A 56,662-nucleotide genomic window follows, 5' to 3' on the forward strand; every position below is an offset into this window, starting at 1 on the left:
GGGACGCGGCGACCACCTGGCGCAACGCCACCGGCGGGGTGCCGGGCGCGTTCGACTGCTGGTTGGCCCACCGCTCGCTGGCCACCGTCGACCTGCGACTGGCCCGGCAGAGCGCCAACGCCGAGGCGCTCGTCGGGCTGCTCGCCGGCCGGGCGGACGTCACCGGCCTGCGCTGGCCCGGGCGGCCGGAGGACCCGGCGTACCCGGTCGCGTCGGCGCAGATGCGGCGCATCCCCGGGGTGCTCTCGTTCGACCTCGGCGACGCCGACCGGGTGGCCCGGTTCCTCGACGCGTCCCGCCTGGTGGCCGCCGCCACCTCGTTCGGCGGGGTGCACACCACGGCCGACCGGCGGGCCCAGTGGGGCGACGACACGGCGCCGGGCTTCGTCCGGTTCTCCTGCGGCATCGAGGACAGCGCCGACCTGGTCGCCGACGTGGCCTCGGCCCTGGACGCCGCGGGCTGACGGCACACCGGCCGCTGGGCTATCGTGACGGCAGCCACGGCCCGTGCGGCCCCGACCCGAGGAGGTGAGTCCGATCCACCAGCAGAGGACCGGCGCTCCCTCCGAGTCCGTGTCGCCCCGGGGCTGAGGCGACGCCGGGGGCGCCGACGAGCGTTCCCCGAAAGGCTTGCCATGGCACCCACCGTGTTCACTCCCGACCGTCCCGCCCTCGTCCGCCGGCTGCGTGCCGCCGGTTGCGTCTTCGCCGAGGACGAGGCGGACCTGTTGATCGCCGCCGCCGACTCGGCCGACGCGCTGACCCGCCTGGTCGACCGCCGTGTCGCCGGTCTGCCGTTGGAGCACCTGCTCGGCTGGGCCGAGTTCTGCGGCCGGCGGGTCGCCGTGCACCCGGGCGTCTTCGTGCCCCGGGCGCGTACCGCGCTGCTGGTCGACGCCGCGGCGTCGGTGGCCGGGCCGACCCCGGCCGTGCTCGACCTGTGTTGCGGCTCCGGCGCCGCCGCGCTGGTGCTGCACGACCGGTTGTCCCCGCGCTGGCTGGCCGCCGCCGACATCGACCCGGTCGCGGTGGCCTGCGCCCGACGCAACCTCGACCCGCTGGGGGTGCCGGTCTACCAGGGCGACCTGTTCGACCCGGTGCCCGTCGGCTGGCGCGGCCGGCTGGACCTGGTGGTGGCGAACGCTCCCTACGTGCCGAGCGGTGCGGTGGCCATGCTGCCGGCCGAGGCCCGGTTGCACGAGGCGCCGGTGGCGCTGGACGGTGGCGCGGACGGGCTCGCGGTGCTGCGTCGGGTGGCCGCCGGGGCGGCCGAGTGGCTGGCGCCGGGCGGACACGTCGCGGTCGAGGTGAGCGCCGGGCAGGCGCCGGTGCTCTGCGCGGTGTTCGCCGCCGCCGGCCTCGACCCGACCATGGTGCGGGACGAGGAGTGGGAGGCGACCGCGGTGACCGCCCGCCGTCCCGGCTGACACGCGTGGCGGGTGGGCCCGCCGAGAACTAACCTCAGGTCAGGCTCGGCGGGAGGCGGTGGCGGGTGGGCAGCGCAGGGGTGCCGGTGGTGGTGGGGCTGGACAACGGCGGCACGAGCAACAACGCCACCGTGCTGACCGTCGACGGCCGGTTCCTGGTGGACGGGCTGCTGGAGATCCCCAGCGAGGTCGGCGCCGGCCCGGAGGCGGCGGTCGAGGCGCTCGCCCGGGCGTTCGACGGCGTGCTGGCGCACACCGGGGCGCCCCGGGAGGCGGTGCGCGCGGTCGGGCTGGACACGCCCGGCCCGGCCAGCGCCACCGGGGTGATCTCCTCGCGCGGCTCGACCAACTTCTCCCAGCCGGCCTGGCGGGGCTTCGACGTGCGCGGCGCGCTGGAACGGCGGCTCGGCCTGCCGGTGGTCTACGCCAACGACGGCAATGCCGCCGCGCTCTACGCCCACCACGTGCACTTCGGCGCGGACGCGGCGGCCCGGTCGTCGGTGTCCGCCATCGTCGGCACCGGTCTCGGCGGGGGCGTGGTGGAGAGCGGCCGGGTGGTGGGCGGCGCGGCCGGCATGGCGGGGGAGTTCGGGCACGTGCACATCCCGCTGGACGGGCTGGTCGAGCCGGACCAGCCCGCGCCGGTCTGCGCCTGCGGCTTCACCGGCGACGCCGAGAGCCTCGCCTCGCTCACCGCCATCCGGCGCAACCTGCTGCCCTACTGGCTGGCCCGCTATCCGGGGCACCCGCTGGCCGCCGAGGAGCCGGCCCGGGCGGCGAAGCTGGTCCGCGGCTACGGCGAGCGGGGCGACCCGATGGCCCGTCAGGTGTTCGGCCAGCAGGCGGCGGCGTTGGGACGGCTGTTCACCATCGCGGCCAACTTCACCGACCCGCACGCGTACTTCGTCGGTGGCGGCGTGGTGGAGGCCGCGCCGGAGTTCCGGGACTGGTTCCTCGCCACCGTCGCCGGGCACACGGTGCTCCGCGACGAGCAGCGCGCGGTGGCCACCTTCGCGCTGGTGCCGGACCGGGACATGGCCGGCGCCCGCGGGGTGGCCATCGCAGCGCTGGAGGCGGTCCGCGGCGCCACCGCGCCACTCGCGCGGGGCGGGGCCCCCGCCTGACGTCTTCGGCAGAGCGGGGGCCCCTGCTCGACGCGTCCGGCGCGTGCGGTCAGGCGCGCGGCGGCGCGGCGGTGAAGGCGGCCCAGGCGGCCGGCGGGAAGACCAGCACCGGGCCGGCCGGGTCCTTGGAGTCGCGGACCGCGACCGCCTCGGGCAGCGGGGCCATCTCCACGCACGCGCCCTCGTCGCCGCTGTGGCTGCTCTTGCGCCAGCCGACCGGCGTCGGGTGGGGGCGGTTCGTGCCGTTCATGCGGTCACCTCTCGTTCAGCAGATTGAGGAGCTGGTCCCGACTGGCCGCCGGGCTCAGCGCCACGGTCCGCAGGTGCTCCATGATCTTGGTGCAGGTACGCAGGTCGCCCGGCCGGTCGAGGACCATCTGCCCGGCGACCGTCTCCACCGAGGCGATGATCGGGTCCTCGGGGTCGGCGAACTCCAGGATGTGCAGCGATCCCCGGGTGCCCCGGTGGTAGCCGGCGGCGAGGGGGATGACCTGCACGGTGATGTTGGGCAGCTCGGCCATCTTCAGCAGGTGCTGGAGCTGGCCGGCCATCACCGAACGGTCACCGACGGGGCGCAGCAGCGCGCCCTCGTCGATGATGGCGTCGAGGATCGGCGGGTCCTGCCCGGAGATCCGCTGCTGGCGGTCCAGCCGTAGCTGGACGCGCTGCTCCACCTGCTCGTCGCTGAGCGTGTGCGGTCCGCCCCGCATGACGCCACGGATGTAGTCGGCGGTCTGGAGCAGCCCGGGCACCACCGACGGTTCGAAGTTCGCGATGCCGGTGGCCTCGGCCTCCAGCGCGATGAAGTCGATGGTGCGCCGGTCCAGCAGGTAGGAGTAGGACACCCACCAGCCCGGCTTGCGCGCGTCCTTGGCCAGTTGGACCGCCGCCGCGATCTCGTCGGGGCCCACGCCGTAGCTGGTCAGCAACGCGCGCACGGTGGCCGGGTTGATCAGCGTCTGCGCGTTCTCGTAGCGGGACAGGGTGCTCCGGGTGCTGTTGATCTCGTCGGCCGCGGTCTCCAGGGTCAGGCCGGCGGCCTCCCGGTGGGTTCGCAGGGCGATGCCGAGCCGTCGGGCCCGGGCGGTCTTCGGCGCCATGCATCGATGGTCGCACATCGAGTGGGAAAACGGGCGTGAGAGAAAGTCGATGAGAGTTGCATTCACGCGTGTCCACCTGTCAATCTGTGACGGCGTCCTCACCGCCGGTTGTCGTGGCGACGGTGGTGGTGAGCGACCGGAGGGGATGGGGCGCGCGGCGATCGGGTTTTTCTCCCCCACGACCCGATCGCCGCGTGCCCGTACCGGTCCACCAGACGGGGAGGAATCTCGCGATGACGGTGACGGCCTGCCACTCCGGGAACGGGGGTGGCCGGGAATGACCCGGTTCCTCGTGGTCCTCACCGACGTGCGCCCGGGCGACGGCGCCGAGCGCGACGAGCGGACCAGCCCCGAGCGGCGCCGGCAGGTCGTCGGCGCGAGCAGCCGGGAGGCGGCCGACCGGATCGCCGGCGCCTTCATGGCGCTGGGCATGGTGCGGGCCGGCCGGCAACGGGTCAAGGTCATCGCGGTCGGTCGCCGACCCCGGCACCCGGCCTTCTGAGCCATACCGGGCCCGACCTCGCGGACGCGGCGGCGAGGGCAGGGAGCCGGGCGGCCGGCGGCAGGTCCCGCCGCCGGCCGCCCGGGCTCGACCCCGACACGCCGCACCGTTACTCCCCGTATATGTCACCTTGACCGGTTGCCATGCTGCTCCGCGTCTCCCCGGGTATCGGCCACCCCCGCCGACGACGCACAGTAAGGTCAACCGGGTGAGCGCCACCGGCGAGCACGGCCAGCCGCAGTCGCGAACGATGAGGTGACCATGACCACCCCAGGCAAGACCCGTGTGGCGATCGTCTTCGGCGGCCGCAGCCCCGAGCACGGCATCTCCTGCGTCAGCGCCGGCAGCGTGCTCGGCGCGCTCGACCCCGACGAGTTCGAGGTCGTCCCGGTCGGCATCACCCGACAGGGCCAGTGGGTGCTCGCCAGCGGCGACCCGAGCGGGCTCGCGATCGCCGACCGCAAGCTGCCGGAGATCACCGCCGGCTCCGGCGCCGAGCTGGTGCTGCGCGCCGACCCGGCCGTCGGCGGCCTGATGGTGCTCGACCCGGCCCAGGGCCCGGTGGCGCTGGCCGACGTGGACGTGGTCTTCCCGGTCCTGCACGGCGCGTACGGGGAGGACGGCACCATCCAGGGGATGCTGGAGATGGCCGACATCCCCTACGTCGGAGCCAACGTGTTCGCCTCCGCGGCGGCCATGGACAAGGAGTTCACCAAGAAGCTCTGCGCGGCCGAGGGCATCCCGGTCGGCCCGTACGCGGTGCTGCGCGCCGGCATGTCGCTGAGCGAGGAGGACAAGGAGCGCCTCGGGCTGCCCGTCTTCGTCAAGCCGTCGCGGGCCGGCTCCTCGTTCGGCATCACCAAGGTCGACGACTGGGCCCAGCTGGACGCCGCGCTCGCCACCGCGCGCGAGATCGACAGCAAGGTGCTGGTCGAGGGCGCCGTGGTCGGGCGCGAGATCGAGTGCGGCGTGCTGGAGGGCGAGGCCGGCGGCGCGCCGGAGGCCTCCGTGCTCGCCGAGGTGCGGATGATCGGCGACCGCGACTGGTACGACTTCGAGGCCAAGTACATCTTCGCCGACGAGGTCTGCGAGTACGACGTCCCGGCGAACCTGCCCGAGACGGTGACCCGGCAGGTGCGCGACTACGCCACCCGCGCGTTCACCGCGCTGGACTGCTCCGGCCTGGCCCGGGTCGACTTCTTCGTCACCCCGCAGCTGGACGTCTACCTCAACGAGATCAACACGATGCCGGGCTTCACCCCGACCTCGATGTTCCCGCGCATGTGGGCGGCCAGCGGGCTGGAGTATCCGAAGCTGGTCAACCGCCTGATCCGGACCGCCCTGCACCGGGGCGCCGGCCGCTGAGCGGCCGGCGCGGACGTCACGCGGAGCAGCCCGAGGGCGCCGTCCTCGCCGAGGGCACCGCGCTGACGATCGCGTCGGAGATCGGCGTCACCCACTGCAACGGCTGCTCGTAGGTCCTCGGCACCCGGACCCGCACCGGGGTCTCCCGGTCGACCGTGGTCAGCACCGTGGCGTCGGCCTCCTGCACCGGGTGCCAGCAGACCTTGTTCACCGTCCACACCTCGTCCGTGGGCTGCACCAGCGGGGCGCTCCCGCCGCAGGACACGGTCAGGGCCGGGTCGCCGTACGCGGCGTTCTGCTCCGGGCCTGCGGTGACCGGGCGCTGCCGCAGGTCACGCACGCTGTCCGGCAGCTGCGACACCAGCGCGCGGCAGAGCACCGCCGGGCGCTCGGCCAGGGCCGGGGCCGGCAGCTCGACCGGTGCGCTCGACTGCGCCCGGGGGCTGGCCGACGCGCTCGGCGCGGCGTCGGGGGAGTCCGGGGCGAGCTTGGCGAACGTGAACCCGGCCACGGCCAGCGTCACCGGCACCGCGATCAGTGTCGCCCAGAGCGCGGCGCGCCGGGTGGAGCCGTCCGCGCGCGGGGAGCTGTCCTTCTCTTCCACTTACAGCCGCACCACCGAACACGTGAGGGTGCGGGTGATGCCGGGCACCATCTGCACCTTGCTGACGATGAGTTTGCCGAGCTCGTCGACGGTGTTCGCCTCGGTGAGCACGACCACGTCGTACGGCCCGGTGACGGCGTCGACCCGTACCACGCCGGCAAGGTCCCCGATCAGACCGGCCACGTCACGCGCCCGGCCGACCTCCGTCTGGATGAGGATGTACGCCTGTACCACGACTCGACCTCCGTCCGTCGCCGCCTGGGGCGGCCCGAAGGGTGAAACTACCGTACTGAGCGGCCGTGATCCCTATCGGTCGCCGGGCGGACGCGGTGAGCGAGCACACGTGGGCGCGGGGAGGGGTCGGGACGTGCGGGACGACGGAGCGGGACGAGGGGACGGCATGACGGTCGCGGGTGTCGGGGAGTTCGGGCTGATCGACCGGGTGACCGCCCGGCTGTCGTACGGGGAGAGCTGCCTGCTCGGCCCCGGCGACGACGCCGCGGTGGTGGCGGCGCCGGACCGGCGGGTGGTCGCCTCCACCGACGTGCTGGTCGAGGGACGGCACTTCCGGCGCGACTGGTCCGGGGCGCGGGACGTGGGACACCGGGCGGCGGCGGCCAACCTGGCCGACATCGCCGCCATGGGCGCCACCCCGACCGCCCTGCTGGTGGCCCTGTGCATGCCGACCGAGCTGGACCCGGCCTGGGCCGAGGAACTGGCCGACGGGCTGGGCGCGGAGGCGGCGCTGGTCGGCGCGAGCGTGGTCGGTGGGGACATGTCGGCCAGCCCGACGCTGACCGTCGCGGTGACCGCGCTCGGCGACCTGGCCGGGCGGGCCCCGGTGGTCCGGTCGGGCGCCCGCCCGGGCGACGTGGTGGCGCTCGCCGGGCGCACCGGCTGGGCGGCGGCCGGCTACACGGTCCTGTCCCGGGGTTTCCGGACGCCCCGCCTGCTGGTCGAGGCGTTCCGCCGCCCCGAGGTGCCGTACGCGGCGGGGCCGGCGGCCGCCGCGGCCGGTGCGACCGCCATGATCGACGTGTCGGACGGGCTGCTCGCCGACCTCGGCCACGTGGCGGCGGCCAGCGGGGTGGCGATCGACCTGACCCGGGACGCGTTCGAGGTGCCCCGGCAGATGCGCGACGCGGCGCAGGCGCTCGGCGTGGACCCGTACTCGTGGATCCTGGCCGGCGGGGACGACCACGCGCTGGCGGCCACGTTCCCGGACGGGGTCGCGCTGCCCGACGGCTGGCGTCCGGTGGGGCGGGTGGGCGACGGCGCCGGGGTCACCGTCGACGGCGCCGAGCCCGAGGGACCGCGTGGCTGGGACCACTTCCGCTGAGCCGGCACGACCGACGGAGTGATCTGCGTCCGACCCCGGCCGCCGGGGCGGGGCGGGGGTCGGGCCCGGTCGTAGCCTGGGCATCGTGAGCGAGATCGAGATCCGGGAACGGCGCTTCGACGCGCCCGAGTCACAGGCGTTGATCCGGGCGGCGCTGGCCGACCTCGGGCAGCGGTACGGCGGCAGTGGCGACGAGACGCCCGTCGACGCGGCCGAGTTCACCCCGCCGGCCGGCGCCTTCCTGGTCGCCTACCTGGACGGGCGGCCGGTGGGCTGCGGCGGCTGGCGCAGTCACGGCGAGGACGGCGACACGGCGGAGCTGAAGCGGATGTACACCGCGCCGGCCGCCCGCGGGCGGGGCGTGGCCCGCTCGGTGCTCGCCGCCGTCGAGCGGTCCGCCCGCGACCACGGCCGCAAGCGGATCGTGCTGGAGTGCGGCGACAGGCAGCCCGAGGCGATCGCCATGTACACCTCGGCCGGCTACGAGCCGATCCCGAACTTCGGCTTCTACAAGGACGAGCCCGGCTGCCTGTCGTTCGGCCGTACCCTCTGAGCGCCGGTCACCGCCGCCGGCCCGCGCGGGCCGGCGGGGACGACAGAAGCCGGCGGACCCGATGGGTCCGCCGGCGACCGACGATGTTCCGGTGGCGCTGCCGCGTCAGGCGCGGGTGACCTTGCCGGCCTTGATGCACGAGGTGCAGACCTGCAACTTCTTGGTGGTGCCGCCACCGGCCGGGGTCCGCACCGACTGGATGTTCGGGTTCCAGCGGCGGTTGGTCCGCCGGTGCGAGTGGGACACGTTGTGGCCGAAGCCCGGTCCCTTGCCACAGACGTCGCACACGCTAGCCACGGGATACTCCTGGGATTGAAACGTTCATGAGGTCGCCGCCAGGCGCTGCCCGGGCAACCTGGTCAGGTTACCCGATGACGGCCGGGCATGCCCAACCGGCCCGTCGCGGGCCGGGCCAGCGTACCGGCCGCGCCGGGCCGGGGACACGCCGGGCGGACCCGGACGACCCCGGCGCGTGTCGGTGTGCGCCAGTAGGCTTCCCGTCGTGCTGGACACCCTCGACGCCGCCGCGGTGCGCCGCTGGTGCGCGAGCGGCCTCGCCACGCTCCAGCGCCACCAGGGCGAGATCGACGGCCTCAACGTCTACCCGGTGCCCGACGGCGACACCGGCACCAACCTGGTGCTGACGCTCACCTCGGCCCAGCAGGCCCTGGCCATGGACCTCGGCACCCTGCCCGACGACGGGCACACCCCGCACGGGCACGCGCTGCGGTTGATGGCCCGGGGCGCCCTGCTCGGCGCGCGGGGCAACTCCGGGGTGATCGTGTCGCAGATCCTGCGCGGCCTCGCCGACGCGCTCGCCGCCGCGCCGGCGGTCCGGGGCCGCCAGCTCGCCGCCGGGCTGGCCGACGCCACCGCCGCCGCCTACGCCGCGGTCGCCCGGCCGGTCGAGGGCACCCTGCTCAGCGTGGTCTCGGCGGCGGCCCGGGCGGCCGAGCGGGCGGACAGCGACGACCTGCGCACGGTGGCCCGGGCCGCCGCCGAGGCCGCCGCCCACGCGCTGGCCCGCACCCCTGAGCAACTGCCGGAGCTGGCCCGCGCCGGCGTGGTCGACGCCGGCGGGCGCGGGCTGTGCCTGCTGCTCGACGCGCTGGTCGAGGTGATCACCGGGGAGAGCCCCGGCCAGCCGGCGCCCGCGCCGCCCGTCCGCCGCCCGACCGCCACCGCCGCGCGGGAGACCGGCTCCGACGCGTACGCCTACGAGGTGCAGTACCTGCTCGACGCCACCGACGAGGCGGTGGCCCGGCTGCGCGCCGAGCTGGCCGCGCTCGGCGACTCGCTGGCGGTCGTCGGCGACGGCTCGGGCACCTGGAACGTGCACGTGCACGTCAACGACGTCGGAGCGGCGGTCGAGGCGGGCGTGGTCGCCGGCCGGCCGCACCGGATCACCGTGACCCGGTTCGCCGACCAGACCGCCCCGGCGCCCGCGCCGGCGGTGGCCCGGCCCGACGGCCGGGCCGCCGTGGTGGTGGCCACCGGCGCCGGCATCGCCGAGCTGTTCGCCGCCGAGGGCGCCGTCGTCGTGCCGGCCAACCCGTCCACCGGCGAGCTGCTCGACGCGATCCGGGCCACCGGCGCGGCCCGGGTGGTGGTGCTGCCGAACGACCCCAACACCCAGTCGGTGGCGAGCGCGGCGGCCAAGGAGGCGCACGGCCTCGGCGTCAAGGTCAGCGTGGTGCCCACCCGCTCCCCGGTGCAGGCGCTCGCGGCGCTCGCCGTCCGCGACCCGAAGCGGCGTTTCGAGGACGACGTGATCGCGATGGCCGAGGCGGCCGGCGCGTGCCGCTACGCCGAGGTCTGCCACGCCGGCCGGGAGGCGCTCACCGTCGCCGGCCCGTGCCGCCCGGGTGACGTGCTGGCCCTGGTCGAGGGCGAGGTGCACCTGATCGGGCAGGATCTCACCGACACCTGCACCGCCGTGGTCGACCGGATGCTCGGTGGCGGCGGGGAGCTGGTCACCCTGCTCTGCGGGGCGGACGCCCCGGCCGGGCTGGCCGACCGGGTGCGCGCGCACGTCGAGCGGTCCTGGCCGTTCGTCGAGGTGCAGGCGTACGAGGGCGGGCAGCCGCACTATCCGCTCCTGGTGGGGGTCGAATGACGAGCGAACCGACCACGGTGGACACGCCGCTGAAGAAGCTGGTCGGCGAGCGCACCGCGAAGGCGCTGGCCGGCCATCTCGACCTGCACACCGCCGGCGACCTGATCTACCACTTCCCGCGCCGCTACGACGAGCGCGGCGAGCACACCGACATCCGCTCACTGGACGTGGGGGAGCAGGTCACCGTGCTCGCCCAGGTGCAGCGCACCGCCGTGCGGCCGATGCGGCAGCGCCGGGGCAACCTGCTGGAGGTCACCGTCGGCGACGGCTCCGGCGGCGTGCTCACCTGCACCTTCTTCGGCAACCAGGCGTGGCGGGAGCGGGAGCTGCGCCCGGGGCGGTGGGGGCTGTTCGCCGGCAAGGTGACCGAGTTCCGCGGCAAGCGGCAGCTCAACGGCCCGGAATACGTCCTGCTCGGCGAGGGCGGTGAGGGTGAGGCGGCGGCCAACGAGGAGGTCGAGGAGTTCGCCGGGGCGCTGATCCCGGTCTACCCGGCCGCGGCGGCGGTGCCGACCTGGGTGATCGCCCGCTGCGTCCGGGTGGTGCTGGACACGTTCACCCCGCCGGAGGACCCGCTGCCGGCCACCGTGCGGGCCACCCGCAACCTGGCCGACATCGGCACCGCCCTGCGGGAGATCCACCGTCCGTCCAGCAAGGAGGCGCTCTACCGGGCCCGCCGGCGGCTGAAGTGGGACGAGGCCTTCGCCGTGCAGCTCACCCTGGTGCAGCGCAAGCACCGGGCGGCGGCGTCGCCGGCCCAGGCCCGGCCGGCGAGGGCCGGTGGCCTGCTCGACGCGTTCGACGCCCGGCTGCCCTACGAGCTGACCCCCGGCCAGCAGGTCGTCGGGCGGGAGATCGCCGCCGACCTGGCCACCGCGCACCCGATGCACCGGCTGCTCCAGGGCGAGGTGGGCTCGGGCAAGACCGTGGTGGCGCTGCGCGCCATGCTCCAGGTGGTCGACGCCGGCGGGCAGGCCGCGTTGCTCGCGCCGACCGAGGTGCTCGCCGCGCAGCACCACCGGGGCATCCTCGACCTGCTCGGCCCGCTCGGCCGGGCCGGTGAGCTGGATGCCGCCGACGACGCCACCCGGGTGGAGCTGGTCACCGGCTCGCTGGGCGCGGCGGCGCGGCGGCGCGCGCTGGCCGAGGTGGCGCAGGGGCGGGCCGGCATCGTGCTGGGCACCCACGCGTTGCTCTACGAGGGGGTCGACTTCGCCGACCTGGGCCTGGTGGTGGTCGACGAGCAGCACCGCTTCGGGGTGGAGCAGCGGGACGCGCTGCGGGCCAAGGCCGAGCAGCCGCCGCACGTGCTGGTGATGACGGCCACCCCGATCCCGCGCACGGTCGCCATGACGGTCTACGGCGACCTGGAGACCTCCACGCTGTCCCAGTTGCCGCAGGGCCGGTCGCCGATCGCCTCGCACGTGGTCCCGGCCGCCGAGAAGCCGGCCTTCCTCGACCGGGCCTGGCGCCGGCTGCGCGAGGAGGTCGCCAAGGGCCACCAGGCGTACGTGGTGTGCCCGCGGATCGGTGAGGGGCCGGTCTCCGACGAGGAGGCGCCGCGGGAGGACGACAACGGCCGCCGGCCGCCGCTGGCGGTGACCGAGGTGGCCCCGCTGCTCGCCGAGGGGCCGTTGCACGGGCTGCGGATCGGGGTGCTGCACGGCCGGTTGCCGGCCGACGAGAAGGACGCGGTGATGCGCGCGTTCGCCGACGGCGACCTGGACGTGCTGGTCGCGACCACGGTGGTGGAGGTGGGCGTCAACGTGCCCAACGCGACCGTGATGATCGTGCTGGACGCCGACCGGTTCGGTGTCTCCCAGCTGCACCAGCTGCGCGGCCGGGTGGGCCGGGGTTCGGCGGCCGGGCTGTGCCTGCTGGTCAGTGAGGCGGCCGAGGGGTCGTCGGCGCGGGAGCGACTGGACGCGGTCGCCTCCACCACCGACGGGTTCAAGCTGGCCGAGCTCGACCTGGAGCAGCGTCGGGAGGGCGACGTGCTCGGCGCCACCCAGTCCGGCCGGCGCTCCCACCTGCGGCTGCTCTCGCTGCTGCGGGACACCGACCTGATCCGGGACGCGCGGGCCGAGGCGATCGAGCTGGTCGGGGACGACCCGGAGCTGGCCCGGCACCCGGCGCTGGCCGCCTCGGTCGCCGCCCTGGTCGACGAGGAACGGGCCGAATACCTGGAGAAGGGCTGACGCCCGAGCGCGGGTCACGGGGCTGCGGCATGCGGGCCGCGTGCCTAGGCTCGCGCAGATGTCGACACCATCACTCGAACGCGGTGTGCTGCTGCTGACCCGGGGTGACGAACTCCTGGTGGACCGGGTCGTCGGGGCTGCCGACGAGACGTCCGGCCGACCGTGCACCCCGGTGACGCGGTTCCAGATCGCCTCGATCAGCAAGCAGATGGCCGCCGCGGCGGTGCTGCTGCTCGCCGAGCGCGGCGTGTGGCGCCTGACCGATCCGGTCGTGCGGTGGCTGCCCGACCCGCCGTCGGCATGGTCCGGCATGACGCTGCACCACCTGCTCACCCACACCTCGGGCCTGGGCCACTGGGAGGAGTACCCGGCGGTCGACATCTGCGGGCCGGCCGAGCCGGACGAACTGCTCGGCCGGTTCGCCGCGGTGCCGCCGCTGTTCCCGCCCGGGGCCGGGTGGCACTACAGCAGCCCGGGCTACGTGCTGCTGGCCCGCGCGGTCGAGCGGGCCGCCGACCGGCCGTACGCCGGGTTCCTCGCCGAGGAGGTCTTCGCGCCGTTGGGGATGACCGGCAGCTTCGCCGGCGCGGGTGACGGGCGGCCGGACCTGGCGGTCGGACACGAGGGCAGCCGGACCGTGCCGTCCTGGGACCTGGCGACGGTGAGCATGGGCGCGGGTGACGTCTGGTGCACCGCGGCGGACCTGCTGACCTGGCTGGACGTGCCGCGCCGCAACCGGTTGCTCACCCCGGCCTCGGTGGCGGCCATGACCGCGCCGCACGCGCCCACCGGCCGGCCCGGCGAGGCGTACGGGTACGGGTGGTTCGTCGGCCCGCTGGCCGGCCGGCGGGCGGTCCACCACTCCGGGGACAACGGGGGCTACAAGGCGTTCGCGGCCTGGCTGCCCGACTCCGACCAGCGGCTCGTGCTGCTGGCCAACCAGGCCGAGGTCGACCCGGCCGCCGTCACGTCGCTGCTCGGGGCCGGGTGATACCGCCGCCCGGCCGTCAGTGGCGCGGCGTACGACGAGGGCGCGCCGACCAGCTGGTCGACGCGCCCTCGGACCGGACGGATCAGGCGGTGAAGCGCACCTTGCGTCGACGCGCCACCACGAACAGGACCGCGCCCGCGACCAGCAACGCGACGGCGCCGGCCACGATGCCGCCGGTCGCCGCACCGGTCAGCGGCAGGGTCGGGCCCTCCGGCTGGCCGCCGCCGGCACCGGGCGTGCAGGTCTTCGGCTTCTCCCAGGCGATCGGCTCGGTGTCGTCGAGGCCCTCGGCCGCCGGCGTCACCTTCAGGCCCTCGAACGCCTTGAACGCCACGGTCTTGGTCTCACCCGGCTGCACGACGAGCTTCTTCGCGTCGCCCTTGTTGGGGGTGAAGGTGATCTCGACGGTCCTGCCGTCCTTCGGGTTCTCCACCTGGAAGATCAGCTCGTCGCAGGTGGACTGGTAGCTGCCCGACGGCTCGCCCGGCTCGACGCAGTCCTTGGCCTCGCTCGGCTTGTCGTCGAAGAGGGGCTGCTTCTGGGCGGCCTCGGTGACCGTGATGCGGGCCGCGTTCTTCGCCGGGACGCGGATCGACAGGCTCTTGCCCGGCGCTACCTCGGCGGTCTTGGTGAAGTCGCCGCTGCCGGCGACGGTGAAGGAGGCGTCCCTGGTGGCCTCCGCGCCGTTCTCCAGCTTCACCGCGACGTCGCCGGTGCAGTCGGAGGTGACCGTGGCGGTCGGGTTGGCCTTGGCCGGCGGGGGCGTGACCACCTTGTCGCAGCTTTCGCTGAACCGGATGGTCGCGCTCTTGTCGTCGTTCTCCTTCCAGGTGTTGTCCCACTGGGCGCGGACGGTCAGCGACGCCCGGGTCACGTCGCCCGCGAGGCGGGCGGTGCCGACCAGCGGCTCGGACACCTGGTACGGGTAGGAGTCCCCGTCGGTGGTCCGGATGCCCTCGATGGTGAAGGGCGTGGCGACCTCACCCTTGTTGCTGGTGGCCTCGGCCTTGGTGAGCCGGTAGGTGTCCACGCCGCCCGGCGCGTAGGTGCGGACGGTCCACGTCGTGACCCACTCGCCCTTGGCGGTGTCGCACTCGGCGGTGACCTTGACTTCGCTGTGGTGGGCGCTGGCCGGGGCTGCCGCTACCGCGACGCCCGCGAGGCCGACCAGCGCACCGGCGGCGACCGCGAGGGCGCGCCGGAGGTGGAGACGGTTCACGTCTTCTCCTGGTGAGGGGAGGATGGGAGAGGGATGCGGCGGACGGACCGGAGCCACGCGTCCGCACGACAATCGGGCAGACCCTAGCGAGATCGACACGACGGGCGTTACCGCGATCGACGGGTCGTAAAGGGTCCGTTATGAAGTTGAGATCATTGATGTACGTCGGGTCACGGGGCGGTGCACCGGGTGCTCCACCGGGCCGTTCCGGGCGTCGCGTAGCGTCGGGGCATGCGCAGGAAGCGACGGTGACCCGGATCGTGGCGGGCACGCTCGGCGGGCGGCGGATCGCCGCGCCGCCCGGTGCCGGTACCCGGCCGACCTCGGACCGGGTGCGGGAGGCGCTGTTCAGCGCGGTGCAGGCCGATCTCGACCTGGACGGGGCGCGCTTCGCGGACCTCTACGCCGGCTCCGGCGCGGTCGGTCTGGAGGCGCTGTCCCGGGGGGCGGCGCACGTGTTGCTGGTGGAGTCCGACGCCCGGGCCGCCCGGGTCGTCCGGGAGAACATCGCCGCCCTGCGGGCCGCCCCGGCCGCCCGGCTGGTCACCGGCAAGGTGGCCGCCGTGCTCGCCGCCGGGCCGGACGACGGGCCGTACGACGTGGTCTTCGCCGATCCCCCGTACGCGGTGCCGGGCGCGGAGATCACCGCGATGCTGGCCGCGCTGGTCGACGGCGGCTGGCTGGCCCCGGACGCGCTGGTGATCGTCGAGCGGTCCAGCCGTTCCGGTCCGGTCGAGTGGGTGGAGGGCGTCACGCCGGAGCGCAGTCGCCGCTACGGCGAGACCACCCTTTGGTACGGTCGCCGATCATGAGACGTGCGGTCTGCCCGGGCTCGTTCGACCCGGTCACCAACGGTCACCTCGACATCATCGGCCGGGCCAGCCGGCTCTTCGACGAGGTGATCGTCGGCGTGCTGGTCAACCAGTCGAAGCAGGGGTTGTTCACGGTCGAGGAGCGGATCAAGATGCTCCGCGAGGTGACCTCCTCGTATGACAACGTGCGGGTGGAGTCGTTCCGCGGCCTGCTCGTCGACTTCTGCCGGGACCAGCAGGCGAGCGTGCTGATCAAGGGCCTGCGCGCGGTCAGCGACTTCGACTACGAGTTGCAGATGGCCCAGATGAACATCGGCCTGGCCGGGGTGGAGACGCTCTTCATGCCGACCAATCCGCTCTACTCGTTCCTCTCCTCCAGCCTGGTCAAGGACGTGGCGAAGTGGGGTGGCGACATCTCCGCCCACGTCCCCGACCTGGTCCGCGACCAACTCCAGACCCGCCTCCGCCCCTGACCCCCCACCCCCTCCCCCCATCCCGCCGATCTTGCAGTTGCGGCCCGGTTCTCGTCCTTTCCGCGAGGAATGCCGGGGCGGAAAGTGCAAGATCGACGGGAGTCGAGGGGTGGGGCGACGCGCCGGGTGGGGGCGGGTGGGGCGGCGGTGGCCGGCGCGCGACATGATGTGTGCAGCGCCGAAACCGGGCGCAGGCCGCATCATGGAGGGCGGCCGACGAAGACAGGAGTGAGGTACCGGTGGACCCGCTCGATCGCATCGACGAACTGATCGCCATGGTGGAGCAGGCCCGCTCCGTCCCGATGTCGCGCAACAACTGCATGGTCGACCGCGGCGAGATGATCGCCGCGCTGGACGAGTTGCGCGTCGAGCTTCCCGCGGACCTGCGTCGGGCCGCCGCGCTCCTGGAGGAGCGGGACAAGATCATGGAGGCCGGCAAGCGGGAGGCCGACCGGATCATCAGCGAGGGTGAGGCGGAACACGCCCGGCTGGTCTCGGTGAACGAGATCACCGTCTCGGCGGAGCACGAGGGCGCCCGGATCATCGCCGAGGCGCGGGCCGAGGCGCAGCGCCTCCGCGAGGAGGTGGACGACTACGTCGACACCGCGCTGGCCAACTTCGAGCAGTTCCTCACCCGGGCGCTGGCCTCGATAGAGCGTGGCCGGGACAAGATGCACGCGCTGCGCGAGATCGGCACCTTCGCGGGGGACGAGGCGGAGCGCCCGCTACCCTTCTAGGACCACGCGCGGGCCGGTCGCCGACAGCCGGCCGCCGTCGGGTGCGCCCCCGGTTCGACGGTCCGCCCGTCTCCCAGGTAACCTTTTTTGTCGGCCTCTCACCGGCCGGAGTCTGACTATGCCCAAACACTCGCCACGCTCACTCGACCCCAGGTCGCCGCTGGTCCTCGACACGAGGGACCTGCCGCGTCGGCCTGGCGCGTTGCGTACGCACAAGCGGGTCGTGCCGGCACCGGCGGACCTCGGCGTGGAGTTGATCGGCGTGCCGGAGGGCGCGGACCTCGACCTCGACCTGAGGCTGGAGTCAGTGTCCGAGGGCGTGCTCGTCTCCGGGACCATCTCCGGTCCCGTCAAGGGCGAGTGCGGCCGCTGCCTGCGCGAGATCGACGACTCGGTGGTCGTGAACGTCCAGGAGCTGTACGCGTACGAGAACAGCGCCACGGACACCACGACCGACGAGGACGAGGTGGGCCGGATGCAGGACGATCTGATCGACCTGGAGCCGGCGCTGCGGGACGCGGTGGTGCTCATGCTGCCGACGAACCCGCTCTGCCGGGAGGACTGCCCAGGCCTGTGCCCCGAGTGTGGGGTGCACTGGGACGATCTGCCGGCCGACCACAGTCACCAGCAGATCGACCCGCGTTGGGCGGGCCTGTCGCAACTGACCCGTACAGAGGAGTAAGAACCGTGGCCGTCCCCAAGCGCAAGATGTCGCGCAGCAACACCCGCGCCCGCCGGGCGAACTGGAAGGCCTCGGTGGTGGCGACCGTGGCCTGCCCGCAGTGCAAGTCGCCGAAGCTGCCGCACGCCGCCTGCTCCGTCTGCGGCACCTACAACGGCCGTCAGGTCCTCGAGGTCTGACCCGGCCGCCGAGTGACGCCCCCGACCACCGGTCGGGCGGCGCGCGCACCAAGGCTCTCGCCCGGTGCCCCGGCTCCCTCCCACACCGGCCGCTCATCGGCCGGCGTGCCGTCGGAGCCGGGCACCGCGCGGATCGCCGTCGACCTCCTCGGCGGGGACGATGCTCCCGCCGTCGTGGTTGACGGCGCTCTGCGGGCGTTGCGCGCCGACCCTGACCTGCACCTGCTGCTCGTCGGTCCGACCGAGGTCGCCGACGGGCTGATCGGTGCCCTCGACCCGGCGCAGCGCGCCCGGGTCACGGTCCGCCCGGTGCGGGCCGCCGTCGGCATGGCCGACCATCCCACCGCCGCCCGCGGCGACAGCACCGTGCGCACCGCGGTGCAGGCCGTCCACGACGGGCTCGCCGACGCGGTCGTCTCCGCCGGCTCCACCGGCGCCACCGTCACCGCCGCCGCGCTCGGCCTCGGTCGCTGGACCGGGGTACGCCGACCCGCGCTGGTCGCCACGATCCCCGCCGTCGAGGGACCGGTGGTGCTGCTGGACGTCGGCGGCACGCTCGAACCCGGCCCCGCCACGCTGGCCCGGCACGCCGTCCTCGGCGCCGCCTACGCGGCCGTGGCCCACGCCGTCCACGCCCCCCGGGTGGGGCTGCTCTCCGTCGGCCACGAGGCGGGCAAGGGCGACCGGCTGCGCCGCTCCGCCGACCCCGCGCTCGCCGCCGTGCCGCTGCCCTGCGGCGCCCGCTACGTCGGCCTGGTCGAGGGCTACGACATCTCCCTCGGCGCCCGCGCCGACGTGGTGGTCACCGACGGCTTCACCGGCAACGTCCTGCTCAAGGCCATCGAGGGCGCGTACGCCATGGCCGGCGGACCCCCGACGAACGGCGGTGCGCCCCGCGCGGCCGCGCTGCTCGGGGTGGCCGGCACCGTGGTGGTGTGCCACGGCGCGGCCGGGTCGGACGACGTCGCCTCGGGCATCGCCCTGGCCGCCCACCTCTGGCGTCGCGACGCCGCCGGGACGGTCCGCGCCCTGCTCGCCGAGATCCCGCACGAATCCGCACCTGACCGCAACGACACCGAGGTAGCACCATGACCAACGACAAGCGGCGGCGTGCTCCCGTCGGCCACCTCGAGACGGCCTTCGGGGTGTCGCTCGACCCGGAGCTGCTGGAGCGCGCGTTGACCCACCGCTCGTACGCGTACGAGAACGGCGGGCTGCCCACCAACGAGCGGCTGGAGTTCCTGGGCGACTCGGTCCTCGGCGTGGTGATCACCACGGCGCTCTTCCACAACCACCCGGACCTGCCCGAGGGGCAGTTGGCCAAGCTGCGGGCCAGTGTGGTCAACATGCGCGCCCTGGCCGACGTGGCGCGCGGCCTGGGCCCGGACGGGCTGGGCGCCTACCTGCTGCTCGGCAAGGGCGAGGAGGCCACCGGCGGGCGGGACAAGGCGAGCATCCTCGCCGACACCCTGGAGGCGCTGCTCGGCGCCATCTACCTGCAGTACGGCCTGGACACCGCGGCCATCGTGATCCACCGGCTCTTCGACCCGCTGATGGCCGAGTCGGCCGGGCGGGGCGCGGCGCTGGACTGGAAGACCAGCCTCCAGGAGCTGACCGCCGCGCTGGGGCTGGGCGTGCCGGAGTACCGGATCGAGGGCACCGGGCCGGACCACCTGAAGACGTTCACCGCCTGGGTCGTGGTGGCCGGCAACCGCTACGGCGGCGCGGAGGGGCGCAGCAAGAAGGAGGCCGAGCAGCGGGCCGCCGAGTCGGCCTGGCGGACGCTGACCGAGCAGGCCGAGGCGCGGGCCGCGGCCGAGGCGGAGGTCGCCGAGGCGGAGGTCGCCGACCCGGCGGACGCCGAGGCGGGCGCCGGCCGTGCCTGAGCTGCCCGAGGTGGAGACGGTCCGGCAGGGGCTGGCCCAGTGGGTCGTCGGCCGCCGGATCGCCGCCGTCGAGGTGCGCCACCCCCGCGCGGTACGCCGGCACGCGCCCGGCGGCGCGCACTTCGCCGACGTGCTGGCCGGCCGCACGATCACCGACGTCCGCCGCCGGGGCAAATACCTCTGGCTGCCGCTGGACAGCGGCGACGCGGTGATCGGCCACCTCGGCATGTCCGGCCAGCTGCTGCTGCAACCGGTCGGCGCGGCCGACGAGCTGCACCTGCGGGTCCGGTTCCGGTTCGCCGACGACGGGCCGGAGCTGCGCTTCGTCGACCAGCGCACGTTCGGCGGGCTGTCGGTGTCCGACGGCGGCGCGGAGCTGCCGGCCGAGATCGCGCACATCGCCCGCGACCCGATGGACCCGGAGTTCTCCGACGAGGCGTTCGTGGCGGCGCTGCGCCGCAAGCGCACGGAGGTCAAACGGGCGCTGCTGGACCAGACGCTGATCTCCGGGGTGGGCAACATCTACGCCGACGAGGCGCTCTGGCGGGCGAAGCTGCACGGCGCCCGCCCGGCGGACGCGCTGACCCGTCCGGCGGCGCTGCGGCTGCTCGGCCACGTGCGGGACGTGCTCGGCGAGGCGATCAAGCAGGGCGGCACCAGCTTCGACGAGCTGTACGTCAACGTCAACGGTGAGAGCGGCTACTTCGACCGGTCGCTGAACGCGTACGGCCGGGAGGGGGAGCCCTGCCCGCGCTGCGGCGCGCCGATCCGGCGCGAGGGATTCATGAACCGCTCCTCCTACAGTTGCCCGCGGTGCCAGCCGCGGCCCCGGGGCAGCCTCCGGGGATGACCCCGAGTCGGCTCGGGGTTGCGCCGGTGTGCATCGCCGTCGGGCGCCCGGGGGCGCGCCGGACCGTACCCTGAAATGCCCTTTCCGCCCGATCGGCGCGGCCGGTTCCGGCCGTCCGGCCCCACCTTCGGCCATCGGGGAGGAGCCGGGGCCGTTCCCCGATGTCCGGGCCGCGCCCGCTGCCTAGCGTCACCAGAGGTCGGCACGGGGCCGACGTCTGGAGGGGGACCCGGATATGGGCAGGCGACCGGTGACCGTGCGGTTGGCACGGTGGAGTGCGGAGCATCCGTGGCGGGCCATCGCGCTGTGGGTGGTCTTCGTGGCGGTGTGCTTCGTCGGCGGCAACGCCGCCGGGCTGAACGAGGCCACCGACGCCGACCAGGCGATCGGTGAGTTCGGGCAGGCCGAGCTGATCGTGGACAGCGGCGGGTTCCACCAGCCGGCCACCGACAACGTGCTGATCACGGCCCGCTCGGGCGCGCTCGACCCGGCCGCCGCCAAGGCCGCCGCGCAGGACGCGGCGGACCGGCTGCGGCAGGTCGACGGCGTCGCCTCGGTCGGTACGCCGCTGCCGTCGCGCGACGGCAGCGCGCTGCTGGTGCCGATCACCATGGCCGGCGACCCGGAGACCGCGGGGGACCGGGTCCAGCCGCTGCGGGACACCACCGCGCGGGTGCAGGAGGCGCACCCGCAGCTACGGGTGGAGCAGGTCGGCGGCCCGTCCATCGACAAGGCGCTCGACGACACCCTCGGCAAGGACTTCAAGCGGGCGGAGCTGCTCAGCCTGCCGGTGACCCTGGCGATCCTGATCATCGCGTTCGGCGCGCTGATCGCCGCCGGCGTGCCGGTGCTGCTCGCGCTCTCCTCGGTGGCCGCCGCGATGGGGCTCTCCACGCTCGCCTCGCACCTGGTGCCCGCCACCGACACCACGGCCAGCGTCATCCTGCTCATCGGCATGGCGGTCGGCGTGGACTACTCGCTGTTCTACGTGCGGCGGGAACGGGAGGAACGGGCCAAGGGGCGGTCCGGCCTGGACGCGGTGGAGATCGCCGCGGAGACCTCCGGGCACGCCGTGGTGGTCTCCGGCACCGCCGTGATCATCTCCATGGGCGGCCTGCTGCTGGCACAGGACGCGATCTTCTCGTCGCTGGCCGTCGGCTCGATCCTGGTGGTGGCGGTCGCGGTGATCGGCTCGCTGACCGTGCTGCCGGCGCTGCTGGCCAAGCTCGGCCGCTGGGTGGACCGGCCCCGGGTGCCGTTGCTGTGGCGGCTCACCGCCCCGCGTACCGGGCGGCACGGGCAGCCCGCCGCGCCCCGGTTCTGGCCGGCCGTGCTGCGGCCCGCGCTGCGCGCCCCGGTGGCCACGCTGCTGGTCTCGGTCGCCCTGCTGCTCGCCCTGGCCGCGCCGGCGCTCGGCATGAAGCTGAAGTTCCCCGGCGCGGAGGACGTGCCCCGCACCACCGCCGCGATGCAGGCGTACGACCGGCTCACCGCCGCGTACCCGAGCAACGGCACCAACCACACGGTGGCCGTGCGGGCACCCGCCGACCAGGCCGACCGGGTGCGCGCCGCGCTGACCGGCCTCGCCGGCCGGACCGCCGCCGACCCGCTCTTCGCGCCGGCCGAGGGGGACGGCCCGGAGATCAGGGTGTCGGCGGACCGGCGGGTGTCGGTGCTGGACGTGGCCACCCCTTACGCCAGCCGGTCCGCCGAGGCGTCCCGGTCCCTGCACGAGCTGCGCGACGACCTGGTCCCGGCCGCGCTGGGCGGCATCCCCGGAGTGGAGTACGCGGTCGGCGGCGGGGTGGCCGCCAGCGAGGACTACGCCGACCACATCTGGGCGAAGCTGCCGGTGGTCGCGGCGTTCGTGCTGGCCTTGACGTTCCTGGTGATGGCGTGGACGTTCCGGTCGGTGGTGGTGGCGCTCACCTCGATCCTGCTGAACCTGCTCTCCGCCGGCGCCGCGTACGGGCTGCTGGTGCTGGTCTTCCAGGGGGAGTGGGCGGAGGGGCTGCTCGGCTTCACCTCGATGGACGCGATCGTCACCTGGCTGCCGCTGTTCCTGTTCGTGGTGCTGTTCGGGCTGTCGATGGACTACCACGTCTTCGTGGTCAGCCGGATCCGTGAGGCGGTCGACCGCGGGATGCCCAACCGGGAGGCGGTCGCGCACGGAATCACCTCCTCGGCCGGGGTGGTGACCAGCGCGGCGGTCGTGATGGTCGGGGTCTTCTCGATCTTCGCGACGCTCAGCATGATCGACTTCAAGCAGCTCGGCATCGGGCTGGCGGCAGCGATCCTGCTGGACGCCACGATCATCCGGGCGGTGGTGCTGCCGTCGCTGATGACGCTGCTGGGCGACGCGAACTGGTGGGCGCCGCGCTTCCTGCGCCGCAAGCCGACCGTCCCGCCGGCCGAGCCGCCGCCCGCGCCGGCCCCGGAACTGGTCGGCGCCCGCTGAGCCGACCAACCAGCGCCCCGGCCGGTCTCGGCCGGGGCGCTGTCCCTGGGCCCGCCCCTGCCCGTCGTGGCTCCGCCCCCGTCGTGGCTCCGCCCCCGTCGTGCCTCCAGCCCTTGTCCTGCCTCCCCGTCCTCCGCCCCCAGCCCTCAGTCCCCAGCCAAGCCCTCAGTCTTCGGCCCTGCCCCTGGCCCCTGGCCCCTGGCCCTTGGCTGGCGGCTGGCGGCTGGCGGCTGGCGGTCCTGGCCTTGATTCGGCCTTGGTCCTGGTCGGCTCCGGTCGTTCGCCGACCCGATCTCCGCTTCTCCGGTGCCAGCCGCGAAGGGACATCGGTTTTGGGTGATATACCTCAGAGTCATAATTATGACTCTGAGGTATATCACTCTCTCTTCTTGTCTCTTGTCAGGAGGCCGCGGTGAGTGCCGGCGGCCTCATGATTTCGGCGGCGGTCGGCCGGGACGGCTGCCGGGGAGTCGCGTAGAGCCGTCTCGTGACCGTGCCGGCCGTCCGTCGCCGGGAGGACGGCCGGGAGGTCACGGCGCTGGGCGGCGGTCGGCCGGGACGGCCGCCGGGAGGTCGCGGGAAGTGTCGGCCGCCTCGTGATCCCTTCGGCGGTCGGACGGCCGGGACCGGCTGCGGGAGTCGCGACCGAGGGCGGGAGCGGACAGGATTAACGCCGCGGGCAGCGGGGCATGTGGGCCGCCATGGACGAACAGCTCACGCCGGCGGCCCGTCGTCGCGCCCCGGCTTCCTCCTCCCCCCGGAGCGCGTCATGAGCACCGACGTGTCGACCGGCACCGTCCGGACCAACGTCCCGGCCCGCCTCGACCGGCTGCCGTGGTCCCGCTGGCACTGGATGATCGTGATCGGTCTGGGCACGGTGTGGATCCTCGACGGCCTCGAGGTGACCATCGTCGGCAACCTCTCCGGCAAGCTGGCCGAGCCCGGCAGCGGCCTGAGCATCACCCAGAGCCAGGTCACCGGCCTCGCCGCTGCCCTCTACGTGGCCGGCGCCTGCACCGGTGCGCTGTTCTTCGGGTGGCTCACCGACCGGTTCGGCCGCAAGAAGCTGTTCCTGCTGACCCTCGGGCTCTACCTGGTCGCCACCGCGCTGACCGCGCTCTCGTTCGACACCTGGTGGTTCTTCCTGTTCCGGTTCCTCACCGGCATGGGCATCGGCGGTGAGTACGCCGCCATCAACTCGGCGATCGACGAGCTGATCCCGGCCCGCCACCGCGGCCGGATCGACATCATCATCAACGGCACGTTCTGGCTCGGCGCCGCGCTCGGCGCGCTGCTGACCGTACCGCTGCTCAACGGCCTGCCGACCAACCTCGGCTGGCGGGTGGCGTTCGGCCTGGGCGCGGTGCTCGGCGTGGTGATCCTGCTGGTCCGCCGGCACGTGCCGGAGAGTCCACGCTGGTTGTTCATCCACGGCCGGGCGGACGAGGCGAACCACCTCGTCGACTCGGTCGAGGCCGAGGTGAAGCGGGAGACCGGCAAGGACCTCGCCGAGGCCGACAACTACATCGAGATCCGGCAGCGCAAGAGCACGAACTTCCTGGAGATCGCCAAGACGCTGTTCCGTCGCTATCCGAAGCGGGCCACGCTGGGCTTCTCGCTCTTCATCGGCCAGGCGTTCCTCTACAACGCGATCACGTTCGGCTTCGCCCAGATCCTGCAGACCTTCTTCGACGTCCCGCCGGGCAACAGCGGCTACTACTTCGCGGTGATCGCGGTCGGCAACCTGCTCGGGCCGCTGCTGCTGGGCCGGCTCTTCGACACCGTCGGTCGGGTGCCGATGATCGCCGGCTCGTACATCGGCTCGGGCGTGCTGCTGCTCGGCACCGCCTGGCTGTTCCACTCCGGTGTACTCACCGCGGTGACCATGACCGCCTGCTGGTGCGTGGTGCTCTTCTTCGCCTCGGCCGGCGCCAGCGCCGCCTACCTGACGGTCAGCGAGATCTTCCCGATGGAGACCCGGGCCATGGCGATCGCGTTCTTCTACGCGATCGGCACCGCCGCCGGCGGCATCACCGGCCCGCTGCTCTTCGCCAAGCTGGTCGGCAGTGGCCAGGTCGGCGACACCGTGCTGGCCTTCGTCATCGGCGCCACCATCATGATCATCGGTGGTCTGGTGGAGCTGGGCCTCGGCGTCAAGGCCGAGGGCAGGTCCCTGGAGGAGCTGGCCACCCCACTCAGCGCCGAGCACCCCGATCTGCCGTCGCAGCGTGGCGCGGGCACGCCCACTCCGGCCACCGGCGCGACCGCCGGCTGACCCCCTCACGGTAGACGCCGCCCCCGCCCACCCCGGCGGGGGCGGCGTCGTGTCACGGCAGCGGGCAGGGCTCCCGCCAGACGTCCAGCCGCCGGTCCTTGCGGATGGACGCGAAGCCGTAGCCGACCGTGGTCACGCAGAAGTCGACCGGGTCGCCGGTGTACTCGACGTGGAACACCGGCTTGTGCGCGTCGGCGAACGGCAGCAGCTTCGCGCACTCGCGCCGGCGTACGCACTCCTGGTTGACCGCGAAGTCGAAGTCGGGGGCCAGCGCGGCCACCTGTGCCAGATCGTCGACCAGGCCGGGGGAGAGGTCGAGCTGCCGGGCCAGCCCGGCCAGGCGGCGGTTGAACAGCAACTGGTCGTCGAAGCCGAGGGGGAAGCCGCTGCGGTGCCGGTAGCCGTCCGCGTCGGCCAGCGCCACCGCGCCGAAGCCCTTGCCCCGGCAGAGGCGGAACCGGTCGGCCAGCACCGGCGCGAGCGAGTCCCACCGCCGGACGTCCAGGAACCGGCTCCCGGCCCGCCCCGGCACCGCCGCGCCGCGCACGGCGGCGGGGAAGCGGGTGGCGTCCGGGTCGCCGGTCGCGTACGTGCCGACGCGGACCTGGCAGACGAGCCGGCGACCCTTGGCCCGCAGGGCGGCGGTCTCGGTCGAGGTGGTGGCGACCGGATCGAGGAGGAAGACGTCGGCGTCGACGGTCACGTCCACCGGCGCGGTCAGCTGCCACTGCCACCGCCACCGGTCAGCCAGCGCCGCCGGCCAGGGGGTGGGGGCGCCGGGCGGGACGGTGATCGGCTCGCGGCACGCCGGGAGCGGGGCGAGGAGCAGCGCGGTCAGCGCCAGCGCCACGCCCCGGCGCGGTCCACGTCGGCGGACGCGGGCCGGCCGGGAGCGCGGCACGGCACACACCGGCCGGATCCGCATCGACAGCTCCCCGGACGCGGGCGGCCCGACGCCGCCCCCGACCGGTCAACGAGCGCCGACCCGGTCACGACGCGACCGCTCAGCGCGGGGTGCCGAAGTCCTGCGTCCAGTACGGTCCGTTGCTGCGCGCCACGCCCACCCCGATCTCGGTGAACGAGCAGTTCAGGATGTTCGCCCGGTGGCCCGGGGAGTTCATCCAGGCGTCCATCACCGCGGCCGGGCTCTGCTGGTTCCAGGCCACGTTCTCGCCGTACGCCCGCCAGGCGTAGCCGGCCCGGTCGAGGCGGGCGCCCACGTCGCTGCCGTCGCTGCCGTCGTGCGACATCTTCTTGTGGTCGGCCTGGTCCTGGCTGTGCCGCTGGGCGGCGAGCGTCAGCTTGGAGTCGACGCTCAGCGCCTTGCAGCCGGCCTTGGCCCGCTCCTGGTTGACCAGGGTGACGACCTGCTGGAGCTCGGCACTGAGGTTGCCCGAGGAAGTGGTGCGGGCGGTGGTGCCGCTCGGCGTGCTGCTGCGCTCCAGCTGCCGCGACGGGGCGGTGGACCGGTTCGGCTTCGGCGTGACCTTCTTCGTCGGACTCGGCTTGACCGTGGTCGGCGAGGCCGAAGGGCTGGCCGAGGGCACGAGCGCGTCAGCCGAGGGCGCGCCCTCGGTCTCCTCGGTCAGCGAGGGGGCCGCGGCCACCGGCGCGTCCGCGGAGGTCCGCTCGGCCGGCCCGTCGCCGCCGGGCAGCAGGACCGCGCCCACGCCCAGGCTCACCACGAGGGTCGCCGCGGCGGCGGCCCCACCGATCACGAACGGACGGCTCAGCCGCCGCCTCGGGCGGTGCCGGCCGTTGTCGTCGGCGGGGGTGTCGGTGACCGGCTGCCAGGCGGCGGTGGGCTGCTCCCAGGCGCCGGCCGGCTGCTCCTCACCGTTCCACCGGTCGCGGGGTGCGGCGTACTGGCCGGTCGGCTCGAACGGCGTGCCCGGGTGGGCCTCCGTGCCGTAACCGGGCTGCGCGGCGGGGCCGTACCCGGGCTGGGCCGCGGGGCCGTATCCGGCATGGGCGGCGGTGCCGTAGCCGGGCTGGGTGGCGGGGCCGTACCCGGGCTGGGCCTGGTCGGCGTACCCCGGCTGCACGGCGGGGCCGTAGCCGGGTCGCACGGTGGTGGGGTCGGCGTCGCCGGGGAAGCCGGTCGGGCCGTGGCCGGCGTCGCCGTAGCGGCCGGCGTCGAGGGTGGGTGGCAGGTGGCTGGCGGGCGGCTGCCCCGGCTCGTCCCCGAAGAGGTACGACGACCGCGGCTCGGGCCGGTCGGAGAGCCACGCCGGACCCTCGTCGGTCGGCGGCTCGGGACGCCGGGAGGCGTCCTCCGGTTCGGTCGGGTCGGTCCAGCGATACACGCCTGTCCCCTCCACGGGTCGGGTTGCGGGCCGGGGTGACGCTACGGGGGCAGTGCGAGCTGCGGCAACGTGGCTAAGAAAGAGTTAAGGCGAACCCGACGGCAAGGGTGAGCCGTTCACACATTCCCGGGCGTACAGTAAAGGCGTCCGGACAGAGCGTGTCCGCGCCTTCTGGCAGCCCCCCGGCGAGTGGACCGGCCGACGTGGAGATGATCTACGGCCTGCGTCAACTTGACGAAGGAGGGGGGTTCGGCTCAATATATAGGTGTCGCCAGTCGCGCCCAGCCATGCCCCGATACACCGGGAATGGCAGCCGCGAACATCATGGGCGCGCGTTGGCCGGCCTTTCCGGCAGCGCATATCAAGGAGTCAGCATGGCGAAGGCCCTCTACGGCCACGTAGGTGCAGCGCCCGACCGGCGTCTGCTCGACGAGGTCACCCGACTGCGTGCCAGGGTTCAGGCACTGGAGTTCGAGATCACGCGTCTGCGCGCCGAGAACGATCGGCTTGCGGCGGCAGCGGCGGAGGCGGACGACCTCCTCCGGCTGGCCGAGCCCGCACTGACCTGATCTCCAGTTGTCGGAAAACTGAATCGCACCACACCGAAAAGCGCGCCGACACACCTGTGCCGGCGCGCAGCCATGTGCGTACCCCTTTTGCTGTTCGCCCGCAATTATCGATCTTGCGGATCCGGCCCGGAATTGCGTCCGGGCATGTGATCTTGCCGTTTCCGCCGCATCGTGCCCGCGGGCCGGAAAGCGGACACCCCGGCCGCCGGGTGGGTCGCGTGCCGGCCGCGTCCCGGCGGCGGGTTAGTCTGCGGGTTCACCAGGTCCGCGCAGCCGGCGACGGTACGGCGGCCACCGGACGAGGATCGAGAAGGTGCATCTCAAGAGCCTGACGGTGAAGGGCTTCAAGTCCTTCGCCTCCGCCACGACGTTGAAGCTGGAGCCCGGGATCACCTGTGTGGTGGGCCCGAACGGCTCCGGCAAGTCCAACGTCGTCGACGCGATCGCCTGGGTGCTCGGCGAGCAGGGCGCGAAGGCGCTGCGCGGCGGCAAGATGGAGGACGTCATCTTCGCCGGCACCGCCGGGCGGGCGCCGCTGGGCCGGGCCGAGGTCACCCTCACCATCGACAACACCGACGGCGCGCTGCCGATCGAGTACACCGAGGTCTCCATCACCCGCCGGATGTTCCGCTCCGGCGAGAGCGAGTACGAGATCAACGGCGACTCCTGCCGCCTGCTCGACATCCAGGAGCTGCTCTCCGACTCCGGCATCGGCCGGGAGATGCACATCATCGTCGGGCAGGGCCGGCTCGACGGCATGCTGCACGCCAAGCCGGAGGACCGCCGGTCCTTCATCGAGGAGGCGGCCGGCGTCCTCAAGCACCGCAAGCGCAAGGAGAAGGCGCTGCGGAAGCTCGACGCGATGCAGACCAATCTCAACCGCCTCACCGACCTCACCGCCGAGCTGCGCCGTCAGCTCAAGCCACTGGGTCGGCAGGCCGAGGTGGCCCGGCGCGCCGCCGCCATCCAGGCCAACCTGCGCGACGCCCGGCTCCGGCTGCTCGCCGACGACCTGCACACGCTGCGAACCACCCTGGACCGGGAGATCGCCGACGAGACCGCGCTGCGGGAGCGGCGGGAGCAGATCGAGGCCGAGCACGGCGAGGTGCAGGGCCGGCTCGGTGAGTTGGAGGCGGCCCTGGCCGAGGACGCCCCGCTGCTCGCGGCGGCCCAGGACACCTGGTACCGCCTCTCCGCCCTGCAGGAACGGTTCCGCTCCATCGAGCAGCTCGCCCGGGAGCGGCTGCGCCACCTCAGCGCCAGCGGTGACGACGAGCGCCCCGGCCGCGACCCCGAACAGTTGGAGGCGGAGTCGCGGCGGGTCCGCGAGCAGGAGGAGGAGCTGCGCGCCGCGCTCACCGACGACCAGGTCCGCCTGGCCGAGGCGGTCGAGCACCGGCAGGAGCTGGAACGGCAGCTCGCCGCCGCCGAGCGGGAGCTGGTCACCGCCGCCAAGGCCATCGCCGACCGGCGCGAGGGGCTGGCCCGGCTGACCGGTCAGGTCAACTCCGCCCGGGCGCGGACCACCAGCGCCGGCGAGGAGATCGAGCGGCTCGCCGCCGCGCACACCGACGCGCTGGGCCGCGCCGAGAAGGCGCAGGCCGACCTGGACGCGGTCGCCGAGCAGTCCACCGAGGCCGACCGGGACAACGCCGACCTGGACGCCCGGCACGCCGAGGCGGTGGCGGTGCACGAGCAGGCCCAGGCCGCCGTGCGCAGCCTCGCCGACGGCGAACGCGCGGCGGAGAAGGACGCGGCCACCTGGAAGGCCCGCGAGGAGGCGCTCTCGCTCGGCCTGCGCCGCAAGGACGGCGCCGGCGCGCTGCTGGCCCGCGCCGACCAGGTGCCCGGCCTGCTCGGCAGCCTCGCCGGGCTGCTCACCGTCGCCCCCGGCGACGAGGCGGCCCTCGCCGCCGCGCTGGGCGGGCTGGCCGACGCGGTGGCGGTCAGCGGCGTGGACGAGGCCGTCGAGGCGATGCGGCTGCTCAAGATCTCCGACGCCGGACGGGCCGGACTGCTGGTCGGCAGCCCCGCCGGTCCGGGCATGGACGGCTCCGCCGACGCGCTGCGCCCGAAGCTGCCCGAGGGCGCCCGGTGGGCGCCCGACCTGGTGGAGTGCGCCGCCGGGATCCGGCCCGCCGTGCACCGGGCGCTGCGCGACGTGGCGCTGGTCGACGACCTCGCCGCCGCGGCCGAGCTGGTCGCGGTGAACCCGGAGCTGCGCGCGGTCACCCCGGACGGCGACGTCGTCGGGGCGTACGCGGCGGCCGGCGGGTCGGCCAAGGCGCCCAGCTTCATCGAGGTGCAGGCCGCGGTCGAGGAGGCCCGGACCAACCGGGCCACCGCCGAACGCTCCGCCGCCGAGCTGCGCGAACAGCTCGCCGAGGCGCGGGCCGAGGTGGCCGCCGCCAAGGAGGCCGTGCAGCACGCCGCCGCCGCCAAGCGGGAGGCCGAGAGCCACCGCAACGCCGCCGCGCGCCGCCTCGCCGAACTGGGCGCGGCCGCCCGCTCGGCGAAGGCCGAGACCGACCGGCTCGGCGAGTCCCGGGCCCGCGCCGAGGCGGCCCGGGAACGGGACCTCGCCGCGCTCGCCGAGCTGGAGGAACGGCTGCGGCTGGCCGAGGCCACCCCGATCGACGCCGAACCGTCCACCGAGGAACGCGACCAGCTCGCCGCCATGGTGCCGCCGGCCCGGCAGAACGAGATGGAGGTACGGCTCGCCGTCCGTACCGCCGAGGAACGGGTGGCGTCGATCGCCGGCCGGGCCGACTCGCTGGCCCGGCAGGCCACCGCCGAGCGGGCCGCGCGGGAGCGCGCGGCGGCCCGGCGCGCGGCCCGCACCCGGGGTGCGGAGATCGCCCGGGCCGTGGTCGGCGGCGCCCGGGAGGCGCTCACCCGCCTCGCGGTCTCCATCGCGCGGGCCGAGGAGCACCGCGACGCCGTCGCCCGCGAGCGCGCCGCGCGCGAGGCCGAGCTGTCCGAGGTACGCGGCGCGGCCAAGCGCCTCGCCGCCGAACTGGAGCGGCTCACCAGCCAGGTGCACCGGGACGAGGTGGCCCGCGCCGAGCAGCGGATGCGGATCGAGCAGCTGGAGGCGAAGGCCGCCGAGGACTTCGGCCTGGACGTGTCCACCCTGGTCGCCGAGTACGGCCCGGACCAGCTCGTCCCGCCCACCGACGCGGACGTCGCGCTGGCCGAGAAGGACGGCCGGCCGGTGCCGGAACCGGTCCGCTACGAGCGGCCGGTGCAGGAGAAGCGGGCCGCCAAGGCCGAGCGGGAGCTGACCCTGCTGGGCAAGGTGAACCCGCTCGCGCTGGAGGAGTTCGCCGCGCTGGAGGAGCGCTTCAAGTTCCTCTCCGAGCAGCTGGAGGACCTCAAGGCCACCCGGCGCGACCTGCTCACCGTGGTCAAGGACGTGGACGACCGGATCCTGGAGGTCTTCGCCAGCGCGTTCGCCGACACCGCGCGGGAGTTCGAGCAGGTCTTCACCGTGCTCTTCCCCGGCGGCGAGGGCCGGCTGGTGCTCACCGACCCGGAGGACCTGCTCACCACCGGTGTCGAGGTGGAGGCCCGGCCGCCGGGCAAGAAGATCAAGCGGCTGTCGCTGCTCTCCGGCGGCGAGCGCTCGCTGACCGCGGTGGCCATGCTGGTGGCGATCTTCCGCGCCCGGCCCAGCCCGTTCTACATCATGGACGAGGTCGAGGCGGCGCTCGACGACGTGAACCTGGGCCGCCTGATCACGTTGCTGGCACAGTTGCGGGAGAAGAGCCAGCTGATCGTGATCACCCACCAGAAGCGGACCATGGAGATCGCCGACGCGCTCTACGGCGTGACCATGCGCAGCGGCGTGACCCAGGTGATCAGCCAGCGGCTCAACCGGGCCGACGACGAGGAACAGGTGACAGACGAGTGAGTCGGGAACGCGCCACGGCGCTCCTGGTGGACTTCGACGGCGTGCTGCGCCGCTGGGACCCGGCGGTCGCCGCCGGCGTCGAGCGGGAGTACGGGCTGCCCGAGGGCGTCCTCGGTGAGATCGCGATGTCGTGGGGGCTGCTCCAGCCGGTGCTCACCGGCCAGGTCAGCCACGCGCGGTGGATGGCGAGCGTCGCCGACGCGCTGATCCCGACGATCGGTGACCCCGAGCGGGCCCGGGCGGCCGTGGAGCAGTGGCAGAGCTACCGCGGCGAGGTCGACCCGGAGGTGCTGGCGTTCGTCCGCGAGGTGCGGGCGGCCGGCATCCGGGTCGGGCTGGGCACCAACGCCACCGACCTGCTCGACGCCGACCTGGCCGCGCTGGACCTGACCGACGAACTGGACGTGGTGGTCAACTCCTCGGTCGTCGGCGTGCACAAGCCGGCGAAGGAATACTTCCAGGCCGCCTGCGCGGCGCTGGACACCCCGCCGGCCCGGGTGCTCTTCGTCGACGACCAGGACCGCGCGGTGGCGGGCGCCCGGGTGGCCGGCCTGTCCGCGCACCGGTGGAGCGGGCCGGCCGACCTGCGTTACCTGCGCGCGGCGCTGGCGTACTGAGCCGGACGGGCCCCGTGTCCCGCCCGGCTCGTGCTCCGCTCACCGCAGGCCCGGCACCTCGGTGACCGTGAACGGCGGGGTGGGCACCGCCGCGAAGAGTTGGCTGTGCACCCAGAGCAGCCGCCCGGCGTCGCGCGCCACCGAGGTCGGCGACCGCTGGATGCCGACCGGACGGGACCGGTCGACCACCCGGGCGGTCCGCAGCCCGGCGTCGAGCCGGGCCAGGTTCACCAGGAAACGGGTGCCGCCGACGCCGTCCGGTTCGTTGACCACCCCGTAGAGCCGGTTCCCCTCCAGCAGCAGGCCGTCCGCGCCCATCCGGCCGCCGCTCACCTCGACCTCGGTCACCGACCGGTCGGCCAGGTCGACCCGGAACAGACGCTCGCCGCCCTGTTCCGCGACCAGGGCGACCCGGCCCGACGGGTCGGCCACGACACCGTTGAGGAAGACCGGGGCGGCCGGGAAGTCGTCGGGGCCCACCCAGGGGACCAGGGCGCCGACGCGCCCGCCGTCGAGGGCGGCGCGCCACAGGGTGCCGGTCGCGGAGTCCGTGACGTAGACGGCGTCGCGGGTGACCGCCAGGTCGTTGAGGGCCGCGCCGGGTGCGGCGGCGCGGCGGGCCAGCAGGGCGCCGTCCGGCGCGTACACGAAAAGGGTGGCGGTGGTCCAGCCGGCGACGAGGACGCGCCCCCGGTGGTCCACCCGGACCCCGGCGGCGCTGGTCCGGCCGTCGGCGCCGGGGGCGAGGAACGGGCGCAGCCCGGCCCGGCGGGTGTCGCCCCGGTAGACCGCGCCGGTGGCCGAACTCGTGACGTACATCGTGCCGGAGGGGGTGACCGCGAGCCCTTCGGGCAGCACGCCCGGCGCGCGGGAGACGACGTAGGTGTCGGGACGGACGCTGGTGGGGGCGGGCCGGGGTGCGCCGACGGTCACCGCCGTCAGGACCGCGGTGGCCGCCGCGAGGAGTGTCTTCACGCGACGCAGCGTCCGGCGGCGCCGGCCCGCCCGGTAGCCCCTTTCGGTACGGGCCGAAAGGTGGCTACCGTGCGCCGGTGACCACCGTACGGCTCAACGCCACCGACCTGAGCCGCACGGTCCTGCGGTCCGATCCGGCGGTGCTGGTCGAGCTGGCGATGGCCGCCCAGCGGCTGGTCCTGGCGGACGTGCCGGAGCACCTCGCCGGCTGGCGGTCGCGGACCCGGGCGGCGTTGCGCCCCGAGATGCGGCCCTACCTGGACCTGTGCCGGACGCCCTACCTGGTGCCGGACTTCGTGACCCCGCCGGTGTTCGACGGCGGCCTCGACGCCCTGCTGGACCGGGTCGCGGACACTCCGGACGAGGCGCTCGCGGCCGAGCTGGGCCCACTGGTGGCGTCCGGCGCGCTGCCCGCCCGGGTGGCGCCGCTGGCCGCCGGGGAGCCCGCCGCCCGGGCCGGGCTGCGGGCCGCGATGCGCGCCTTCCACGGCGTGGCGCTCGCGCCCTACTGGTCGGAGATCGAGGCGGCGGTACGCGCCGACCGGGCGGTACGCGGCCATGCGCTGGCGGCCGGCGGCCTCGATCGCGTGCTGCGCGACCTCAGCCCGTACCTGGCCTGGGCCGAGACGGGGGAGGAGTACGCGCTGTCCTACCGGTGCGCGGTCGCCGACGACGTCGAGGTGGCCGCGGGCGGCCGGGGCCTGACCCTGCTGCCCTGCCACCTCGCCCCGCAGCCCTACCTGCTGGCGGACCCGGGCGGCCCGCTGGTGCTGGTGTATCCGATCCGGCCGGGGCGGCGTGAGCTGGGGCCCGGGGCGCCGCTGGCGGACCTGCTCGGGCGCACCCGGGCGGCCGTGTTGGCGGCGACCGCCGACGCACCGGGCACCTCCCAGCTCGCCCGTCGCGTCGGCGTCTCCGCCGCCACGGCCAGCGAGCACGCGGCGACCCTGCGGGCCGCCGGGCTGATCACCACGCGGCGGGACGGCGCGGCGGTGCGGCACTGCCTCACCCCGCTGGGCGAGCAGGTGCTGCGGGCGGGCGCCCCGGCCGAGGTCAGGCCCCGGTGACGCCGTCGATGCGCTCGCGGATCAGGTCGGCGTGGCCGTTGTGCCGGGCGTACTCCTCGATCATGTGCACGTAGACCCAGCGGAGGTTCATCTCGTCGCTGCCGCCGTCGCGCCGGGCGCGCCGGAACGTGTGCTCCAGCGGCAGGTCGGCCACCGCCCGGTCGGCCGCGTCGATCTCGGCTTCCAGGGTGGCGAGCGCCTCGGCCGGGTCGGCGTCGGCGATGTCGTTGAGGTCGGCGTCCGGGTCCTTGTCGTAGTCGTACATGTCGGGCAGCTCCAGGCCGGCGGCGCGGACGCGGAACCACCAGCGCTCCACGTCGGCCATGTGCCGCACCAGGCCGAGCAGGGTCAGCCCGGAGGGCTCGACGCTGCGGGTGCGCAGCTGCTCGGCGGTCAGCCCGGCGCACTTGTGCCGCAGGGTGTCGCGGTGCAGGTCCAGCCAGCCTTGCAGCATGGCGCGCTCGTCGGCGACGTAGGGCTCGTGGCGGCGGTCGATCTCAGGTGCGGTCCAGGTAGTCATCCCGGCGATGGTAAGAGGGGGCCCCGGTACAACGCGAGGCGTTAAAAAGGGGCCCTTCCTTACCCCTCAGGGCACGACGACGACCGGCCACCGTCCGGCGCGCACCAGCCGGGTGGCGACCGAGCCGACCAACCGGTGGCCGGCCTGTTCGGAGGAGCCGACCACGACCAGGTCGGCGCGGTGCTCGTCGGCCGCCCGGCACAGCTCGGTGTACGCGTCGCCGCGCCGGCTCAGGAACGTCACCGGCAGGTCCAGCTCCTCGGCCCCGCGCCGGCACTCGGCCCGCAGCTCGTCGGCCAGTTCGTCGTGGGTCTGCTGGACCGCGCCGGCCACCACGCCGGACATGATCCCGCTGTACGGCGCGGGCGAGCTGACGAACACCACCACTAGTCCGGCGCCCTGCCGGCGGGCCAGCCCGGCGGCGTAGGAGGCGGCTCGCAGCGAGGTGCGGCTGCCGTCCACGCCGACGAGCACCACCCGGGGTCCGTCGGTGCCCCGCTCGAAGGGCAGCGGACGGGCCTGCGGCCCGTACCGCTCACGCTCCGGTGCGTCCATCGTCAGTCCCGTCCTCCGGTGCGGACCACCGCGGCGGCGCCGCCGGCGGCGACCGTCGACTCCCGGTCGACGTCGGTCGCGATCGGGTCGCCGTTGCTGCGGCGCAGCGGCACCTCCCGGATCAGCACCACGGCGATCAGGGCGAGCAGCCCGAACGGGGCGGCGGCCAGGAAGATGTCGCCGGCGCCGTGCCCGTACGCGGACTCGACCACGGCGCGGATCGGGGCGGGCAGGGTGTGCACGTCCGGCAGCGCGCCGCCGCTGCCCGAGCCGGAGGCCGGCACGCCCAGCCGGCTCAGGCCATCGGCGAGGTAGTCCTTGACCCGGTGGCCGAGCACCGCGCCGAGCGCGCTCACGCCGACCGCGCCGCCGAGGCTGCGGAAGAAGGCCACCACCGAGCTGGCCGCGCCGAGTTCGTGCGCGCCGACCGTGTTCTGCACGGCCAGCACCAGGTTCTGCATGGTCATGCCGAGCCCCAGCCCGATCAGTGCCATGAAGATCGCGAGCCGCCAGTACGGCGTGTCCACGCGCATGCTGCCCATCAGCGCGAAGCCGGCGGTGAGCAGCACCGAGCCGGTCACCAGCCAGCGCTTCCAGCGGCCGGTGCTGGTGATGATCCGGCCGACCACGGTCGAGGCGACCAGCAGACCGCCGATCATCGGCAGCGTCATCAGGCCGGACATGGTCGGGCTCTCGCCGCGGGCGATCTGGAAGTACTGGCCGAGGAAGACCGAGGCGCCGAACATGCCCACGCCGACCGCGACGCTGGCGACCACGGCGAGGGTGATGGTGCGGTTGCGGAACAGCCGGGGCGGGATCATCGGCTCGGCGGCGCGCTGCTCGACCCGGACGGCGAGCGCCCCGAGCAGCACCGCTCCGGCCACCAGGACCGCGCTCTGCCAGGAGATCCAGTCGTACCGGTCGCCGGCGAGGGTGATCCAGACGAGCAGGAGCGAGACGGCGGCGGTGATCAGGGTGGCGCCCCACCAGTCGATGGTGACCTTGCGCTTGACCACTGGCAGGTGCAGCGTCTTCTGGAGCACGACCAGCGCGAGCACGGCGAAGGGCACGCCGACGTAGAAACACCAGCGCCAGCCGAGCCAGTCGGTGTCGACGATCACGCCGCCGATCAGCGGGCCGCCGATGGTGCCGACGGCCATGACCGCGCCGAGGTAGCCGCTGTACCGGCCGCGCTCCCGCGGGGCGATCATCGTCGCCATGATCACCTGGGCCAGCGCGGTGAGGCCGCCGGCGCCGACGCCCTGCACCACGCGGCAGGCGATCAGCTCGCCGGTGGTCTGGGCCTGCCCGGCGAGCACCGAGCCGAGCACGAAGACCGTCAGGGCGAGCTGGACCAGGACCTTCTTGCTGGTCAGGTCCGCGAGCTTGCCCCAGATCGGGGTGGTGGCGGTGGTCGCCAGCAGGGTGGAGGTGACCACCCAGGTGTACGCGGACTGACTGCCGTGCAGGTCGGTGATGATCCGCGGCAGCGCGTTCGAGACGACCGTGGAGGAGAGGATCGCGACGAACATGCCCAGCAGCAGGCCGGAGAGGGCCTCCAGGATCTGCCGGTGGGACATGTCGACGGCGGTCGCCGGGCGGGGCGCTGTCGCCTGCGTCATCGTGGAGTGCCTCCGGGGATGGAGAGGGGAACGGGGGTTGCCTCGGGCAACCGTATGGCTTGGTTGCCTCAAGCAACAACTGCGAGTGGCAGAGCTCCTATTCCCCGGCCGGGTGGGTCAGAACGTCTCGTTGAACCGGTGCATCAACCGGGCGAAGTCCGCCACATCCTCTTTCGGCCAGTTCTCCAGCGAACGCCGGATCTGCCCGAGTCGGGCCGCCCGGGCCGCGTCGAACCGCCGGGTGCCCTCCTCGGTGAGGCTGAGCTGGGCGGCCCGCCGATCGGTCGGGTCCGGGTCGCGGCGGACCAGGCCCAACGCCTCCAGGCCGCCGATCTGCCGGCTCAACGTGCCCTTGCCGATGCCCAGCTTCACCGCCAGGTCGGTGAGCCGGATCGAGCCCGAGCGGCGCAGCCAGAGCAGCAGGCCGTAGGCGTTCGGCTCCAGGTTCGGGTGGACCTCGCGGGCGATCTCCCAGGACAGCGCCCGGCCCCGACGCAGCAACGCGGTCAACTCGTGTTCCACGGCGCGCAGCGTCTCGTCCACGCTCAGAGGGTACTCACTCGCCGTCGCTGAGCTGTTGGCGTGCCACCGGGCGCAACTCGCCCTCGCTGGTGGTGCCCTCGATCACCACGGCGGCCGACCGGCCCGAGTGGGTGAGCGTGGCCACCGCGTTGCCGAAGTAGGGCCCGGCCAGCTTCCGCCACCGCACCAGCGGCCGGCGTACCCCGGCCGAGCGGGCCAGCGCCCGGGCCGCCCCGGACGGCCCCGGGTTCCAGCCGAGCGTCATCAGCGGGCGCATCGCGGCCGGCACCTGGTTGTGGATCGGCGAGCAGGTGAGCTGGTGCACGGGCGTCTTCACCGACCGGTCGGCGAACCGGGCCCGGGCCACGTACGAGTGGTGCACGTCGCCGGAGAGCACGCTGATCGAGGCCGGCCGGGCGTACGCCGGCCCGGCGCCCACCCGCGCCCCGGTGCGCGGCGCGGCGCCGCTGCCCAGCCGGGCGAACAGCTCGCCGAGCGCCTCGAAGGAGCGCCGGAACGCGCCCCAGTGCTCCAGGTCCCAGGCCCGCCGCATCTGCTCGGCCAGCCGGGCCACCCAGGGGCGGCCGGAGTCGGCCAGACGCTCGTTCCACGTCTCCACGTGGTGGATGCCCGGCGGCAGCAGCCAGGGCAGCGAGCTGCCCACCACCAGGTGGTCGTAGACGCCGTGCGCCTGGTCGAGGAACCACGACCACTCGCCCGGCGGCAGCATCGCCCGGTTGCCCGGCTGGAGCACCCGGCTGGACCGGTTGTCCAGCATGACCAGCCGGGTCCGCCCCAGGTCCAGCGCGTAGCTCCACTGGTACTGCACGGCCCGCCAGCGCTCGGTGTCGTGCGCCAGGTCGGCCTCCTTGTCGACCCGCTCGCCGAACTCGTGCAGCACGCTCGTGGCGTCCTCCGCGGCGGCCACCTTCGCGTACACCGGGTCGGCGGCGATCTCGTCCGGGCTCAGGTTGCCCAGGTGCTGGTAGACCCAGTAGGAGGCGAGGCCGCTGCGGATCCGCTCGGCCCACCACGGCTCCTCGCGCATGTCCGCGCGCCAGGACTGCGAGGTGTTCCAGTCGTCGATCACCTCGTGGTCGTCGAAGATCATCACGCTCGGCACGGTGGAGAGCAGCCAGCGGATCTCCGGGTCGCGCCACGACTCCAGGTAGAGCTTGGTGTACTCGTCGAAGCTGACCACCTGGGTCGCCGGGGCGTCCTTCGGCCGCCGCCGGCGCCGCTTGAGCAGCTTGCGCACCGTCGGCGAGGTCTCGTCGGCGTAGACCTGGTCGCCGAGCAGCACCAGCAGGTCGGGCAGCGCGGCCTCGTCGGGCGCGGCCATCACCCGCCGGGCGTACGCGTCCAGCGCGTCCGGCGGCAGCTTGCGCGCGGTGGAGTGCTGGGTGGTCTCCCGGCAGGAGCCGAAGAGCAGACTGACCGGCTGGTCGGCGTCGTCGGCCGCGCGGGTGCGGATCACGCTGGGCGGGAACGCGTCGCCGGGCAGCGGCCAGGCCACCTCGTCGTCGACCAGCACCTCGTACGCGCTGACGCTGTCCGGGGTGAGCCCGCTCACCACGACGATCGCGTAGTGGTGGTCGTACGCGGAGAAGGTGGGTGCGCTGCCGGTGGCGCCGTCGCCCGTGCGGACGGTGACCACCGCGGGCGCGCTCGTCTCCACCCAGATCGTCGCCCGCGTGTCGACGACCCGACGCAACAGGGGGCCGATGAGCAGGCGGGAACCGGGCACGACATTACCTCCGACAAGATCGTTTCGGTGTTCCTACCCGGCCGGCGGTTGCGGTACGCCTTCCAGCCGCGAGCGTACCCGCAGGTTGTTCGCGTGCCGAGGCGGTGAGTGGGACGCCGTCGCCGGCATCTGACAGGATTTCGGGCATGAAGGAATACCTCCTCGTCGCTCTCGCCCTGCTCGGCGTGCTGATCATCGGCGGCCTGAGCCTCGTGGTGCCCCGGCTGCGCCGGCGCCCGCAGCCGCCGCTGCCCGAGACGGAGGTCGACACCCGCGCCGAGGAGGATCTGGCCGGCCCGCCGGTCGAGGCCCCGGAGGCGGAGCTCAGCACCGGTGTGGTGGTCGAGGCGCCGCCGGTGGAGGCGCCTCCGGTCGAGGTGCCCGAACCCACCGCCGGCCGGCTGGTCCGGCTGCGCTCCCGGCTGTCCCGCTCGCAGAACGCCTTCGGCAAGGGCCTGCTCGGCCTGCTCAGCCGGGACCGGCTGGACGAGGACACCTGGGAGGAGATCGAGGACAGCCTGATCACCGCCGACGTCGGCGTCGACGCCACCCGCGAGATCGTCGACCGGCTGCGCGAGCGGACCCGGGTGCTCGGCACGCGTACCGGAGAGGAGTTGCGCGCGCTGCTCGCCGCCGAGCTGGTCAACGCGCTCGACCCGGGCCTGGACCGGTCGCTGCGCACCGCGCCGAAGGACGGCGTCCCGGCGGTGGTGCTGGTGGTCGGCGTGAACGGCGCCGGCAAGACCACCACCTGCGGCAAGATCGCCCGGGTGCTGGTGGCGGACGGCCGCAGCGTGCTGCTCGGCGCCGCCGACACGTTCCGGGCCGCCGCCGCCGACCAGCTGGAGACCTGGGGCGGCCGGGTGGGTGCCGAGACGGTCCGCGGCCCGGAGGCCGCCGACCCGGCGAGCGTCGCGTTCGACGCGGTCAGGCGCGGCATCGACACCGGCGTGGACACGGTGCTCATCGACACCGCCGGCCGGCTCCAGAACAAGATCGGCCTGATGGACGAGCTGGGCAAGGTCAAGCGGGTGGTGGAGAAGCACGGCCCGATCGACGAGACGCTGCTGATCCTCGACGCCACCACCGGCCAGAACGGCCTGGAGCAGGCGCGGGTCTTCACCGAGGCGGTGAACGTCACGGGCGTGGTGCTGACCAAGCTCGACGGCACCGCCAAGGGCGGCATCGTGATCGCCGTGCAACGCAAGCTCGGCATCCCGGTCAAGCTCGTCGGCCTCGGCGAGGGCAAGGACGACCTGGCCCCGTTCGACCCGGCGCAGTTCGTCGACGCGCTGCTCGGGACCGAGCCGCTCGCCCGGGACGCGTAGCCTCTCCCGTGACGACTGACGATCGCGCCTACGCGGGGTGGCGCGACCCCAGCCACCCGTCGCCACGCCTCGGGAGACCGTACGTGACTTCGCAGGAGATCCCGCTGCACGGCGGGAACGTGAGCACCGTGGTCCGCGTGGGCGACACGGTCCGGCGCAACGCGGGCCCGTGGACCCCCTCGGTGCACGCGTTGCTGCGCCACCTGGAATACGTCGGCTTCACCGGCGCGCCCCGCGCGCTCGGCATGGACGAGCGCAACCGGGAGGTCCTGTCGTACCTGGAGGGGGAGTGCGGCGAATACCCGCTCGCCCCGCACTGGGTCACCGACGAGGCCCTGGTCACCGTGGCCACCATGCTGCGGATGTTCCACGACGCCCAGTACGGCTTCACCCCGCCGCCCGGCGCGGTCTGGCGCTCGTTCGGGCCGCCCCCGCCGGACACCGAGGTCATCTGCCACCACGACGCCGCGCCGCACAACGTCATCTGGCGACCCGACGGCACGCTCGGGCTGATCGACTTCGACCTGGCCTCGCCCGGCGCCCGCATCTACGACGTGGCGTACGCGGCGTGGACCTGGGTGCCGATCTTCTCCGACCGCGACTCGATCACGCTCGGCTGGAAGCGCCCCGACCGGCCGCGCCGGCTGCGTCTCTTCGCCGACGCGTACGGGCTGATCCCCCGGGACCGGCACCGGCTCATCCGCACCATCCGCAAGCGCATCGTCGACCACGTCGAGGGCATCCGGCGGATGGCCGCCGCAGGTGAGCCGGCGTTCGTCCGGATCGTGCACAAGGGCCACCTGCGCCGGCCGATGCGGGACCTGCGCCTGCTCGACTACGAGCGGCACCACCTGGAGTACGCGCTGCGCTGAGCAAGATCGGCGTTCGTCACACGCCGGAAACAACCTGTCACGTGTCGGAAATCGAGCGGTGTCGGTGAAGGAAACAGCGGCCGACAAAGCTTCCGCGCAACCGGCGTACGGGCGACGCTGCCCCGGAAGCCGCGAAGGAGGGAACTTCACCTTTAGGAGGCCAGCGTGCCTGAAGCACCGACGATCGACGGCGGCAACACCGTTTGGCTGCTGGTTTCGACCGCTCTCGTGCTGCTCATGACCCCCGGGCTGGCGCTGTTCTATGGCGGTCTGAACCGGTCCAAGGGCGTGCTCAACATGATGATGATGAGCTTCTCTGCCATCGGGCTCATCTCTGTTCTGTGGTGGTTCTACGGTTTCAGCGTCGCGTTCGGCAGCGACGTCAACGGGCTCTGGGGTGACCCCGGCGCCTACCTCGGCACCAAGACGTTCCTCGCCGAGACCGACCTCTGGGGCGCCACGGCGGAGAACCCCAGCGGCATCGGCGTCCCGCTCTACGTGTTCATGGCGTTCCAGATGGTCTTCGCGGTGATCACCGTCGCGCTGATCAGCGGCGCGATCTCCGACCGGGCCAAGTTCGCCGGTTGGCTGCTCTTCGCGTTCGGCTGGGCCACCCTGGTCTACTTCCCGGTCGCGCACTGGGTGTGGGGCGGCGGCATCATCGGCGCCAAGCTGCACGCGCTGGACTTCGCCGGCGGCACCGCGGTGCACATCAACGCCGGTGCGGCGGCGCTCGGCGTGGCCCTGGTGCTCGGCAAGCGGATCGGTTGGCCCCGCGAGGGCATGAAGCCGCACAACATCCCGCTGGTCGCGCTCGGCGCCGGTCTGCTCTGGTTCGGCTGGTTCGGCTTCAACGCCGGCTCCGAGCTGACCGTCGACTCGGTGGCCGGCCTGGCGTTCCTCAACACCCAGCTCGCCACCGCCGCGGCGGTGCTCGGCTGGCTGCTGGTCGAGCGGATCAAGGACGGTCGCCCGACCATGGTCGGCGCCTCGTCCGGCGCGGTCGCCGGCCTGGTCGCCATCACCCCGGCCTGCGGCTTCGTCGCCCCCTGGGCGGCGGTCCTGCTGGGTCTCGTCGCCGGTGCGGTCTGCGCGCTCGCCATCAGCCTGAAGTACAAGCTCGGCTACGACGACTCCCTCGACGTGGTCGGCGTGCACTTCGTCGGCGGCTGGATCGGGTCGCTCTGGCTCGGCCTCTTCGCCACCAACTCCGTCAACGGCGCGATCAGCGACGTGGTCGGCGCCTCCGACGGCCTGTTCTACGGCGGCGGCCTGACCCAGCTCGGCCGGCAGGCGCTGGCCGGTCTGATCGTCACCGTCTGGTCGGCCGGGGTCGCCTGGCTGCTCGCCTTCGCCATCGAGAAGACGATCGGCTTCCGGGTGTCGGCCGAGGCCGAGGTCGACGGCATCGACGTCGCCGAGCACGCGGAGAGCGCGTACGACCTGTCGCCCACCACGGGCAGCAGCGGCGGCGCGTTCGCCATGGCCGGGATCGGCGGCACCAAGCCGACCCCGGAGCCCGCCGACGAGGCGGACGAGTCCGCCGCGCCGGTCAGCGAGAAGGTCGCCGGTTAACGTTCCTGGGATGGAGGGGTTGGACATGAAGCTGGTGACCGCGGTCATCAAGCCGTACCAGCTGGACGCGGTGAAGGAAGCCCTGCACGCCCTCGGCGTGGCCGGGCTGACCGTCAGCGAGGTCCAGGGCTACGGCCGGCAGAAGGGGCACACCGAGGTCTACCGGGGTGCCGAGTACACGGTCGAGTTCCTGCCCAAGATCCGGGTCGAGGTGCTCACCGACGAGATGGACGTCGACAAGATCGTGGACGCGATCGTCGGCGCCGCCCGGACCGGCAAGATCGGCGACGGCAAGGTCTGGGTGACCGGCGTCGAGGAGGTCGTCCGGGTGCGTACCGGCGAGCGCGGGCTCGACGCCCTCTGACGACGGGACCCACCGACGTGACCTCGTTGACCACGGAGACCGGCCCCACCGGGGGCGGCCCGCCCGTGGTCAACGAGGTCGCCGGCGTACCCGCAGGCATCGGCGCGGCGGCCCGGTCGGCCCGCGCCGACGCGCTCGACACCTGGCTGCGCCGGATCTTCCCGGAGCGGCCCGGCGTCGCGCTGGTCGCGGTGGGCGGGCTGGGCCGCCGCCAGTGCGCCCCCTACGGCGACCTCGACCTGGTGCTGCTGCACGCCGGGGTGCCCGGCATCGACGAGCTGGCCGCCTCGCTCTGGTATCCGGTCTGGGACGCCGGGCTACGGCTGGACCACTCGGTGCGCACGGTCGCCGAGGCGCTGTCGGTGGCTCAGGACGACGTCAAGGTCGCCCTCGGCCTGCTCGACGCCCGACACGTGGCCGGCGACCCGGCGCTGACCGACCAGCTCGCCCGCACCGCCACCGACCACTGGCGGCGCACCGCGATCCGACACCTGCCCGGCCTGCGGGAGATCACCACGGCCCGCTGGGAGGCCCACGGCGAGCTGGCGTTCCTGCTGGAGGGCGACCTGAAGGAGGCCGCCGGCGGGCTGCGCGACGTCGGCATCCTGCGCGCCATCGCCACCGCCGGCGTCACCGACGCGCTCCGCCCGGCCGTGCACGCCGCGCACCGGCGGCTGCTGGACACCCGCGACGCCCTGCACCACCAGGTCGGCCGCCGGGTCGACCGCCTGGTCGCCCAGGAACGCGACGGCGTGGCGAAGCTCCTCGGCGTCGACGAGGGCGACGCGCTGCTGCGGCTGGTCGCGGGGGACGCGCGGACGGTCAGCCACGCGCTCGACGACGCCTGGCGGGCCGCCGACCGGCTCCGGTCCGGCCGGCACCGGGCCGCGCCCGGCCGACCGCTGCGCCGCCCGGTCGCCCGCGACGTGGTGGAACAGGACGGCGAACTGGTGCTGGCCCGCACCGCGATCGGCGCCCGCCCCGACCCGAGCCTGTCGCTGCGGGTCGCCGCCGCGGCGGCCACCACCCGGCTGCCCATCGCCCGGGCCACCTGCGAGTGGCTGGCGGCATACTGCCCGCCGCTGCCCGCGCCCTGGCCGCCGGCCGCCCGGGCCGCGCTGATCACCCTGCTCGGCGCCGGTCCCGGCCTGGTGCCCACCTGGGAGACCTGCGACCGGTACGGGCTGGTCGACGGCTGGCTGCCCGAGTGGACCCGGCTGCGCAGCCTGCCCCAGCACAACCCGGTGCACCGGTTCACCCTGGACCGGCACCTGGTGCAGGCCGCATACGAGGCGAGCCGGCACACCCGCGACGTGGAGCGCCCCGACCTGCTGCTGCTCGGCGCGTTCCTGCACGACATCGGCAAGGGACTGCCGGGGGACCACTCCACGGTCGGGGCGCCGCTGGCCGAGGCGGTGGCCAGCCGGATCGGGCTGCCGCCGGCCGAGGTGGCGCTGATCGGCACCCTGGTCCGGCTGCACCTGCTGCTGCCCGACGTGGCCACCCGTCGCGACCTGTCCGACCCCAAGACGGTCGCCGGGGTCGCCGAGCGGGTCGGCGACACCACCACCCTGGAGCTGCTGCACGCGCTGGTGCGGGCGGACGCCGCCGCCACCGGCCCGGCCGCCTGGTCCGGCTGGAAGGGCCGGCTGATCGCGGAGCTGGTCGCCCGGGTGCGGACCACCCTGGACACCGGGGTGGTGCCGGCCCCGCCGGCCCCCGACCCGGCGCTGCTGGCGGGGCCGCTGCCGGTCGTACACCTGGGGGAGGACCGGGTGTCGGTGGCCGCGGCCGACCGGCGGGGACTGCTCGCCACGGTGGCCGGATGCCTGGCCCTGCACCGGCTGGAGGTGATCTCGGCGGACGCCGCCACGGTCGACGACCGCGCGCTGGTCGAGTGCCGGGTGCAGCCGCGCTACGGGCTGGCCCCCGACCCGATCGCGCTCAGCGCCGACCTGCGCCGCGCGGTCACCGGCGACGTCTCGGTCACCCAACGGCTACGCGGCCGGGCCCTGGCGGCGCGGAGCCGGGGGGCGGCGCCCCGGGTCGTCTGGCACCGGGAGGCGGCCACCGACGCGGTGCTGCTGGAGCTGCGCGCCGCCGACGCGGCCGGGCTGCTCTACCGGGTCGCCTGCGCGCTGGACGAGGCCGGGGCCCAGGTGCGGGCCGCCCGGATCTCCACGCTGGGCGGCGACGTGGTGGACGTGTTCTATCTGGTCGGCGGCTGGCCGCCGGACGAGGAACGGGCCCGCGTCGAGGCCGCCGTGCTGGCCGCCGTGTAAGGAAGGGCCCCTTCTTAACGTCTCCGGTAGAGGAACGCGCTTCGCTCGACACCCGCTACGCCCGTCGACGTACGCCGGGAGCCGCCGCCGGGCCGACGCGCCGGCCGGCCGGCGGCGGGACGCTCGACGGCATGAACCTGCCAGTGCGGACCCACGGGCTCACCAAACGGTACGGCGGCCTCACCGCTGTTCGGAATCTAGACCTGACCGTGCGGGCCGGCGAGGTGTACGGCTTCCTCGGCCCCAACGGCGCCGGCAAAACCACCACGCTGCGCATGCTGCTCGGCCTGATCCGGCCCAGCGCCGGGGCGGTGCGGCTGCTCGGCCGCACCCCCGGCGCCGGGCGGCTCACCGGCGTCGGCGCGCTGATCGAAGGGCCGGCGTTCTACCCGTACCTGTCCGGCCGGGACAACCTGCGCGTGCTGGCCCGTTACGCCGACGTCGGCGCGGACCGGGTCGACGCGGTGCTGGACCTGGTCGACCTCGCCGACCGGGCGGGCGACCGGTACGCCGGCTACTCGTTGGGCATGAAGCAACGCCTCGGGGTGGCCGCCGCGCTGCTCAAGGACCCGCGCCTGCTGATCCTGGACGAGCCCACCAACGGACTCGACCCGGCCGGCATGGCGGACATGCGGACCCTGATCCGGCGGCTCGGTTCGGCCGGGTCGACGGTGCTGGTCTCCAGTCACCTGCTCGGCGAGGTCGAGCAGGTCTGCGACCGGGTCGGCGTGATCGCCCGGGGCGTGCTGGTGGCCGAGGGCAGCGTCGACGAGCTGCGCGGCGCGGCCGGGTTGCGGCTGCTCGCCGACCCGCTGGACGAGGCGGCGAGCCGCGCCCGGGAACTCGTCGGCGCGGACCGGGTCCGCGTCGTCGACGGTGGGCTGGAACTGGCGGTCGAGCCGGAGCGGGCGGCGTGGCTGAACGCCGAACTGGTCGGCGCCGGGCTCGCCGTGCGCGAGCTGCGGCCCCGGGAGCGGGACCTGGAGCAGATCTTCTTCGACCTGGTGGAAAGAGGTATGGCCGATGTCGCGTAGTTTCCGCGCCGAGCTGGTCAAACTGGTCCGACGCCCCGCCGTCTGGCTGCTGCTGGCCATCACGCTGGCGCTGTCGCTGATCTTCACATATCTCTTCCCGTACGCCGGGGTGGCCGGTGACGCGGACGGCCCGAACACGGACCGGGCGCTGCCCGCCATGCTCCCCGACCACCTGGTCGGCAACTCGATCGGCGGCCTGCCGATCTTCCTCGGCGCGATCCTGCTGATCCTCGGCGTGCTCACGGTGGGCGGCGAGTACGGCTGGAACACCTGGAAGACGGTGCTCACCCAGGGACCGACCCGCACCGAGGTGTACGCCGGCAAGCTGCTCGCCCTCGCGCTCGCCGCACTGGCCGTGGTGCTCGCCGTGTTCGCGGTCGGTGCCGTGGCCGCCGCGCTCATCGCGTCCGTCGAGGCCCAGCCGGTGCGCTGGCCGTCGGCCGGTGACCTGGTGGTCGGCGTGGGCGCGGGGTGGCTCATCGCCACGATGTGGGCCATGCTCGGTGCCGTGCTCGCGGTCGCGTTGCGCGCGGTGGCGTTGCCGGTCGGTCTGGGCCTGGTGTGGATGCTCGCGGTGCAGAACCTGCTCGCCGCGATCGCCGCTCCGCTGGTCGACTGGGTCGCCACCGCCCAGCAGGGGTTGCCGGGCCCGAACGCCGGGGCGCTGGCGGCGGCGCTGGGCGCCCCCTTGGACACTCCGGGCGTGGCGGCCACCGTCGGCGGCGGGCAGGCCGCCGTGGTGGTGGGCGCGTACCTGGTCGGTTTCGCGGTGATCGGCGGTGCGCTGCTGCGCCGGCGGGACATCGGCTGAGGCGGGACGGGGGAGGGGACGTGGATCGTGGGCGCGGTGACCGGCGGCGGTGGCTGCTCGACGGCCTGCTCTGCGCCGCGCTGCTGGCGATCGGGCTCGCCGGCACCGCGCCGGCCGGTCTGAACCAGGGCATGCACGCCGACCCCGTCGCCTACCCGCCGGTGGTGGTGGCGGCGCTCGTGCTGGCGGTACGCCGCCGTTGGCCGCTGCCCACCCTGGCGGTGGTCGTCGTGGCGGCCACCGCGTACCTGATGCTCGGCCAGCCGTACGGTCCGATCCTGCTGTCGTTCTTCGTCGCGGTCTACACGGTGGCCGCGCACCGGCCGGTGCGGACCGCGGCGGTGGCCGGCGCGGTCGCGCTGGCGGCGTTGGTGGGGTACGTCTTCGTCGGCGTACGCCCGCCCGGCCCGGTGGGTCTGATGCCGGCCGCCGCCTGGGTGGTGGTGCCGTTCGCGGTCGGGGTCACCGTGCGGTTGAGCCGGGAGGCCGCCGCGCGCGCCCGGGGCGACGAGGCCCGCCGGCTGGCCGACGCGGAGCGGCTGCGGGTGGCCCGCGAGGTGCACGACGTGGTGGGCCACGGGCTCGCCGCGATCCACCTCCAGGCCGAGATCGCGCTGCACCTGCTGGCCCGGAGGCCGGAACAGGCCGAGGCGGCGCTCACCGCGATCAGCCGGACCAGCAAGGAGGCGCTGGACGAGCTGCGGGTCACGCTCACCGTGGTGCGACGCGAGGAGACCGCCGACCCACGCGCGCCGGCGCCGGGGCTGGGTCAGCTCCCGCAGCTGCGCGATCGGCTGGCCGGCGCCGGGGTGCCGGTCACCGTCGAGGTGAGCGGGACGCCGCGCCCGCTGCCGGTGGCGGTGGACCTGGCCGCGTACCGGGTGGTGCAGGAGGCGCTGACGAACGTCCTGCGGCACGCCGGCCCGGCCACCGCCGCGGTTCGCGTCGGGTACGCCTCGGCCGAGGTCACCGTGGAGGTCACCGACACCGGCCGGGGCGGAACCACCCCGCCCGAGCGGTCCGGCGGCTTCGGCCTCGCCGGGATGCGCGAGCGGGTCACCGCACTGGGCGGTACCTTCAGCGCCGGGCCGGCCCCGCCCGGTGGCTTCCGGGTGCACGCCAGGCTGCCGCTCCGGGAGGTCGCATGATCCGCGTACTGCTCGCCGACGACCAGGACCTGGTCCGGATCGGCCTGCGGGCCCTGGTGGAGAGCGAGGACGACCTGTCCGTGGTCGGCGAGGCCGCCGACGGGCTCGCCGCCGTGGAGGCGGCCCGCCGGGAACGCCCCGACGTGGTGCTGATGGACGTGCGGATGCCCGGCGTCGACGGCATCGAGGCCACCCGCCGGATCGTCGGCGACCCGGCGCTGGCCGGCACCCGGGTGATCGTGCTGACCACGTTCGAGCTGGACGAGTACGTCTTCGACGCGCTCCGGCACGGCGCCAGCGGCTTCCTCACCAAGGACACCCGCCCGGTCGACCTGCTGCGGGCGATCCGCCTGGTCGCCGAGGGGGAGGCGCTGCTGTCCCCGTCGGTGACCCGCCGGGTGGTCCGGGAGTTCGCCACCCGCCCGGCCCGGGTGCCGCGCCCGCACCCCCGGCTCGGGTCGCTCACCGACCGGGAGCGGGAGGTGGTGGCCCTGGTCGGCGAGGGGCTGAGCAACGCCGAGATCGCCGACCGGCTGGTGGTCAGCCCGGCGACGGCGCGGACCCACGTCAGCCGGGCCATGGTCAAGCTCGGCGCCCGCGACCGGGCCCAGTTGGTGGTCTTCGCGTACCAGTCGGGCCTGGTCGTCTCCTGACCCGGGCCGGCGCTCCTGCGGCCCTGCGGCCGAAGGCCGGCCGTCGGCGGTGGGCGGATCTCGTCGTCACCCTGCTGGGCGCGGGGCGGGCGTGGGGTTCTCGGTGCCTTTGGAGCTGATAGCAGGAACGACTCAGCGGGCGCGGGGCGCGGGGCGCGGGGCGGCCGGGTCGGAGCGGGGGTGCGGGCGGCGGGCTACCCTAACGGTGGGCTGGACAGCCGGCCCGGCCGCTGTGCCCGCCGAAAACGACAAACGGGATGTTCGCGTGTTTGACACCTTGAGTGACCGCCTGTCCGGGATCTTCACCAAGCTCCGCGGCAAGGGTCGGCTCACCGACGCCGACATCGACGCCACCGCGCGCGAGATCCGGATGGCGCTGCTGGAGGCCGACGTCGCCCTGCCGGTGGTCAAGGGCTTCATCGCGAACGTCAAGGAGCGGGCCCGCGGGGCCGAGGTCTCCCAGGCGCTCAACCCGGCCCAGCAGATCGTCAAGATCGTCAACGAAGAGCTGATCAACATCCTCGGTGGCGAGGGCCGGCGGCTGCAGTTCGCCAAGAACCCGCCGACCGTGATCATGCTGGCCGGCCTCCAGGGTTCCGGCAAGACCACTCTCGCCGGCAAGTTGGCCCGCTGGCTCAAGGCCCAGGGGCACCAGCCGCTGCTGGTCGCCGCCGACCTCCAGCGCCCGAACGCCGTCGGGCAGCTCCAGGTGCTCGGTGGCCGGGCCGGCGTCGAGGTGTACGCCCCGGCGCCCGGCAACGGCGTCGGCGACCCGGTGCAGGTGGCCCGCGACTCGATCGAGCACGCCCGACGGGCCGCCCGCGACATCGTCATCGTGGACACCGCCGGCCGGCTCGGCATCGACGCCGAGATGATGCAGCAGGCCGCGGACATCCGGGACGCGGTCCAGCCCGACGAGGTCGTCTTCGTCATCGACGCCATGGTCGGTCAGGACGCGGTCCGCACCGCCGAGGCGTTCCGCGACGGCGTCGGCATCACCGGCGTGGTGCTCTCCAAGCTCGACGGTGACGCCCGCGGTGGCGCGGCGCTCTCCGTCCGGGAGGTCACCGGCCAGCCGATCCTCTTCGCCTCCACCGGCGAGAAGCTGGAGGACTTCGACGTCTTCCACCCCGACCGGATGGCCAGCCGGATCCTCGGCATGGGCGACGTCCTCACCCTGATCGAGCAGGCCGAGGCGGCCTTCGACTCCGATCAGAAGGAGAAGATGACCGCCAAGCTGATGGGTGGGGAGACCTTCACGCTGGAGGACTTCCTCGATCAGCTCATCGCGGTCCGGCGGATGGGTCCGATCGCCAACGTGCTGGCCATGATGCCCGGCATGGGGCAGATGAAGGACCAGATCGCCGAGCTGGACGACAAGCACTTCGACCGGGTCACCGCGATCATCCGGTCGATGACCCCGACCGAGCGCACCAACCCGAAGATCATCAACGGTTCCCGGCGCGCCCGCATCGCCAGCGGCTCCGGCGTCACGGTGATGGACGTCAACCAGCTGCTCAACCGCTTCGCCGACGCGCAGAAGATGATGAAGCAGATGGGCGGCATGATGGGCCTGCCCGGCGGCGGCCGGCGCAAGGCGACAAAGTCGCCGAAGAACAAGCGCAAGGGCACCAAGGGCGGCGGTCGGCCGCGTACCGGCGCGGGCGTGCCGGGCGGTTTCCCGGGCGGCATGCCGCAGCTCCCGCCGGGCCTGGACCCGGGCGACCTGGCCGGTGGGCAGGGCCTGCCGCCCGGCTTCAAGCTGCCGAAGATCGACTTCAACAAGCTCGGCAAGGGCGGCGACAAGGGCCCGCGCTGACGCGTGTCGGTGACGGTGGGCGACGTCATCCTCTCCTAGGGTGATGTCGCCCCCTGGAAGGAGATGTCAATGACCGCGGCCCCGATCCTGCCGGAGCGGCCCGAGTGGACGGTCGACGACCTGGGTGAGCTGCCCAAGGACCTTCCGTACGAACTGATCAACGGAAGGTTGATCGTGCCGTCGCCCACCGCCCTGCACCAGGACCTGTGTGTCCGCCTGCTGCTCGCGCTCGAAGTCAACTGCCCGCCGGAGTTCCTGGCGACCATCGACCTGTCCATGCGGGTCGACCGCCGCAACGAGCCGCGTCCGGACGTGGTGGTGATCCGGCGCAGGCACGCCGGCCGCTCGCCGGTCCCGATCGAGGACACGCTGCTGGCCGTGGAGGTCGTCTCTCCGACGTCGCACTTCCGCGACCTCTACGACAAGGCGAGGGTCTACGCCCGCGCCGGGGTCCAGTCCTACTGGGTGGTGGACCCGCAGCACGAGCGGATCGCGCTCACCGAATACACGCTCGGCGGCGGCACCCGCGAGTACGAGCAGGTGACCCACACCGAGGACCTGTTCGTCACCGAGCGGCCGTGGAAGGTCTCGGTCGACCTGCCGGCGCTGACCGAGCGCCGCAACGACCTGCTCGCGGCCGAGGAGGGCTGATCGGGTAGGACTGTGCACATGGCTCTGCACGTGCGCGGTGTGTTCCTTCCCGACGACGAGGTCCGGGACGTCTGGCTGGTCGACGATCGGGTCACCTTCGAACCGGTGCCCGGCGCCGAGACGGTGGCCGACGGCGGCTACGTGCTGCCCGGCCTGACCGACGCGCACTGCCACATCGGCATCGCCCGGGGCGGCGCCCCGATCACCTCCCTCGACCAGGCGCGGGAGCTGGCCCGGATCGACCGGGACGCCGGCGTGCTGGCGATCCGCGACGCCGGATCGCCGTACCCGTATCCCGAGTTGGAGGACGAGCCGGGACTGCCGCGACTGGCCCGCGCCGGCCGGCACGTCGCGCCGCCGAAGCGTTACTTGCGCGACATCGGCGTGGAGGTCGGCGCCGCCGAGGTGGCCGCGACCGTGGCCGCGCAGGCCGCCGCCGGCAACGGCTGGGTCAAGCTGGTCGGCGACTGGATCGACCGGGGGGTGGGCGACCTCGCCCCGGCCTGGGACGCCGACACGATGACCGCGGCGGTCGCCGCCGCGCACGCCGCCGGGGTACGCGCCGCGGTGCACACGTTCTCCGAGTCGGCCGTGGAGATCATGGTGCGGGCCGGGGTGGACTCGGTGGAGCACGGCACCGGGCTGAGCCTCGACCTGATCGACCTGATGGCCCGGCAGGGCACCGCGCTGGTTCCCACCATGATCAACATTCGGACGTTCGGCCACATCGCGGAGCAGGCCCGACCGAAGTTTCCCGGGTACGCCGACCACATGCTGGCCCTGCGCGACCGCTTCCCCGACGTGGTCCGCGCCGCGCACGAGGCCGGGGTGCCGATCTACGTCGGCACCGACGCGGGCGGCGGCATCGACCACGGGCTGGCGGCCGAGGAGATGCTGCTGCTGCACGAGCAGGCCGGCATGGCGGCCGAGGACGTGCTCGCCGCCGCCTCCTGGCGGGCCCGGGAGTGGCTCGGCTTCCCCGGCCTGGTCGAGGGCGGCCTCGCCGACCTGGTGGTCTACCCCGAGGACCCGCGCCGCGACCTGCGCGTGGTCCGGTCGCCCAGCCGCATCGTGCTGCGCGGCCGGGTGGTCCGCTGACCGCGACGGCTCAGCGCGGCGAGGCGGAGGCGACGAAGAGGAGCACGGCCAGGTCGGCCAACCTCTCGGCGGTCTCGTCCACCGGCGCCCGGGGCAGCACGATGTGGCTCACCACCAGGCGGACGATGCTGTCGGCCGCGAAGGTCAGGGCCGCCGGGTCGGCGTCGGGCAGGTGGCACCCCGCCCACTCCAGCAGCGCGGTGGTCGACTCGGTGAGAACCAGCTCGGAGCGGGTGGTCAGGTAGGGCAGCAGCTCGTCCGAACCGCCCCGGGCGCTGGTCAGGATCGCCTTGACCAGCGGATTGTCGGCGGCGGAGGCGAGCGTGCGGCGGATCGCGGCGTATGCGGCGGCGTGGACGTCGGCGCCGTGCTCGGCGAGCGCGGCGCGCACCTCACCGACGAACCGGTCCACCTCGCGCCGGGCCAGTGCCTCGGCCAGACCCGCCTTGGTGCCGAACTCGTTGTAGACCGTCTGCCGGCTGACCCCGGCTGCCTCGGCCACCGCGCCCATCCGCACGCCGTCCCAGCCGCAGGCCACGGTCTGGGCCCGGGCGGCGTCGACGATCGCGTCCCGTGCCTCACCCATCGTCGTCGAAGTCTACGGCCGGCGGGCCCGACACGGCGCCCGCCGGCTCCCCGACGCAGCGGCGGCTCGCCCGGCGCATAGGATGTGCGGTCATGGCACGCGTGCTCACTCCCCGTGCGGAGGACTTTCCCCGCTGGTACCAGGACCTGATCGCCAAGGCGAAGCTGGCCGACAACGGACCGGTGCGGGGCACCATGGTCATCCGACCGGCCGGCTACGCCATCTGGGAGCGGATGCAGGCCGAGATGGACGCCCGGATCAAGGCGGCCGGCGCGGAGAACGCCTACTTCCCGCTCTTCATCCCGGAGAGCTACCTCAAGCGGGAGGCCGAGCACGTCGAGGGCTTCTCGCCGGAGCTGGCCGTGGTCACCCACGGCGGCGGCAAGCAGCTCGCCGAGCCGGTGGTGGTGCGTCCCACCAGCGAGACGGTCATCGGTGAGTTCATGGCCAAGTGGATCGACTCCTACCGGGACCTGCCGCTGCTGCTCAACCAGTGGGCCAACGTGGTCCGCTGGGAGCTGCGCCCGCGGATCTTCCTGCGCACCAGCGAGTTCCTCTGGCAGGAGGGGCACACCGCGCACGCCACCCGTGCGGACGCGCGGGCCTACGCCCGGCGGATCCTGCACGAGGCGTACGAGGACCTGATGGTCAACGTGCTGGGCATCCCGGTGGTGGTCGGCCTGAAGACCGCCCGGGAGCGCTTCGCCGGCGCCACCGCCACGTACACGTGCGAGGGCATGATGGGCGACGGCAAGGCGCTGCAGATGGGCACCAGCCACGAGCTGGGCCAGAACTTCGCCAAGGCGTTCGACATCAGCTACTCCTCGGCCGAGGGCGGCCGGGAGCACGCCTGGACCACCTCCTGGGGCACCTCCACCCGGATGCTCGGCGGCCTGATCATGTGCCACGGCGACGACAACGGGCTGCGGGTGCCGCCGAAGCTGGCGCCGGTCCAGGCGTACGTGATGATCGTCAAGGACGGCGAGGGCGTGAGCGAGGCGGCGGCCAAGCTCCGCGACGCGCTGCGCGACGCCGGGGTCCGGGTCGCGCTGGACGACCGGACCGACACCGCGTTCGGCCGCCGCGCCGTCGACGCCGAGCTGCGCGGCTACCCGGTCCGCGTCGAGGTCGGTCCCCGTGACCTGGCCGCCGGCAACGCGGTGGTGGTCCGGCGTACGGACGGCTCGAAGGCCCCGACGCCGGTGGCCGACGTGGTCGGCGCGGTCCTGGCCGCGCTGGAGGCCGACCAGCGGGCGCTGCACGACCAGGCGCTGGAGTTCCGCCGGTCCCGCACCGTCGAGGTGTCGACGCTGGCCGAGGCGATCGAGGCGTCCGCCACCGGTTGGGCCATGGTGCCGTGGTCGGCGGTCGGCGTGCCCGGTGAGGCCGAGGCGAACGCGCAGGGTGTGACGGTCCGCTGCCTGCTGCGGGCCGACGGCTCGGTGCCCGACTCCGAGGACGAGCCCGACCTGGTCGCCATCCTGGCCCGCGCCTACTGAGATGCAAGGAAGGGCCCCTTGTTAACGCCTCCGGTAGAGGAAGGGGCCCCTTTTAACACGTCAGGGATGGTGAGCGTGCGCTTCGAACCCGGCCGCCTGGTTCTGCACCGGAACGTGCGGCGCGGGCGGATCGGATGGGTCCGTGCGGCGCGCGTGGTCTCCGACGACGAGCGGGGGCTGCTGCTCTGGGTGGCGCGGAAGGCGCCCGTCGCGCACGAGGTGACCGCCGCCGGGCTCGGGATGCGCGCGGTGCCGTTCACCGAGTGGATCACCTCCGGGTACGCCCTGGCGCGCGGTACGTGGAACGGCCCGCCGGTGCTGAAGTTCCTGCCCACCGGCGCCGCCCACTCGGTCTGGTGGTTCCACGACGCCGGGGACCGGTTCCAGAGCTGGTACGTCAACCTGGAGGAGCCCGGGGTCCGCTGGGACGACGGGGCGGTGGCCGGGGTCGACGTGGTGGACCAGGACCTCGACGTGGTGGTGCGTCCGGACCTGAGCTGGGAGTGGAAGGACGAGGACGAGTTCACCGAGCGGCTCGCCTTCCCGGAGCACTACTGGGTGGCCGACGAGAAGGCGGTCCGCGCGGAGGGGGAGCGGGTGATCCGCCTGGCCGAGGCGGGGGCGTTCCCCTTCGACGGCACCTGGTGCGACTTCACCCCACCCGCCGAGTGGGACGTACCGGACGAACTGCCGCCCGGATGGGACCGGCCACCGGTCCGCTGAGCGTGTGTCGTTCGTCACGGACGACCGCTCCCGGGCGTACGGTCCGGGTCCGGTGCGAGAGATCCGGTACGGATCTGGCAGAATGGTCCGCTGGTATCCGGCGCGCGTCCGGCGCCCTCTAACCCGGACGCGTCGTCAGTTCACCGAGCAGTCTCCGGCCCAAACCCCACTGTGCCGGTCGGCGCTCACCCGCCACACCGCCCGTACGGGCCGGTGAGATCGCAACAGGAGCGAAACAACTGTGGCCGTAAAGATCCGGCTCCTGCGGATGGGCAAGATCCGCAACCCGCAGTACCGCATCGTCATCGCCGACTCGCGCACCAAGCGTGACGGTCGCGCGATCGAGTTCGTCGGTGTGTACCAGCCGAAGGAAGACCCTTCGGTGATCGAGGTCAAGTCGGAGCGGGTCCAGTACTGGCTGTCGGTCGGCGCTCAGCCGAGCGAGGCCGTGCAGCGCCTGCTGGAGCTGACCGGTGACTGGCAGAAGTTCAAGGGCCTGCCGGCCCCGCCGCCGCTGAAGGTCGCCCCGGAGCGGGCCGACCGCAAGGCGGCGTACGAGGCCGAGGCGAAGGCCGCCGCCGGCGTGGCGGAGACCCCGGCCAAGCCGGCCAAGAAGGCCGCCAAGGCCGAGGAGCCGAAGGCCGCCGAGCCCAAGGCCGAGGAGCAGACCGGTGCAGAGTCCGGCGAGCAGGCCTGACATGGCGCTGCGTCCCGCCCTGGAGCACCTGGTCAAGGGGATCGTCGACCACCCGGACGACGTCCGGGTGCGGATGGTCGATTCCCGTCGGGGCAAGCGGCTCGAGGTCCGCGTGCACCCGGAGGATCTCGGCACGGTGATCGGGCGGTCCGGCCGGACCGCCAAGGCGCTGCGCCAGGTGATCGGCTCCATCGGCGGGCGTGGGGTACGCGTCGACAT

The 56,662-nt window shown here is 74.0% G+C and carries 55 protein-coding genes (2 of these 55 cut by a window edge); 40 read left to right on the plus strand and 15 right to left on the minus strand.

Going from position 1 to position 56,662, the window contains the following annotated elements; all coding sequences use genetic code 11:
• The 3 genes from ACN27B_RS16695 to ACN27B_RS16705 all read left to right on the plus strand — a co-directional run.
• Positions 1 to 464 carry the final stretch of a cystathionine gamma-lyase gene (locus tag ACN27B_RS16695; protein ID WP_099162173.1) on the plus strand. The gene continues 655 nt to the left of window position 1, outside the view, so 464 of the gene's 1,119 nt are visible here — the last part of the coding sequence; its start codon lies off the left edge, out of view; it ends in the stop codon at positions 462 to 464.
• 171 nt (positions 465 to 635) lie between these two features.
• Complete coding sequence (locus ACN27B_RS16700) at positions 636 to 1,427, plus strand: putative protein N(5)-glutamine methyltransferase (protein ID WP_422740957.1); 792 nt, start codon at positions 636 to 638, stop codon at positions 1,425 to 1,427.
• Between the two features lie 65 nt (positions 1,428 to 1,492).
• Positions 1,493 to 2,551 carry an ROK family protein gene (locus ACN27B_RS16705; protein WP_099162171.1) on the plus strand — a complete coding sequence of 353 codons (1,059 nt, stop codon included), beginning with the start codon at positions 1,493 to 1,495 and terminating at the stop codon, positions 2,549 to 2,551.
• Positions 2,552 to 2,600: 49 nt separating this feature from the next.
• On the opposite strand, the gene ACN27B_RS16710 is transcribed toward ACN27B_RS16705, so the two are convergent.
• Both ACN27B_RS16710 and ACN27B_RS16715 read right to left on the minus strand, forming a co-directional pair.
• Positions 2,601 to 2,801 (minus strand): DUF397 domain-containing protein, encoded by a 201-nt coding sequence (locus ACN27B_RS16710; RefSeq protein WP_099162170.1) that lies wholly within the window; start codon positions 2,799 to 2,801, stop codon positions 2,601 to 2,603.
• Positions 2,802 to 2,805: 4 nt separating this feature from the next.
• On the minus strand, positions 2,806 to 3,651 hold the full coding sequence (locus tag ACN27B_RS16715) for a helix-turn-helix domain-containing protein (RefSeq protein WP_098743355.1): 846 nt from the start codon (positions 3,649 to 3,651) through the stop codon (positions 2,806 to 2,808).
• A 277-nt stretch (positions 3,652 to 3,928) separates the two neighbouring features.
• On the opposite strand from ACN27B_RS16715, the gene ACN27B_RS16720 reads away from it, so the two are divergent.
• Positions 3,929 to 4,153 carry a hypothetical protein gene (locus ACN27B_RS16720; RefSeq protein ID WP_091580438.1) on the plus strand — a complete coding sequence of 75 codons (225 nt, stop codon included), beginning with the start codon at positions 3,929 to 3,931 and terminating at the stop codon, positions 4,151 to 4,153.
• 261 nt (positions 4,154 to 4,414) lie between these two features.
• The gene (locus ACN27B_RS16725) at positions 4,415 to 5,518 is read left to right on the plus strand and encodes a D-alanine--D-alanine ligase family protein (protein ID WP_099164733.1); all 1,104 of its coding nucleotides are present in this window, start codon (positions 4,415 to 4,417) and stop codon (positions 5,516 to 5,518) included.
• Between the two features lie 16 nt (positions 5,519 to 5,534).
• Here ACN27B_RS16725 and ACN27B_RS16730 read toward each other — a convergent pair whose 3' ends face one another.
• The gene (locus ACN27B_RS16730; RefSeq protein ID WP_422740958.1) at positions 5,535 to 6,122 is read right to left on the minus strand and encodes a DUF3515 family protein; all 588 of its coding nucleotides are present in this window, start codon (positions 6,120 to 6,122) and stop codon (positions 5,535 to 5,537) included.
• A complete protein-coding gene (locus tag ACN27B_RS16735) occupies positions 6,123 to 6,356 on the minus strand; it encodes an Lrp/AsnC ligand binding domain-containing protein (protein ID WP_007075177.1) in 234 nt (77 codons plus the stop codon).
• A 166-nt stretch (positions 6,357 to 6,522) separates the two neighbouring features.
• Between ACN27B_RS16735 and ACN27B_RS16740 the strand changes: the two genes are divergently transcribed.
• On the plus strand, positions 6,523 to 7,461 hold the full coding sequence (locus ACN27B_RS16740; protein WP_099162168.1) for a thiamine-phosphate kinase: 939 nt from the start codon (positions 6,523 to 6,525) through the stop codon (positions 7,459 to 7,461).
• An 85-nt stretch (positions 7,462 to 7,546) separates the two neighbouring features.
• Complete coding sequence (locus ACN27B_RS16745) at positions 7,547 to 8,014, plus strand: GNAT family N-acetyltransferase (RefSeq protein WP_099162167.1); 468 nt, start codon at positions 7,547 to 7,549, stop codon at positions 8,012 to 8,014.
• 105 nt (positions 8,015 to 8,119) lie between these two features.
• Here the strand turns inward: ACN27B_RS16745 and rpmB are convergent, their stop codons facing one another.
• On the minus strand, positions 8,120 to 8,311 hold the full coding sequence (gene rpmB / locus ACN27B_RS16750; protein WP_013284551.1) for a 50S ribosomal protein L28: 192 nt from the start codon (positions 8,309 to 8,311) through the stop codon (positions 8,120 to 8,122).
• Between the two features lie 205 nt (positions 8,312 to 8,516).
• Between rpmB and ACN27B_RS16755 the strand changes: the two genes are divergently transcribed.
• From ACN27B_RS16755 to ACN27B_RS16765, 3 genes are read left to right on the plus strand one after another with little or no spacing between them, the layout of a single operon-like run.
• The gene (locus tag ACN27B_RS16755; RefSeq protein ID WP_422740959.1) at positions 8,517 to 10,130 is read left to right on the plus strand and encodes a DAK2 domain-containing protein; all 1,614 of its coding nucleotides are present in this window, start codon (positions 8,517 to 8,519) and stop codon (positions 10,128 to 10,130) included.
• A complete protein-coding gene (gene recG, locus ACN27B_RS16760) occupies positions 10,127 to 12,328 on the plus strand; it encodes an ATP-dependent DNA helicase RecG (RefSeq protein WP_422740960.1) in 2,202 nt (733 codons plus the stop codon). Before ACN27B_RS16755 ends, recG begins: the two co-directional genes overlap by 4 nt.
• 58 nt (positions 12,329 to 12,386) lie before the next feature.
• A complete protein-coding gene (locus ACN27B_RS16765; RefSeq protein ID WP_422740961.1) occupies positions 12,387 to 13,319 on the plus strand; it encodes a serine hydrolase domain-containing protein in 933 nt (310 codons plus the stop codon).
• Positions 13,320 to 13,401: 82 nt separating this feature from the next.
• Here the strand turns inward: ACN27B_RS16765 and ACN27B_RS16770 are convergent, their stop codons facing one another.
• Positions 13,402 to 14,538, minus strand: coding sequence for an LPXTG cell wall anchor domain-containing protein (locus ACN27B_RS16770; protein WP_422740962.1), 1,137 nt, complete (start codon positions 14,536 to 14,538; stop codon positions 13,402 to 13,404).
• A 248-nt stretch (positions 14,539 to 14,786) separates the two neighbouring features.
• On the opposite strand from ACN27B_RS16770, the gene rsmD reads away from it, so the two are divergent.
• The 10 genes from rsmD to ACN27B_RS16820 all read left to right on the plus strand — a co-directional run bounded on the left by rsmD (position 14,787) and on the right by ACN27B_RS16820 (position 24,890).
• A complete protein-coding gene (rsmD, locus tag ACN27B_RS16775; RefSeq protein WP_422740963.1) occupies positions 14,787 to 15,350 on the plus strand; it encodes a 16S rRNA (guanine(966)-N(2))-methyltransferase RsmD in 564 nt (187 codons plus the stop codon).
• Positions 15,347 to 15,823 (plus strand): pantetheine-phosphate adenylyltransferase, encoded by a 477-nt coding sequence (gene coaD, locus ACN27B_RS16780; protein WP_099162162.1) that lies wholly within the window; start codon positions 15,347 to 15,349, stop codon positions 15,821 to 15,823. The genes rsmD and coaD overlap by 4 nt, the downstream gene beginning before the upstream one ends.
• A gap of 239 nt (positions 15,824 to 16,062) precedes the next feature.
• Positions 16,063 to 16,560 carry a hypothetical protein gene (locus ACN27B_RS16785; RefSeq protein ID WP_091580397.1) on the plus strand — a complete coding sequence of 166 codons (498 nt, stop codon included), beginning with the start codon at positions 16,063 to 16,065 and terminating at the stop codon, positions 16,558 to 16,560.
• Between the two features lie 118 nt (positions 16,561 to 16,678).
• Positions 16,679 to 17,242 carry a YceD family protein gene (locus tag ACN27B_RS16790; RefSeq protein WP_091580392.1) on the plus strand — a complete coding sequence of 188 codons (564 nt, stop codon included), beginning with the start codon at positions 16,679 to 16,681 and terminating at the stop codon, positions 17,240 to 17,242.
• Positions 17,243 to 17,247: 5 nt separating this feature from the next.
• Positions 17,248 to 17,421, plus strand: a complete 174-nt coding sequence (gene rpmF, locus ACN27B_RS16795) for a 50S ribosomal protein L32 (RefSeq protein WP_089156974.1) — start codon at positions 17,248 to 17,250, stop codon at positions 17,419 to 17,421.
• A 105-nt stretch (positions 17,422 to 17,526) separates the two neighbouring features.
• A complete protein-coding gene (locus tag ACN27B_RS16800) occupies positions 17,527 to 18,513 on the plus strand; it encodes a phosphate acyltransferase PlsX (RefSeq protein ID WP_253866637.1) in 987 nt (328 codons plus the stop codon).
• Complete coding sequence (rnc, locus tag ACN27B_RS16805; protein ID WP_091580384.1) at positions 18,510 to 19,307, plus strand: ribonuclease III; 798 nt, start codon at positions 18,510 to 18,512, stop codon at positions 19,305 to 19,307. The genes ACN27B_RS16800 and rnc overlap by 4 nt, the downstream gene beginning before the upstream one ends.
• A complete protein-coding gene (gene mutM, locus ACN27B_RS16810; RefSeq protein WP_099162160.1) occupies positions 19,300 to 20,157 on the plus strand; it encodes a bifunctional DNA-formamidopyrimidine glycosylase/DNA-(apurinic or apyrimidinic site) lyase in 858 nt (285 codons plus the stop codon). The genes rnc and mutM overlap by 8 nt, the downstream gene beginning before the upstream one ends.
• 235 nt (positions 20,158 to 20,392) lie before the next feature.
• Entirely contained in the window at positions 20,393 to 22,615 is a 2,223-nt protein-coding gene (locus tag ACN27B_RS16815) for an MMPL family transporter (RefSeq protein WP_099162159.1), read from the plus strand.
• Positions 22,616 to 23,384: 769 nt separating this feature from the next.
• Positions 23,385 to 24,890 carry an MFS transporter gene (locus tag ACN27B_RS16820; protein ID WP_099162158.1) on the plus strand — a complete coding sequence of 502 codons (1,506 nt, stop codon included), beginning with the start codon at positions 23,385 to 23,387 and terminating at the stop codon, positions 24,888 to 24,890.
• A gap of 52 nt (positions 24,891 to 24,942) precedes the next feature.
• Here ACN27B_RS16820 and ACN27B_RS16825 read toward each other — a convergent pair whose 3' ends face one another.
• The gene (locus ACN27B_RS16825) at positions 24,943 to 25,815 is read right to left on the minus strand and encodes an endo alpha-1,4 polygalactosaminidase (protein ID WP_099162157.1); all 873 of its coding nucleotides are present in this window, start codon (positions 25,813 to 25,815) and stop codon (positions 24,943 to 24,945) included.
• Positions 25,816 to 25,894: 79 nt separating this feature from the next.
• Positions 25,895 to 27,196: a CAP domain-containing protein gene (locus ACN27B_RS16830; RefSeq protein ID WP_099162156.1), complete on the minus strand. Its 1,302-nt coding sequence runs from the start codon at positions 27,194 to 27,196 to the stop codon at positions 25,895 to 25,897.
• A gap of 374 nt (positions 27,197 to 27,570) precedes the next feature.
• Here ACN27B_RS16830 and ACN27B_RS16835 point away from each other — a divergent pair, with 374 nt between their 5' ends.
• The 3 genes from ACN27B_RS16835 to ACN27B_RS16845 all read left to right on the plus strand — a co-directional run bounded on the left by ACN27B_RS16835 (position 27,571) and on the right by ACN27B_RS16845 (position 32,295).
• Positions 27,571 to 27,765 carry a hypothetical protein gene (locus ACN27B_RS16835; RefSeq protein WP_089010688.1) on the plus strand — a complete coding sequence of 65 codons (195 nt, stop codon included), beginning with the start codon at positions 27,571 to 27,573 and terminating at the stop codon, positions 27,763 to 27,765.
• Positions 27,766 to 28,078: 313 nt separating this feature from the next.
• Positions 28,079 to 31,678, plus strand: coding sequence for a chromosome segregation protein SMC (smc, locus tag ACN27B_RS16840; RefSeq protein WP_422740964.1), 3,600 nt, complete (start codon positions 28,079 to 28,081; stop codon positions 31,676 to 31,678).
• Positions 31,675 to 32,295 carry an HAD-IA family hydrolase gene (locus tag ACN27B_RS16845; RefSeq protein WP_098743340.1) on the plus strand — a complete coding sequence of 207 codons (621 nt, stop codon included), beginning with the start codon at positions 31,675 to 31,677 and terminating at the stop codon, positions 32,293 to 32,295. The genes smc and ACN27B_RS16845 overlap by 4 nt, the downstream gene beginning before the upstream one ends.
• 39 nt (positions 32,296 to 32,334) lie before the next feature.
• Here the strand turns inward: ACN27B_RS16845 and ACN27B_RS16850 are convergent, their stop codons facing one another.
• The gene (locus ACN27B_RS16850; protein ID WP_422740965.1) at positions 32,335 to 33,270 is read right to left on the minus strand and encodes an SMP-30/gluconolactonase/LRE family protein; all 936 of its coding nucleotides are present in this window, start codon (positions 33,268 to 33,270) and stop codon (positions 32,335 to 32,337) included.
• A 77-nt stretch (positions 33,271 to 33,347) separates the two neighbouring features.
• Between ACN27B_RS16850 and ACN27B_RS16855 the strand changes: the two genes are divergently transcribed.
• Positions 33,348 to 34,337 (plus strand): ArsR/SmtB family transcription factor, encoded by a 990-nt coding sequence (locus ACN27B_RS16855; protein ID WP_099162152.1) that lies wholly within the window; start codon positions 33,348 to 33,350, stop codon positions 34,335 to 34,337.
• Here ACN27B_RS16855 and ACN27B_RS16860 read toward each other — a convergent pair.
• The 5 genes from ACN27B_RS16860 to ACN27B_RS16880 form a co-directional block, all read right to left on the minus strand.
• Positions 34,324 to 34,857, minus strand: a complete 534-nt coding sequence (locus ACN27B_RS16860) for a DinB family protein (RefSeq protein WP_355523299.1) — start codon at positions 34,855 to 34,857, stop codon at positions 34,324 to 34,326. The two genes, ACN27B_RS16855 and ACN27B_RS16860, sit on opposite strands and share 14 nt — an antisense overlap.
• A gap of 66 nt (positions 34,858 to 34,923) precedes the next feature.
• Positions 34,924 to 35,412 carry a universal stress protein gene (locus tag ACN27B_RS16865; RefSeq protein ID WP_099162150.1) on the minus strand — a complete coding sequence of 163 codons (489 nt, stop codon included), beginning with the start codon at positions 35,410 to 35,412 and terminating at the stop codon, positions 34,924 to 34,926.
• Between the two features lie 2 nt (positions 35,413 to 35,414).
• Positions 35,415 to 37,034, minus strand: coding sequence for an MDR family MFS transporter (locus ACN27B_RS16870; protein ID WP_099162149.1), 1,620 nt, complete (start codon positions 37,032 to 37,034; stop codon positions 35,415 to 35,417).
• A 117-nt stretch (positions 37,035 to 37,151) separates the two neighbouring features.
• Positions 37,152 to 37,577 (minus strand): MarR family winged helix-turn-helix transcriptional regulator, encoded by a 426-nt coding sequence (locus tag ACN27B_RS16875; RefSeq protein WP_091580338.1) that lies wholly within the window; start codon positions 37,575 to 37,577, stop codon positions 37,152 to 37,154.
• A 13-nt stretch (positions 37,578 to 37,590) separates the two neighbouring features.
• Entirely contained in the window at positions 37,591 to 39,303 is a 1,713-nt protein-coding gene (locus ACN27B_RS16880) for an alkaline phosphatase D family protein (protein ID WP_422740966.1), read from the minus strand.
• Positions 39,304 to 39,449: 146 nt separating this feature from the next.
• On the opposite strand from ACN27B_RS16880, the gene ftsY reads away from it, so the two are divergent.
• From ftsY to ACN27B_RS16940, 12 genes are all read left to right on the plus strand, one after another.
• On the plus strand, positions 39,450 to 40,631 hold the full coding sequence (ftsY, locus tag ACN27B_RS16885; RefSeq protein WP_422740967.1) for a signal recognition particle-docking protein FtsY: 1,182 nt from the start codon (positions 39,450 to 39,452) through the stop codon (positions 40,629 to 40,631).
• 8 nt (positions 40,632 to 40,639) lie between these two features.
• A complete protein-coding gene (locus tag ACN27B_RS16890) occupies positions 40,640 to 41,503 on the plus strand; it encodes an aminoglycoside phosphotransferase family protein (RefSeq protein WP_172967835.1) in 864 nt (287 codons plus the stop codon).
• A 165-nt stretch (positions 41,504 to 41,668) separates the two neighbouring features.
• Positions 41,669 to 43,078, plus strand: coding sequence for an ammonium transporter (locus ACN27B_RS16895; RefSeq protein ID WP_099162146.1), 1,410 nt, complete (start codon positions 41,669 to 41,671; stop codon positions 43,076 to 43,078).
• A gap of 25 nt (positions 43,079 to 43,103) precedes the next feature.
• Positions 43,104 to 43,442, plus strand: a complete 339-nt coding sequence (locus ACN27B_RS16900; protein WP_013284578.1) for a P-II family nitrogen regulator — start codon at positions 43,104 to 43,106, stop codon at positions 43,440 to 43,442.
• 26 nt (positions 43,443 to 43,468) lie between these two features.
• Positions 43,469 to 45,724, plus strand: a complete 2,256-nt coding sequence (locus ACN27B_RS16905) for a [protein-PII] uridylyltransferase (RefSeq protein WP_422740968.1) — start codon at positions 43,469 to 43,471, stop codon at positions 45,722 to 45,724.
• A gap of 131 nt (positions 45,725 to 45,855) precedes the next feature.
• Positions 45,856 to 46,758, plus strand: a complete 903-nt coding sequence (locus ACN27B_RS16910) for an ABC transporter ATP-binding protein (protein ID WP_099162144.1) — start codon at positions 45,856 to 45,858, stop codon at positions 46,756 to 46,758.
• Positions 46,748 to 47,569: an ABC transporter permease gene (locus tag ACN27B_RS16915; protein ID WP_099162143.1), complete on the plus strand. Its 822-nt coding sequence runs from the start codon at positions 46,748 to 46,750 to the stop codon at positions 47,567 to 47,569. Before ACN27B_RS16910 ends, ACN27B_RS16915 begins: the two co-directional genes overlap by 11 nt.
• Positions 47,570 to 47,589: 20 nt before the next feature.
• Positions 47,590 to 48,717: a sensor histidine kinase gene (locus ACN27B_RS16920; protein WP_422740969.1), complete on the plus strand. Its 1,128-nt coding sequence runs from the start codon at positions 47,590 to 47,592 to the stop codon at positions 48,715 to 48,717.
• Positions 48,714 to 49,370 carry a response regulator transcription factor gene (locus tag ACN27B_RS16925; RefSeq protein ID WP_091580320.1) on the plus strand — a complete coding sequence of 219 codons (657 nt, stop codon included), beginning with the start codon at positions 48,714 to 48,716 and terminating at the stop codon, positions 49,368 to 49,370. Before ACN27B_RS16920 ends, ACN27B_RS16925 begins: the two co-directional genes overlap by 4 nt.
• Positions 49,371 to 49,635: 265 nt before the next feature.
• Positions 49,636 to 51,189 (plus strand): signal recognition particle protein, encoded by a 1,554-nt coding sequence (gene ffh / locus ACN27B_RS16930; protein WP_099162141.1) that lies wholly within the window; start codon positions 49,636 to 49,638, stop codon positions 51,187 to 51,189.
• 69 nt (positions 51,190 to 51,258) lie between these two features.
• Positions 51,259 to 51,840 (plus strand): Uma2 family endonuclease, encoded by a 582-nt coding sequence (locus tag ACN27B_RS16935; protein WP_422740970.1) that lies wholly within the window; start codon positions 51,259 to 51,261, stop codon positions 51,838 to 51,840.
• 18 nt (positions 51,841 to 51,858) lie between these two features.
• Positions 51,859 to 52,938 (plus strand): amidohydrolase family protein, encoded by a 1,080-nt coding sequence (locus ACN27B_RS16940; RefSeq protein WP_396822986.1) that lies wholly within the window; start codon positions 51,859 to 51,861, stop codon positions 52,936 to 52,938.
• 10 nt (positions 52,939 to 52,948) lie between these two features.
• On the opposite strand, the gene ACN27B_RS16945 is transcribed toward ACN27B_RS16940, so the two are convergent.
• On the minus strand, positions 52,949 to 53,524 hold the full coding sequence (locus ACN27B_RS16945; protein ID WP_422740971.1) for a TetR family transcriptional regulator: 576 nt from the start codon (positions 53,522 to 53,524) through the stop codon (positions 52,949 to 52,951).
• A gap of 92 nt (positions 53,525 to 53,616) precedes the next feature.
• Between ACN27B_RS16945 and proS the strand changes: the two genes are divergently transcribed.
• The 4 genes from proS to ACN27B_RS16965 form a co-directional block, all read left to right on the plus strand.
• Positions 53,617 to 55,023, plus strand: a complete 1,407-nt coding sequence (gene proS / locus ACN27B_RS16950) for a proline--tRNA ligase (RefSeq protein WP_099162138.1) — start codon at positions 53,617 to 53,619, stop codon at positions 55,021 to 55,023.
• A gap of 75 nt (positions 55,024 to 55,098) precedes the next feature.
• The gene (locus ACN27B_RS16955; RefSeq protein ID WP_422740972.1) at positions 55,099 to 55,746 is read left to right on the plus strand and encodes a DUF402 domain-containing protein; all 648 of its coding nucleotides are present in this window, start codon (positions 55,099 to 55,101) and stop codon (positions 55,744 to 55,746) included.
• A gap of 241 nt (positions 55,747 to 55,987) precedes the next feature.
• A complete protein-coding gene (rpsP, locus tag ACN27B_RS16960; protein WP_091580292.1) occupies positions 55,988 to 56,443 on the plus strand; it encodes a 30S ribosomal protein S16 in 456 nt (151 codons plus the stop codon).
• Positions 56,418 to 56,662: the 5' portion of an RNA-binding protein gene (locus tag ACN27B_RS16965; protein ID WP_172967834.1), read on the plus strand. Its footprint extends 16 nt past the window's final position; 245 of the gene's 261 nt are visible here — the first part of the coding sequence; it begins with the start codon at positions 56,418 to 56,420; its stop codon lies off the right edge, out of view. The genes rpsP and ACN27B_RS16965 overlap by 26 nt, the downstream gene beginning before the upstream one ends.

It is taken from the genome of Micromonospora sp. WMMD754 (assembly GCF_049315235.1).
Classification (GTDB): domain Bacteria; phylum Actinomycetota; class Actinomycetes; order Mycobacteriales; family Micromonosporaceae; genus Micromonospora; species Micromonospora sediminicola.

Coding starts and splice junctions, on each gene's coding strand:
- ACN27B_RS16915 (WP_099162143.1), top strand. CDS start 46,748: ATGTCGCGTAGTTTCCGCGCCGAGCTGGTCAAACTGGTCCGACGCCCC.
- ACN27B_RS16815 (WP_099162159.1), top strand. CDS start 20,393: ATGGGCAGGCGACCGGTGACCGTGCGGTTGGCACGGTGGAGTGCGGAG.
- ACN27B_RS16900 (WP_013284578.1), top strand. CDS start 43,104: ATGAAGCTGGTGACCGCGGTCATCAAGCCGTACCAGCTGGACGCGGTG.
- ACN27B_RS16940 (WP_396822986.1), top strand. CDS start 51,859: ATGGCTCTGCACGTGCGCGGTGTGTTCCTTCCCGACGACGAGGTCCGG.
- ACN27B_RS16715 (WP_098743355.1), bottom strand. CDS start 3,651: ATGGCGCCGAAGACCGCCCGGGCCCGACGGCTCGGCATCGCCCTGCGA.
- ACN27B_RS16725 (WP_099164733.1), top strand. CDS start 4,415: ATGACCACCCCAGGCAAGACCCGTGTGGCGATCGTCTTCGGCGGCCGC.
- ACN27B_RS16700 (WP_422740957.1), top strand. CDS start 636: ATGGCACCCACCGTGTTCACTCCCGACCGTCCCGCCCTCGTCCGCCGG.
- ACN27B_RS16865 (WP_099162150.1), bottom strand. CDS start 35,412: ATGGACGCACCGGAGCGTGAGCGGTACGGGCCGCAGGCCCGTCCGCTG.
- ACN27B_RS16835 (WP_089010688.1), top strand. CDS start 27,571: ATGGCGAAGGCCCTCTACGGCCACGTAGGTGCAGCGCCCGACCGGCGT.
- rnc (WP_091580384.1), top strand. CDS start 18,510: ATGACCAACGACAAGCGGCGGCGTGCTCCCGTCGGCCACCTCGAGACG.
- ACN27B_RS16765 (WP_422740961.1), top strand. CDS start 12,387: ATGTCGACACCATCACTCGAACGCGGTGTGCTGCTGCTGACCCGGGGT.
- ACN27B_RS16720 (WP_091580438.1), top strand. CDS start 3,929: ATGACCCGGTTCCTCGTGGTCCTCACCGACGTGCGCCCGGGCGACGGC.
- ACN27B_RS16860 (WP_355523299.1), bottom strand. CDS start 34,857: ATGACTACCTGGACCGCACCTGAGATCGACCGCCGCCACGAGCCCTAC.
- ACN27B_RS16945 (WP_422740971.1), bottom strand. CDS start 53,524: ATGGGTGAGGCACGGGACGCGATCGTCGACGCCGCCCGGGCCCAGACC.
- proS (WP_099162138.1), top strand. CDS start 53,617: ATGGCACGCGTGCTCACTCCCCGTGCGGAGGACTTTCCCCGCTGGTAC.
- recG (WP_422740960.1), top strand. CDS start 10,127: ATGACGAGCGAACCGACCACGGTGGACACGCCGCTGAAGAAGCTGGTC.
- ACN27B_RS16925 (WP_091580320.1), top strand. CDS start 48,714: ATGATCCGCGTACTGCTCGCCGACGACCAGGACCTGGTCCGGATCGGC.
- ACN27B_RS16790 (WP_091580392.1), top strand. CDS start 16,679: ATGCCCAAACACTCGCCACGCTCACTCGACCCCAGGTCGCCGCTGGTC.
- ACN27B_RS16710 (WP_099162170.1), bottom strand. CDS start 2,801: ATGAACGGCACGAACCGCCCCCACCCGACGCCGGTCGGCTGGCGCAAG.
- ACN27B_RS16740 (WP_099162168.1), top strand. CDS start 6,523: ATGACGGTCGCGGGTGTCGGGGAGTTCGGGCTGATCGACCGGGTGACC.
- ACN27B_RS16935 (WP_422740970.1), top strand. CDS start 51,259: ATGACCGCGGCCCCGATCCTGCCGGAGCGGCCCGAGTGGACGGTCGAC.
- ftsY (WP_422740967.1), top strand. CDS start 39,450: ATGAAGGAATACCTCCTCGTCGCTCTCGCCCTGCTCGGCGTGCTGATC.
- ACN27B_RS16820 (WP_099162158.1), top strand. CDS start 23,385: ATGAGCACCGACGTGTCGACCGGCACCGTCCGGACCAACGTCCCGGCC.
- ACN27B_RS16825 (WP_099162157.1), bottom strand. CDS start 25,815: ATGCGGATCCGGCCGGTGTGTGCCGTGCCGCGCTCCCGGCCGGCCCGC.
- ACN27B_RS16910 (WP_099162144.1), top strand. CDS start 45,856: ATGAACCTGCCAGTGCGGACCCACGGGCTCACCAAACGGTACGGCGGC.
- coaD (WP_099162162.1), top strand. CDS start 15,347: ATGAGACGTGCGGTCTGCCCGGGCTCGTTCGACCCGGTCACCAACGGT.
- ACN27B_RS16870 (WP_099162149.1), bottom strand. CDS start 37,034: ATGACGCAGGCGACAGCGCCCCGCCCGGCGACCGCCGTCGACATGTCC.